Annotated in this window: 50 protein-coding genes (1 of these 50 running past the window's edge); 34 read left to right on the top strand and 16 right to left on the bottom strand. The window is 70.8% G+C overall.

The features are described 5' to 3' along the window. The 10 genes from AVS7_RS10280 to AVS7_RS10235 all read left to right on the top strand — a co-directional run. On the top strand, nt 1-21 hold the 3' end of the coding sequence (locus AVS7_RS10280) for an SPFH domain-containing protein (RefSeq protein WP_020230526.1). Its footprint begins 1,011 nt before the window's first position; the window shows 21 of its 1,032 coding nt (coding positions 1,012-1,032); the start codon falls outside the window, past its left edge; it ends in the stop codon at nt 19-21. 68 nt (nt 22-89) lie between these two features. Further along, a complete protein-coding gene (locus AVS7_RS10275; protein WP_020230525.1) occupies nt 90-1,574 on the top strand; it encodes a DUF4178 domain-containing protein in 1,485 nt (494 codons plus the stop codon). A gap of 22 nt (nt 1,575-1,596) precedes the next feature. Continuing rightward, nucleotides 1,597-1,824: a DUF350 domain-containing protein gene (locus AVS7_RS10270; protein WP_020230524.1), complete on the top strand. Its 228-nt coding sequence runs from the start codon at nt 1,597-1,599 to the stop codon at nt 1,822-1,824. A 107-nt stretch (nt 1,825-1,931) separates the two neighbouring features. Further along, a complete protein-coding gene (locus AVS7_RS10265) occupies nt 1,932-4,073 on the top strand; it encodes a TonB-dependent siderophore receptor (protein WP_020230523.1) in 2,142 nt (713 codons plus the stop codon). 43 nt (nt 4,074-4,116) lie between these two features. Next, the gene (locus tag AVS7_RS10260; RefSeq protein ID WP_020230522.1) at nt 4,117-5,664 is read left to right on the top strand and encodes a polyamine aminopropyltransferase; all 1,548 of its coding nucleotides are present in this window, start codon (nt 4,117-4,119) and stop codon (nt 5,662-5,664) included. Between the two features lie 44 nt (nt 5,665-5,708). Beyond that, on the top strand, nt 5,709-9,416 hold the full coding sequence (locus tag AVS7_RS10255; protein WP_234449999.1) for a PAS domain S-box protein: 3,708 nt from the start codon (nt 5,709-5,711) through the stop codon (nt 9,414-9,416). A gap of 1 nt (nt 9,417) precedes the next feature. After that, a complete protein-coding gene (locus tag AVS7_RS10250) occupies nt 9,418-10,407 on the top strand; it encodes a two-component system response regulator (protein ID WP_020230520.1) in 990 nt (329 codons plus the stop codon). Further along, nucleotides 10,395-12,077 (top strand): NAD(P)-binding protein, encoded by a 1,683-nt coding sequence (locus AVS7_RS10245; RefSeq protein WP_020230519.1) that lies wholly within the window; start codon nt 10,395-10,397, stop codon nt 12,075-12,077. The genes AVS7_RS10250 and AVS7_RS10245 overlap by 13 nt, the downstream gene beginning before the upstream one ends. Before the next feature lie 85 nt (nt 12,078-12,162). After that, nucleotides 12,163-12,690, top strand: a complete 528-nt coding sequence (locus AVS7_RS10240) for a PadR family transcriptional regulator (protein ID WP_144425074.1) — start codon at nt 12,163-12,165, stop codon at nt 12,688-12,690. A gap of 185 nt (nt 12,691-12,875) precedes the next feature. Then, a complete protein-coding gene (locus AVS7_RS10235) occupies nt 12,876-13,703 on the top strand; it encodes a siderophore-interacting protein (protein ID WP_020230517.1) in 828 nt (275 codons plus the stop codon). Between the two features lie 44 nt (nt 13,704-13,747). Here the strand turns inward: AVS7_RS10235 and AVS7_RS10230 are convergent, their stop codons facing one another. Beyond that, complete coding sequence (locus AVS7_RS10230; RefSeq protein ID WP_020230516.1) at nt 13,748-15,118, bottom strand: ferric reductase-like transmembrane domain-containing protein; 1,371 nt, start codon at nt 15,116-15,118, stop codon at nt 13,748-13,750. Nucleotides 15,119-15,145: 27 nt separating this feature from the next. Next, nucleotides 15,146-15,463: a PepSY domain-containing protein gene (locus tag AVS7_RS10225; protein WP_034691618.1), complete on the bottom strand. Its 318-nt coding sequence runs from the start codon at nt 15,461-15,463 to the stop codon at nt 15,146-15,148. Between the two features lie 137 nt (nt 15,464-15,600). Here AVS7_RS10225 and AVS7_RS10220 point away from each other — a divergent pair, with 137 nt between their 5' ends. The 4 genes from AVS7_RS10220 to AVS7_RS10205 all read left to right on the top strand — a co-directional run bounded on the left by AVS7_RS10220 (nt 15,601) and on the right by AVS7_RS10205 (nt 18,500). After that, entirely contained in the window at nt 15,601-15,921 is a 321-nt protein-coding gene (locus AVS7_RS10220) for a PepSY domain-containing protein (protein WP_020230514.1), read from the top strand. Then, nucleotides 15,921-16,592 (top strand): response regulator transcription factor, encoded by a 672-nt coding sequence (locus AVS7_RS10215; protein ID WP_020230513.1) that lies wholly within the window; start codon nt 15,921-15,923, stop codon nt 16,590-16,592. The genes AVS7_RS10220 and AVS7_RS10215 overlap by 1 nt, the downstream gene beginning before the upstream one ends. After that, complete coding sequence (locus AVS7_RS10210) at nt 16,589-17,944, top strand: HAMP domain-containing sensor histidine kinase (RefSeq protein ID WP_020230512.1); 1,356 nt, start codon at nt 16,589-16,591, stop codon at nt 17,942-17,944. The genes AVS7_RS10215 and AVS7_RS10210 overlap by 4 nt, the downstream gene beginning before the upstream one ends. Nucleotides 17,945-18,041: 97 nt before the next feature. Further along, the gene (locus AVS7_RS10205) at nt 18,042-18,500 is read left to right on the top strand and encodes a hypothetical protein (protein ID WP_020230511.1); all 459 of its coding nucleotides are present in this window, start codon (nt 18,042-18,044) and stop codon (nt 18,498-18,500) included. On the opposite strand, the gene AVS7_RS10200 is transcribed toward AVS7_RS10205, so the two are convergent. Continuing rightward, entirely contained in the window at nt 18,497-19,405 is a 909-nt protein-coding gene (locus AVS7_RS10200) for a LysR family transcriptional regulator (RefSeq protein ID WP_020230510.1), read from the bottom strand. The genes AVS7_RS10205 and AVS7_RS10200 overlap by 4 nt on opposite strands. A gap of 65 nt (nt 19,406-19,470) precedes the next feature. Here AVS7_RS10200 and AVS7_RS10195 point away from each other — a divergent pair, with 65 nt between their 5' ends. Together AVS7_RS10195 and AVS7_RS10190 are read left to right on the top strand one after the other, a co-directional pair. Beyond that, a complete protein-coding gene (locus tag AVS7_RS10195; protein WP_020230509.1) occupies nt 19,471-20,358 on the top strand; it encodes a DMT family transporter in 888 nt (295 codons plus the stop codon). Between the two features lie 10 nt (nt 20,359-20,368). After that, on the top strand, nt 20,369-21,481 hold the full coding sequence (locus tag AVS7_RS10190) for an MBL fold metallo-hydrolase (protein WP_020230508.1): 1,113 nt from the start codon (nt 20,369-20,371) through the stop codon (nt 21,479-21,481). Nucleotides 21,482-21,494: 13 nt separating this feature from the next. Here AVS7_RS10190 and ggt read toward each other — a convergent pair whose 3' ends face one another. Both ggt and AVS7_RS10180 read right to left on the bottom strand, forming a co-directional pair. Beyond that, a complete protein-coding gene (gene ggt / locus AVS7_RS10185; RefSeq protein ID WP_034691595.1) occupies nt 21,495-23,117 on the bottom strand; it encodes a gamma-glutamyltransferase in 1,623 nt (540 codons plus the stop codon). Nucleotides 23,118-23,128: 11 nt separating this feature from the next. Continuing rightward, on the bottom strand, nt 23,129-24,112 hold the full coding sequence (locus AVS7_RS10180; RefSeq protein WP_020230506.1) for a tripartite tricarboxylate transporter substrate binding protein: 984 nt from the start codon (nt 24,110-24,112) through the stop codon (nt 23,129-23,131). A 105-nt stretch (nt 24,113-24,217) separates the two neighbouring features. Here AVS7_RS10180 and AVS7_RS10175 point away from each other — a divergent pair, with 105 nt between their 5' ends. Then, nucleotides 24,218-25,156 (top strand): LysR family transcriptional regulator, encoded by a 939-nt coding sequence (locus AVS7_RS10175; RefSeq protein ID WP_020230505.1) that lies wholly within the window; start codon nt 24,218-24,220, stop codon nt 25,154-25,156. Here the strand turns inward: AVS7_RS10175 and AVS7_RS10170 are convergent. Next, entirely contained in the window at nt 25,153-26,388 is a 1,236-nt protein-coding gene (locus tag AVS7_RS10170) for a CoA transferase (RefSeq protein ID WP_020230504.1), read from the bottom strand. The two genes, AVS7_RS10175 and AVS7_RS10170, sit on opposite strands and share 4 nt — an antisense overlap. Nucleotides 26,389-26,522: 134 nt before the next feature. Between AVS7_RS10170 and AVS7_RS10165 the strand changes: the two genes are divergently transcribed. From AVS7_RS10165 to AVS7_RS10155, 3 genes are read left to right on the top strand one after another with little or no spacing between them, the layout of a single operon-like run. Beyond that, nucleotides 26,523-27,332, top strand: coding sequence for an IclR family transcriptional regulator (locus tag AVS7_RS10165; protein ID WP_034691592.1), 810 nt, complete (start codon nt 26,523-26,525; stop codon nt 27,330-27,332). Between the two features lie 36 nt (nt 27,333-27,368). After that, nucleotides 27,369-28,352, top strand: coding sequence for a tripartite tricarboxylate transporter substrate binding protein (locus AVS7_RS10160; RefSeq protein ID WP_020230502.1), 984 nt, complete (start codon nt 27,369-27,371; stop codon nt 28,350-28,352). Between the two features lie 12 nt (nt 28,353-28,364). Then, nucleotides 28,365-29,597 carry an acyl-CoA dehydrogenase family protein gene (locus AVS7_RS10155; RefSeq protein ID WP_020230501.1) on the top strand — a complete coding sequence of 411 codons (1,233 nt, stop codon included), beginning with the start codon at nt 28,365-28,367 and terminating at the stop codon, nt 29,595-29,597. A gap of 73 nt (nt 29,598-29,670) precedes the next feature. Here AVS7_RS10155 and AVS7_RS10150 read toward each other — a convergent pair whose 3' ends face one another. From AVS7_RS10150 to AVS7_RS10140, 3 genes are all read right to left on the bottom strand, one after another. Continuing rightward, nucleotides 29,671-30,696 carry a CaiB/BaiF CoA-transferase family protein gene (locus AVS7_RS10150; protein ID WP_020230500.1) on the bottom strand — a complete coding sequence of 342 codons (1,026 nt, stop codon included), beginning with the start codon at nt 30,694-30,696 and terminating at the stop codon, nt 29,671-29,673. Beyond that, the gene (locus tag AVS7_RS10145) at nt 30,693-31,694 is read right to left on the bottom strand and encodes a YhdH/YhfP family quinone oxidoreductase (RefSeq protein WP_020230499.1); all 1,002 of its coding nucleotides are present in this window, start codon (nt 31,692-31,694) and stop codon (nt 30,693-30,695) included. The genes AVS7_RS10150 and AVS7_RS10145 overlap by 4 nt, the downstream gene beginning before the upstream one ends. 179 nt (nt 31,695-31,873) lie before the next feature. Further along, nucleotides 31,874-33,085 (bottom strand): CaiB/BaiF CoA-transferase family protein, encoded by a 1,212-nt coding sequence (locus AVS7_RS10140; RefSeq protein WP_024001295.1) that lies wholly within the window; start codon nt 33,083-33,085, stop codon nt 31,874-31,876. A 156-nt stretch (nt 33,086-33,241) separates the two neighbouring features. On the opposite strand from AVS7_RS10140, the gene AVS7_RS10135 reads away from it, so the two are divergent. The 11 genes from AVS7_RS10135 to AVS7_RS10085 all read left to right on the top strand — a co-directional run bounded on the left by AVS7_RS10135 (nt 33,242) and on the right by AVS7_RS10085 (nt 44,509). Further along, complete coding sequence (locus AVS7_RS10135) at nt 33,242-34,051, top strand: IclR family transcriptional regulator (protein ID WP_020230497.1); 810 nt, start codon at nt 33,242-33,244, stop codon at nt 34,049-34,051. A gap of 18 nt (nt 34,052-34,069) precedes the next feature. Further along, the gene (locus AVS7_RS10130) at nt 34,070-35,224 is read left to right on the top strand and encodes an acyl-CoA dehydrogenase family protein (RefSeq protein ID WP_020230496.1); all 1,155 of its coding nucleotides are present in this window, start codon (nt 34,070-34,072) and stop codon (nt 35,222-35,224) included. A 26-nt stretch (nt 35,225-35,250) separates the two neighbouring features. Continuing rightward, nucleotides 35,251-36,222: a tripartite tricarboxylate transporter substrate binding protein gene (locus AVS7_RS10125; protein ID WP_020230495.1), complete on the top strand. Its 972-nt coding sequence runs from the start codon at nt 35,251-35,253 to the stop codon at nt 36,220-36,222. A 1-nt stretch (nt 36,223) separates the two neighbouring features. Continuing rightward, on the top strand, nt 36,224-37,315 hold the full coding sequence (locus AVS7_RS10120) for a nitronate monooxygenase family protein (protein WP_020230494.1): 1,092 nt from the start codon (nt 36,224-36,226) through the stop codon (nt 37,313-37,315). Continuing rightward, nucleotides 37,312-38,157, top strand: a complete 846-nt coding sequence (locus AVS7_RS10115; protein ID WP_020230493.1) for an enoyl-CoA hydratase/isomerase family protein — start codon at nt 37,312-37,314, stop codon at nt 38,155-38,157. Before AVS7_RS10120 ends, AVS7_RS10115 begins: the two co-directional genes overlap by 4 nt. A 47-nt stretch (nt 38,158-38,204) precedes the next feature. Next, complete coding sequence (locus AVS7_RS10110; protein WP_020230492.1) at nt 38,205-38,912, top strand: riboflavin synthase; 708 nt, start codon at nt 38,205-38,207, stop codon at nt 38,910-38,912. Continuing rightward, on the top strand, nt 38,909-39,394 hold the full coding sequence (locus tag AVS7_RS10105) for a GNAT family N-acetyltransferase (protein WP_020230491.1): 486 nt from the start codon (nt 38,909-38,911) through the stop codon (nt 39,392-39,394). The genes AVS7_RS10110 and AVS7_RS10105 overlap by 4 nt, the downstream gene beginning before the upstream one ends. A 187-nt stretch (nt 39,395-39,581) precedes the next feature. After that, on the top strand, nt 39,582-41,132 hold the full coding sequence (locus tag AVS7_RS10100) for an acyl-CoA synthetase (protein ID WP_020230490.1): 1,551 nt from the start codon (nt 39,582-39,584) through the stop codon (nt 41,130-41,132). A 39-nt stretch (nt 41,133-41,171) separates the two neighbouring features. After that, the gene (locus AVS7_RS10095; RefSeq protein ID WP_020230489.1) at nt 41,172-42,311 is read left to right on the top strand and encodes a MaoC family dehydratase N-terminal domain-containing protein; all 1,140 of its coding nucleotides are present in this window, start codon (nt 41,172-41,174) and stop codon (nt 42,309-42,311) included. A gap of 5 nt (nt 42,312-42,316) precedes the next feature. Continuing rightward, nucleotides 42,317-43,507, top strand: a complete 1,191-nt coding sequence (locus AVS7_RS10090; RefSeq protein WP_034691606.1) for a CaiB/BaiF CoA-transferase family protein — start codon at nt 42,317-42,319, stop codon at nt 43,505-43,507. Between the two features lie 30 nt (nt 43,508-43,537). Further along, the gene (locus AVS7_RS10085) at nt 43,538-44,509 is read left to right on the top strand and encodes a tripartite tricarboxylate transporter substrate binding protein (protein ID WP_020230487.1); all 972 of its coding nucleotides are present in this window, start codon (nt 43,538-43,540) and stop codon (nt 44,507-44,509) included. Between the two features lie 27 nt (nt 44,510-44,536). Here AVS7_RS10085 and AVS7_RS10080 read toward each other — a convergent pair whose 3' ends face one another. From AVS7_RS10080 to AVS7_RS10055, 6 genes are all read right to left on the bottom strand, one after another. After that, nucleotides 44,537-45,415 (bottom strand): IclR family transcriptional regulator C-terminal domain-containing protein, encoded by an 879-nt coding sequence (locus AVS7_RS10080; RefSeq protein ID WP_020230486.1) that lies wholly within the window; start codon nt 45,413-45,415, stop codon nt 44,537-44,539. Between the two features lie 49 nt (nt 45,416-45,464). Next, nucleotides 45,465-45,875 carry a PaaI family thioesterase gene (locus tag AVS7_RS10075; protein WP_024001293.1) on the bottom strand — a complete coding sequence of 137 codons (411 nt, stop codon included), beginning with the start codon at nt 45,873-45,875 and terminating at the stop codon, nt 45,465-45,467. 110 nt (nt 45,876-45,985) lie between these two features. Then, nucleotides 45,986-48,010, bottom strand: coding sequence for a TonB-dependent copper receptor (locus tag AVS7_RS10070; protein WP_020230484.1), 2,025 nt, complete (start codon nt 48,008-48,010; stop codon nt 45,986-45,988). Between the two features lie 79 nt (nt 48,011-48,089). After that, a complete protein-coding gene (locus tag AVS7_RS10065) occupies nt 48,090-48,461 on the bottom strand; it encodes a hypothetical protein (RefSeq protein WP_020230483.1) in 372 nt (123 codons plus the stop codon). 138 nt (nt 48,462-48,599) lie between these two features. After that, on the bottom strand, nt 48,600-49,496 hold the full coding sequence (locus AVS7_RS10060) for an ABC transporter substrate-binding protein (protein WP_020230482.1): 897 nt from the start codon (nt 49,494-49,496) through the stop codon (nt 48,600-48,602). A gap of 4 nt (nt 49,497-49,500) precedes the next feature. Beyond that, nucleotides 49,501-51,585 carry a ligand-gated channel protein gene (locus AVS7_RS10055; protein WP_024001292.1) on the bottom strand — a complete coding sequence of 695 codons (2,085 nt, stop codon included), beginning with the start codon at nt 51,583-51,585 and terminating at the stop codon, nt 49,501-49,503. Between the two features lie 149 nt (nt 51,586-51,734). Here AVS7_RS10055 and AVS7_RS10050 point away from each other — a divergent pair, with 149 nt between their 5' ends. Continuing rightward, on the top strand, nt 51,735-52,238 hold the full coding sequence (locus tag AVS7_RS10050; protein ID WP_020230480.1) for an NUDIX hydrolase: 504 nt from the start codon (nt 51,735-51,737) through the stop codon (nt 52,236-52,238). Here the strand turns inward: AVS7_RS10050 and AVS7_RS10045 are convergent. After that, nucleotides 52,195-53,160 (bottom strand): LysR family transcriptional regulator, encoded by a 966-nt coding sequence (locus AVS7_RS10045; protein ID WP_020230479.1) that lies wholly within the window; start codon nt 53,158-53,160, stop codon nt 52,195-52,197. The two genes, AVS7_RS10050 and AVS7_RS10045, sit on opposite strands and share 44 nt — an antisense overlap. A gap of 186 nt (nt 53,161-53,346) precedes the next feature. Between AVS7_RS10045 and AVS7_RS10040 the strand changes: the two genes are divergently transcribed. Together AVS7_RS10040 and AVS7_RS10035 are read left to right on the top strand one after the other, a co-directional pair. Continuing rightward, nucleotides 53,347-54,324, top strand: coding sequence for a tripartite tricarboxylate transporter substrate binding protein (locus AVS7_RS10040; protein ID WP_020230478.1), 978 nt, complete (start codon nt 53,347-53,349; stop codon nt 54,322-54,324). Between the two features lie 3 nt (nt 54,325-54,327). Beyond that, nucleotides 54,328-55,991: CocE/NonD family hydrolase (locus AVS7_RS10035; RefSeq protein WP_020230477.1), on the top strand; the 1,664-nt coding region annotated here is incomplete at its 3' end.

Genomic DNA, 55,991 nt, shown 5'->3' with positions numbered 1-55,991 from the left:
CTGCTCAAGAAGCTCGTCTGACGCATCTTTTGATAGCTGCTGGCGCTTGAGGGACGGGCGCTAGAGGCCGAAAACGTTCAGAAAACACCATGGCCGAGAACGGTACCCAGCGCTTCTACCGCGCGCCGTGCCCCGGCTGCGGCGCGCCCGTCGAGTTCAAAAGCGCGCAGTCCACCCATGCCGTCTGCCCCTACTGCCAGAGCACCGTGGTGCGCAGCGGCGAGGTGCTGGCGCGCGTGGGCAAGATGGCCGAGGTCTTCGACGACCACAGCCCGCTGCGGCTGCAGGCCAGCGGCCGGTTCGAAGGCCAGGCCTTCACGCTGATCGGCCGCCTGCAGTACCGGGGCGAGGAGGGCGCCTGGGCCGAATGGATCGCCTTCCTGCAGGACGGCAGCACCGCCACGCTGAGCGAAGACAACGGCGCCTACGTCTTCACGCGCCCGGCCACGCTGGGGCGCGAGCCGCCCGAGGCCGGGCGCTTTCGCGTCGGCATGGCCACCGCCGTGGGCGGCCAGCCCTTCAGCGTGGCGGCCAACATGCAGGCGCGGCTGGTCGCGGCCGAGGGCGAGCTGCCCCGGCTGCCGCCGCTGGGCCAGCCCTTCCAGGTGGTGGAGCTGCGCAGCAGCGAGGGCGAGGTGCTCTCCATCGACTACGGCACCCAGCCGCCCCAGGTGCAGCGCGGCCGCGCGGTGCGCATCGAGGACCTGCAGATGCAGGGCCTCAAGGAGGCATCGGCCAAGGAGGAGCAAGGCCGCCAGTTCAACTGCCCCCGCTGCGGTGCGCCCGTGCGGGTGCAGCTGGACAGCACCCGGAGCTGCACCTGCCCCGCATGCAACAGCCTCATCGACCTGAGCGCCGGCGTGGGCGGCGAGCTGCGCCACGCGGCGCAGCGCGAGCCTGTCCAGCCGCTGATCCCGCTGGGGAGCGTGGGCCGGTTCGAGGGCGTGCCGTGGCAGGTGGTGGGCTTCCAGCACCGCATAGGGCGCGAGCCGGGGGACTACGAGGAATTCGGCTGGGATGAATACCTGCTCTACCACGCCACGCGCGGCTTCCTCTTCCTGGTGGACGCCAGCGACGGCTGGAGCCTGGTGCGCCCCGCCACGGGCGCGCCGCAGTACCAGAACGGTGCGCAGGCGGCCATCTACCTGGGCCGCACGTACCGCCTGCAGTACAGCTACACGGCCGAAACGAACTACGTGGCCGGCGAGTTCTACTGGCCCGTGGTGCGCGGCCAGAAGACGCACAACAGCGACTTCGCCGCCGTGGACGGCAAGGGCATCCTCTCGCGCGAGCAGGCGCGCGGCGAGGTCACCTGGTCGCATGGCCAGCGCATCGACAGCAGCGCCGTCGCCCTGGCCTTCCGGCTCGAAGGCCAGGCCGCGCTGTTCCGCCGCCAGGACGCGGGGCCCGTCATCGGCAATGCGCGCGTCGGTTGCGGCACCATCGTCCTGGTGGCCTTCGTGCTGCTGGTCCTGCTGGTGCTCATGGGCAACTGTTCGGGCTCTTCGGGCAGCGGCTACCGCAGCTCGGGCGGCTCCTACGGTGGCTACACCTCGGGCGGCAGCCACAAATGATTTTTTCCAAGGAGTAAACGCCATGATGGGTTTTGAATGGCTCCGGCCCGCGGCCTTCCTCGGCTCCATCCTCTACGCCGTGATCGGCGTGGTGGTCTTCTGGCTGTGCTTTCTGATCATCGACAAGATCACCCCCGCCGACCTGTGGGCCGAGATCGTCGAGAAGCAGAACCGCGCGCTGGCGCTGGTCGTGGCCGCCATGTGCCTGGGCATCAGCATCATCGTGGCGGCGGCGATCCACGGCGGCTGAGCCGCTGCGCGGCCTGCTGTTGCGTGCATGCCGCATTCTCTCTTTGAGAATGGGAATAATTATCATTTGCCATAGAATCGGCCGCTTTCGAGAGGAGAAGCGGCACCATGGCATTGCATGAAACCCTGAAAACACCCTACCGCCACCAGCGCCGCGCCACGGCGGGCGCCGCGGCGGCTTGCCTGGCGCTGCTGCAGGGCGGGGCGCTGGCGCAGGATGCCCAGCACCCGCAGCAGACGCTGCCCGCCGTGCAGGTGACCGGCGACCAGTACGACGCCGACGACGTGCGTCCCGAGGGCGTGACCACGGCCACCAAGACCTACATGGCGCCCAAGGACATTCCGCAGGCCATCGATACGCTGGAGGTCAACAAATACAAGAGCTACGGCATCAACGACCTGTCGGTCATGCTCGACGGCGTGCCGGGCGTGAACACCAATTACGACATGCGCGGCGAGGGCGTGTACATCCGCGGCTTCCAGGCCGATTCGGGTGACATCTACCGCGACGGCGTGCGCGAATCGGGCCAGGTGCGCCGCAGCACGGCCAACGTGGAGCGCATCGAGATCCTGAAGGGCCCCGGTGCGGTGCTGTACGGGCGCGGCAGCGGCGGCGGCGTCATCAACCTCGTGAGCAAGCAGGCACGCTTCGACGCCAAGAGCAGCGTCACGCTGCGCGCCGGCTCGTGGGACAACTACGGCGGCACCATCGACATCAACCGGGTCGTGAACAACCACGTGGCCGTGCGCCTGACGGCCGACCGCGAGCAGGCCCACAGCTTCCGCAGCGGCATCCGCAACAGGAACGAGATGATCTCGCCCAGCATCCTCGTGGACACGCGTACCGGCCTGCGCTGGACGGGCCAGTACACCTACGACAACGTCTGGCGCCGCCCCGACCGGGGCCCCGTGTACGGCGAGCTGCCCGCGGGCATTTCCATCCGCCAGGGCTTCGCCCATCCCGACGACTATGTGGAAGACCGCCTGCGCGTGCTGCGCTCGGACCTGAGCTACGACTTCAACCCGGCCTGGAGCCTGCGCTGGGTGGCCAGCAAGCGCGAGGCCAGCCAGGACTTCGACCACGTCTTCGGCGGCACCTATTGCAACGCGGCGGGCCGCACCGCGGCGGGGGCCGCCTGCACCTATCCCGGCCAGATGCGCCAGAACTACGCCTGGCAGGCCACGAACAACAAGACCACCACCCACACGCTGGACCTGACCGGCCGGGCGGAGCTGGCGGGCATGCGGCACGAGCTGCTCATCGGCCTGGAGCACAGCGAGGAAGAGCGCCAGCCCCAGGTGTACGGCACCGTGCCCGGCCCCACCATCGACCCGTTCAACCCCGTCTGGCCCGCCCGCCCTGCGCAGCGGCCCGACCCCACCCAGAACAACCTGCACGAAGCCGCATCGCGCGCGCTGTACGTGCAGGACTTCGTGCACCTCGCGCCGCAATGGAAGCTGCTGGTGGGCGCGCGCTACGACAGCTACGACTTCGACACGCTGAACCGGCTCACCGGCGCCACCCGCGCGGCCAGCGGCAGTTCTGTGAGTCCGCGCGCGGGCCTGGTGTGGCAGCCCGTGCGCGAGCACAGCGTGTACACCTCGTACAGCAAGAGCTACTCGCCCTACGGCGGGCGCGGCATGCTGGGCGTGAGCGGCGCGCAGGACGACGAGCCGCGCTATTCGCGCCAGGTCGAGGCCGGGGTCAAGAGCGACTGGCTGGACGGCGGCCTGTCCACCCAGCTAGCGGCATACCAGCTGGAGCACTACAACATCCGCTACCAGCCCGATGCCGTGAACTCTCCCCTGGAATGGGCCGTGCGCGGCAAGGAACGCTCGCGCGGCATCGAGTTCAACCTGGCGGGCCGCGTGGCGCCATCGTGGTACGTGCGCGGCGGCGTGGGCCTCATGAGCGCCAAGGTGGCCGAGGACCGCAGCGCGCCCGCCAACGTGGGCAAGCGCCTTGTGAACACCGCGCAGCGCAACGGCAACCTCTTCCTGCGCTACGCGCCGCAAGGCCCGTGGTATGGCGAGATCGGCGTCACGCACACCAGCGAGCGCTACAGCAACGCCGCCAATACCGCCCGCGTGCCTGGCTACACCCGCTGGGACGCGCTGGTGGGCTGGCGCGCCGCGCCCTGGACGGTCACGCTCGCCATTTCCAACCTGCTGGACAAGGAGTACTGGCGCTCCAGCTCCATGCCCGGTGCGCCGCGCAGCGTGCTGGTGAGCGCGAACTACCAGTTCTGATGGCGGCCGATGGCCGGCACGGCGCCGCTACACAATAGCGCCCGTGTCGTCCCCAACCGCCTCCGCCCCGGCGCACAGCCCGCCCCGCCCCATCGACGTCGCCCTGCTCGCCAGCGTCTTCGTGATCGCGGCCTGCGGGCTGCTGTACGAGCTGGCGGCGGGTGCGCTCGCGTCGTACCTGCTGGGCGACTCGGTGCTGCAGTTCTCCACCATCATTGGCACCTACCTCTTCGCCATGGGTGTGGGCTCGTGGCTGTCGCGCTACTTCGAGCGGCAGTTGCCCGCGCATTTCCTGCGCATCGAATTGCTCGTGGCGCTGGTGGGTGGAGCGCTGCCGGCGACGCTTTTCATCGCAAACGCCTACGCGCCCGGCGCCTTCCGCGTGCTGCTCTACGGCATGGTGCTGCTCGTGGGCACGCTGGTGGGGCTGGAGATTCCGCTGGTGATGCGCATCCTCAAGCGCAACGTGCGGCTGCAGGAGCTAGTGTCGCAGGTGCTCACCTTCGACTACCTGGGCGCACTGGCCGTGTCGCTGGCATTCCCGCTGCTGCTAGTGCCGCAGCTCGGACTGGTGCGCACGGGGCTGCTGTTCGGCTTTTTGAACGCGGCGGTGGCGGTGTGGGCACTGTGGCTGTTCCGGCACGAGCTGCGGCGCCTGCGCGCCCATGCGCTGGCCTGCGCGGCGGTGCTGGCGGCGCTGGCGGCGGGCCTGGCGGGCGCGGAGCACATTACCCGCTTCGCGGAGGACAAGTTCTACCAGGACCGCATCGTGATGGGCACGGCCTCGCCCTACCAGCGCATCGTGGTCACGCACGGGCGCCTGGGCCACCGCCTCTACCTCAACGGCAACCTGCAGTTCGCAGAGAACGACGAGTACCGCTACCACGAAGCGCTGGTGCACCCCGCCATGGCCGCGCACGGCGCGCCCAGGCGCGTGGCGGTGCTGGGCGGCGGCGACGGCATGGCGGTGCGCGAGGTGCTGCGCTACCCCGCGGTGGAATCCGTCACGCTGGTGGAGCTGGACCCGGCCATGACGCGCCTGTTCGGCGAGCACCCCACGCTGCGCCGGCTCAACGGCGATGCACTGGCCTCGCCCAAGGTCCGCGTGGTGAACCAGGACGCCTTCCAGTGGCTGCAGCAGGGCAGCGATACCTTCGACGTGGTGATCGTGGACTTCCCGGACCCGACCAACTTCGCCATCGGCAAGCTGTTCACCAACAGCTTCTACGCGCTGCTGGACCAGCGCCTGGCGGCCAGCGGCTATGCGGTGGTCCAGACCACCTCGCCGCTGATCGCGCGCAAGAGCTTCTGGACGGTGGCGGCCACCATCGAGTCGGTGGGCCTGCAGGCGCGGCCCTACCACGCCCATGTGCCGAGCTTCGGCGAATGGGGCTTCGTCATCGCCAGCCGCCGCCCCTGGCGCATGCCGGATGCGCTGCCGCCGGGGCTGCGCTTCCTGTCGCTGGAGGCGCTGCCGCTGCTGTTCCACTTTCCCGTCGACATGGCGCGCGTGGACGCCGAGGTCAACCGCCTGTCCAACCAGGTGCTGGTGCACACCTACGCGCAGGAGTGGGGCCGCACAGGCCACTGAAACCCGGCAGCGCGGGGGCCGCGCTCCGGCACAATGAAACACCTTTGCTTACATCCGCCCGCGAAATGCTCGAGAAATTCTTCGTCGTCGGCGTGGCGCGGGACGCATATGGCGTTGCCATGCACCACGATGCCCGGCTGGTGTGCCTGTCGGTGGCGCTGGCGATCGCGTCGTCGGTGATGGCGCTGCACCTGGCGGGCCTGGCACTGCGCGCGCCGGACGCCGCGAGCCGCCGCATGGCCATCGCCTCGGGCGCGGTGGCGCTGGGCGGCGGCATCTGGGCTATGCACTTCGTGGGCATGCTGGCCTTCGACCTGTGCGCCTCGGGGCATTTCGACCTGTGGATCACGGCGCTGTCGGTGCTGCCCAGCGTGCTCGCCTCCTGGGTGGCGCTGGCGGTGCTGGCGCGCCAGCAGGTCGGCGCGCGCTCGCTGCTGCTCGGTGGCGCGTTGGTGGGCGCGGGCATCGGGCTTATGCACTACGCGGGCATGGCGGCTTCGGAGTTCGCGCCGCTCATGCGCTACGACGTGGCGGGCTTCGCGGCCTCCATCGCCTACGCGGTGGGCATGGCCACCGCGGCGCTGTGGGTGCGCTTCCGCCTGGGGCGCGTGGCCGGCTTGTCCCCGCGCGTCGCCAACATGCTGGGCGGGGTGGTCATGGGCCTGGCCATCGCGGGCATGCACTACATCAGCATGGCCGCGCTGCGCGTCGTGGGCGAGGCCGCCGGCCCGGCGGGGCAGGGCGCGCCGTCGCACTACCTGGCGCTGGCCATCGCCGTGGCGGCGCTGGCGACGGGGCTGTCCATCACCGGGGTGAACGTGCACCTGCGCTTTCGCCAGCTGCTGCGCGAGGCGCGCGCCAATGCGTCGCGGTTGAGCGCGCTGGTCGACACGGCGGTGGACGGCATCGTCATCATCGACGCGCAGGGCACCGTGCGCCTGTTCAACCACGCGGCCGAGCGGCTGCTGGGCTGGAGCGCCGACGAGGTGATCGGCCGCAACGTGCACATGCTCATGCCCTCGCCGCACCGCGAGGCGCACGACGGCTACCTGCGCCGGCACGTGGAGACGGGCTACTCCTCCATCATCGGCGCCGGGCGCGAGATCGAGGCCCTGCGCAAGGACGGCACGCTGCTGCCCATGCGGCTGGCCGTGGGCCGGGTGGACCAGCCGGGCGATCCGCTGTTCGTGGGCTTCCTGGTCGACCTGTCCGAGCGCAAGGCGCTGGAGCGCGAGCGCGCGCGCGGCGAGGAGCAGCTGCGCTCCCTGATGGGCAACCTGCCCGGCGTGGCCTTCCGCTGCCGCAACGAGGGCGACTGGCCCATGGTCTTCATCAGCGACGCCGTGCAGTCCCTGACCGGCTGGAGCGCCGAGGACTTCGTGCAGGAGCGCGTGTATTTCGGCCACCTCATCCACGCGGAGGATGCACTGCGCATCGCGCCCGAGGTGGAATACGCGCTGCGCATGGCCATGCCCTACCACATCGAATACCGCATCAAGACCCGCGACGGGCGTACGCGCTGGATGTCGGAAAACGGCCGGGGCGTGGCCGACGCGCAGGGCGCGATGCGCTGGATCGACGGCGTGATCCTCGACGTGACCGAGCCGAAGTCCCGCAACGCCGAGTTCGTGGGTACGGTGCAGGCCATCGACCGCTCGCAGGCGTCGGCGGAATTCGACCTGCGCGGCCACGTCATCGCGGCCAACCCCAACTTCCTCGCGCTCATGGGCTACACGCTCGACGAGGTCATCGGCCAGCCCCACGCCATGTTCTGCGCGCCCGCGTTCGCGCAGGGCGGCGAATACGGCGCCTTCTGGCAGCGGCTGGCGCAGGGCGAATTCGAGGCCGGCGAATTCGAGAGCTTCGGCAAGGACGGGCGGCCGGTATGGATCCACGCCACCTACAACCCCATCTTCGACGCCGAGGGCCAGGTCTTCAAGGTCATCATGTTCGCCACCGACCTGAGCGGGCGCCGCGCCATGGAGCAGGACCTGCGCACCGCCAAGGAGCGCGCCGAGGCCGCCGCCGCGGCGCGCAGCACCTTCCTGGCCAACATGAGCCACGAGATCCGCACGCCCATGAACGCCATCATCGGCTTCACCGAGGCGCTGCTCGACACCCCGCTGGAAAGCACCCAGCGCCGCCACCTGGGTACCGTGCACCACGCCGCGCGCTCCATGCTGCGGCTGCTCAACGACATCCTGGACACGGCCAAGCTGGAAAAGGGTGCCGTGGAGCTGGAGATCGAGACCTTCAGCCTGCACGAGCTGTGTGACCAGATCCTGGCTTCGCTGCGCATCAGCGCCGCCAAGAAGGGCCTGGACCTGGTGCTGGACTACCCCGCGTGCGTGCCCGAGTTCTGGCGCGGCGACGCCTTCCGCATCCAGCAGATCCTGCTCAACCTCATCGGCAACGCGATCAAGTTCACGCACGAGGGCGGGGTGACGCTGCGCGTGGCCGGCGGCGACGGCGAGCTGGTGCTCGACGTGGTGGACACCGGCATCGGCATCGGCGAGGCCGGCCTGCAGCGCATCTTCGACCCCTTCTCGCAGGCCGACGCCTCCACCACCCGCCGCTACGGCGGCACCGGCCTGGGCACCACCATCGCGCGCCAGCTCGCCGAGCTGATGCAGGGAGGCATCGGCGTGCACAGCTGCGTGGGCGAGGGCAGCACCTTCAGCGTGCGTCTGCCCCTGCGCGTGGCCGAGGCCCCCGCCCACGCCGCCAGCGAGCCCGGCCGCCCGCGCCTGGCCCTGCCGCCGCTGCGCGTGCTGGCAGCCGACGACGTGCCCGCCAACCTGGAGCTGCTGCAGCTCACCCTGCAGCGCGGCGGTCACAAGGTCACGCTGGCCGAAAGCGGTCAGGAAGCCGTGCAGGCCTTCGAGCGCGAGCGCTTCGACGTGGTGCTCATGGACCTGCAGATGCCCGACATGGACGGCCTGGAGGCCACGCGCCGCATGCGCGCCTTCGAGCGCGCGCATGCGCGCACGCCCACCGCCATCGTCGCCCTCTCGGCCAGCGTGCTGGAGCAGGACCGGCGCAACGCCCGCGCCGCCGGCATGGACGGCTTCGCCAGCAAGCCCATCGAGCCGCTGCGCCTGACGGGCGAGATCGCGCGCGTGATCGGCCTGGCCGGCGGCGAACCCTCCGCAGCGCCCGCAGCCGCCGTGCCGGGCCTGCCCGCCATCGACTGGGAGCGCGGCGTGCGCCTGTGGACCCAGGCGCGCTACCTGCGCGAGGCCATCCAGCGCTATCTGCAGGACGGCGCCGCCACCGTGGCCGCCCTGCGCGCCGCCGTGCAGCGCACCGACGCACGGGCCGTGGCCGCCGCGGCCCACCGCCTGCACGGCGCCGCCGCCAACCTGGCGCTGGCCGCGCTGCAGGCGCAGGCCGCGCGGCTCGAAGCCGCCGCACGCGCGCACGAAACCGCCGCATGGCCTGCGCTGGTCGAGGCACTGGACTGCGCGCTGGCCGGCGTGGCCGAGGCGCTGAACAGCCTGGATGCGCCCGATGCCGCGCCGGCCCCCGCCGCACCCCGCACGCTGGGCGCGCAGGAGCGCGCCGACCTGCGCGCCGCCATCGACGCGCTGGCTGACGCCCTGGCCGCGGGCGAGCTGCCGGCCGAGCCCCTGGCCGCGCTGGAGCGGCACCTGAGCGCCACCAGCCTGGACGCGCTGCGCGAGGCGCTGGACCGTTTCGACTTCGACGACGCCGTGCAGCGCCTGCATGTGCTGCGCCACCAGACCGATTGACATGCCAACCCAGGACCATCGCCCCCGCCTGCTGCTCGTCGACGACGAGCCCACCAACCTGCAGGTGCTGCGCCACGTGCTGCAGGACGACTACCGCCTGCTCTTCGCCACCGACGGCGCGCGCGCCCTGCAGATCGCCCGCCAGCAGCAGCCCCAGCTCATCCTGCTCGACGTGATGATGCCCGGCATGGACGGCTACGCCCTGTGCGCCGCGCTCAAGGCCGACGGCGCCACCGCCGCCATCCCCGTGATCTTCGTCACTGCGCTCACCGACACGGCCGACGAGACGCGCGGCTTCGACGCCGGCGCCGTGGACTACATCACCAAGCCCGTCAGCGCCCCCATCGTGCGTGTGCGCGTGCGCACCCACCTGTCGCTGGTGCGCACCGAGGAGCTGCGCGCCACGCGCCTGCAGATCGTGCAGCGCCTGGGCCGCGCCGCCGAATACAAGGACAACGAGACGGGCATGCACGTCATCCGCATGAGCCACTTCGCCCAGGCGCTGGCCCTCGCCCTGGGCCATGCGCCGGAATGGGCGGAAGACCTGCTCAACGCCGCGCCCATGCACGACGTGGGCAAGATCGGCATCCCCGACGCGATCCTGCGCAAGCCCGGCAAGCTCACGCCCGAGGAATGGGACGTGATGCGCCGCCACCCCGAGATCGGCGCCGAGATCATCGGCCAGCACCCCGGCGGCGTGCTGCGCATGGCCCACACCATCGCCCTGGCGCACCACGAGAAATGGGACGGCAGCGGCTACCCGCACGGCCTGGCGGGCGAGTCCATCCCCGTGGAGGCGCGCATCGTGGCCCTGGCCGACGTGTTCGACGCCCTCACCGCGCGCCGCCCCTACAAGGAGCCCTGGACCACCGAGGCCACCGTGGAGCACCTGCGCGCGCAGTCCGGCCGGCACTTCGACCCGGACATGGTCGAGGTCTTCATCGCGCAGCTGCCCGCGCTCATCGCCATCAAGGAGCAATGGCCGGACTGAGCCGCCGCAATCTGCTGCACGCCGGCGCCTTGGCGCTGGCGGGCTGCAACGCGCAACGCGCGCTCGAAGGCGGCTTCACCGGCATCGGCATGGGCCGCGGCCATGCCTTGCGCGATCGGCCGAGCGAAGATGCCGCGCCGGCCGTCACGCGCCGCACCCGTGTGGTGATCGCCGGTGGCGGAGTGGCCGGCCTGGCCGCGGCGCGGGCGCTGCGACTGACTGGCGTGGAGGACTTCCAGCTCCTGGAGCTGGAGGACACGCCGGGCGGCAACAGCCGCGCCGGCAGCGTGCGGGGCGTCGCCTGCCCGCTGGGCGCGCACTACCTGCCCGTGCCTGGCGAGCATGCCAGCGAAGTGCAGGACCTGCTGGAGGAATTGGGGCTGCGCCAGCGCGTGGCCGGGCGCTGGCAGTACGGGGGCGACGACGGGCGCCACCTGTGCCACAGCCCGCAGGAGCGGCTGTATTTCCAGGGCCACTGGCAGGAGGGGCTGCTGCCCGTGCAGGGCGTGGGCGAGGCCACGCTGGCGCAGTACCGGCGCTTCGCCGCGCGCGTGGCTGCGCTGTCGCGCGCAGCGCCCTTCACCATGCCGGTATTCAAAAGCTGGATGCCAGACCGGCCTGCAGCGCCCGTCCACCAAGCGCTGGATGCTATCGATTTCGATGCCTGGCTGGCACACGAGGGCCTGGATGACGCACACCTGCGCTGGTACCTGGACTACTGCTGCCGCGACGATTACGGCGCGGGCACGGCGCGCGTCTCGGCCTGGGCGGGGATCCACTACTTTGCGAGCCGCCACGGCTTCCACGCGCCGGGCGAGGCGCCGGGCAGCGAGGAGCGCGAGGCCGTGCTCACCTGGCCCGAGGGCAACGGCTGGCTCGCCCGGCGCCTGGCCGCGCCGCTCGCGGGCCGCCTGCGCACCGGCACCAGCGTGCTGCGCATCGCCGAGACACGCCACGGCGTGGAGGTGGATGCCCTCGACCATGCGAACGGCCGCGTGGTGCGCTGGCAGGCCGCGCGCTGCATCGTGGCGCTGCCTGCGTTCATCGCCGCGCGCGTGGTGCAGCCCGCGCCCGCCTTCGTGCACGAGGCCGCGCGCCGCCTGCAGTGGGCGCCCTGGCTGGTGGCCAACCTCCACATCGGCGCGCCCCTGGCCGACCGCGAGGGCGCGGCCCCCGCGTGGGACAACGTGCTCTACGCGGACCCCACCCCCGGCGGCCTGGGCTACGTGGATGCGGGCCACCAGCGGCTGGACCCCGGCGCGCTGCTCGCCGGGCCCACCGTGCTCACCTACTACCAGGCGCTGGGCGACGTGCCGCAGGCCCGCCAGGCGCTGGCCGAGCGGCCCTGGACGCACTGGCGCGACGCCATCCTGGCCGCGCTGGCCGTGCCCCACCCCGACGTGGCCGGCCGCGCCACGCGCATGGAGATCACGCGCTACGGCCACGCCATGGCCATCCCCGTGCCGGGCACGCTCGGGTTCTTGAGCCAAATCGGCCTCCAGCGCTTGCCTGACAAGCGCTGGCAGCTATCGAATGGAGAGCGTGTGCCGCTGCTGCCCACGCCCGTCACCCGGCGCCTGCTGTTCGCGCATGCCGACTGGTCGGGCTATTCGGTGTTCGAGGAGGCGTTCACGCGCGGGCATGCGGCAGGGCTGGCGGCGGCGGGGTAGCAACCACGGCGCCCATGGGGGCTTCGGGCGGAGGCCCGCCGCCATCAGCAATTTCGATATATCGTAAATAAAAAGATATATCGAAATGAATACTATGAAAGACCCTGAATTTCTCGACCTGCGCACCGGCCATCCGGCCACGCGGCGCGGCGGGCGCGTGTTCGGCCACGGCGGGCTGCGCCTCGTGCTGCTGCAACTCATCGCCGACAAACCGCGCCACGGCTACGAACTCATCAAGGCCATCGAAGAGCGGCTGGGCGGCAGCTACAGCCCCAGCCCCGGCGTGGTCTACCCCACGCTCACGCTGCTGGAGGAGATGGGCCACGTCACCGTGACCGCCGGCGAGGGCGGGCGCAAGCGGCACACCATCACCGCCGCTGGGCTGGAGCACCTGCAGGCCCACCGCGCCGAGGTGGACGAACTGCTGGCCCGCATGGACACCGGCGCCGCCGTGCATGCCCACGGCGCGCGCCCTGCGCCCGTGGAGCGGGCCGTGCACAACCTGCGCCAGGCGCTGCACATGCGCCTGGCCCGCGAGCCGATGGGCGACGCCCAGGCCCATGCCATCGCCGATGTGCTCGACGCCGCGGCCCGGCACATTGAAAGACTTTGAACCACCCCCCTGAGACGCTTCGCGTCTTCCCCCCGCTCTCGCAGCGCTGCGCGCTGCGGGCAGGGGGACGCCACCGGCGCGGCGGGGCGGCCCTTGCGCGGTGGCCTGCGCATGAAGCACGCCCGTTTCATGCGGCGTGGGCAGCGCGTAGCGCAATGGATCCCTGAAACGAAAGGACACCCGACATGAACACCACCGACGAACGGATGGCCACCCGCGCCCTGCAGCGCGTGCGCCACGAGTTGCGCCTGCGCACGCTCACCGTGCAGCGCGCCGAGCGCATCACGCCGCATTGCGTGCGCGTCACTCTCGACGGTGACGAACTGGAGGGCTTCCACAGCCCCGGCTTCGACGACCACGTGAAGCTCATCCTGCCCGATCCCGCCTCGGGTGCGCTGCGGCTGCCGGACTTCGGCGCGCAGGGCCAGCCGGACCCGGACGCGCCGCGCCCGCCCATGCGCGACTACACGCCGCGCCATCACGACGCGGCCGCGCGCACGCTGGCCATCGACTTCGCGCTGCACGACGCCGGCCCCGCCACCGCCTGGGCGCTGCAGGCCGCTCCGGGCCAGCGCATCGGCGTGGGCGGGCCGCGCGGCTCGCTGCTGGTGCCGCTGGCGTTCGACGGCTACGTGCTCGTCGGCGACGAAACGGCCCTGCCCGCCATCGCGCGCCGCCTGGGCGAGCTGCCGGCGGGCACACCCGCGCTCGCGCTCGTCGAGGTGGACGGCCCGGCCGACGAGCAGCCCCTGCCCACGGCGGCCGATGCGCGCATCCACTGGGTGCACCGCAGCGGCGCCGCGCCGGGCGATGCGGGGCCGCTGCTGGCCGCGCTGCGCGCACAGGCGCTGCCCGCGGGCGACGTGCACGCCTGGGTGGCCTGCGAGACCGGCGTCGCCAAGGCGCTGCGTGCGCACCTCGTGGGCGAGCGCGGCGTGCATCCCAAGTGGGTGAAGGTTTCGGGCTACTGGCGGCGCGGCAGCGCGGGAACGCACGACACGGTCGAGGATTGATCCTGCCGATGTGGCTCCGGCCATGATCTGGCGCAGGGGATGTATCAGCGCAGTGCAAACGATTCGCGGTGCAGCCGCCAGGGCCGCGCGCCGGCATGTGCGGCAAGTTGCGCGCCCAGGCCCTGCGGGCCGCAGAACCAGATGTCGAGCGGCCCGGCGTGGGCCTCCAGCGCCTGGGGCGTGAGGCGCTGGCCGAGCGCATCGTCGTGCACGTGAAGCTGCACGGGAGGCAGTGCCTGCGCGCACAGCTTGCGCAGGCGCGGCAGCAGCGGATCGCGCGCCGCATCGCGTGTGCAGTAGTGCATGTGCACGGGCTGCGCATGCACGGGCGCGGCCTGCGGCTGGCGCGCCTCCAGCAGCGCCAGGAAGGGCGTCATGCCCACGCCGCCGGCCACCCACACCTGCCGGCGCCGCTGCTCGCCCTGGCCGTCGAAGCGGCCGTAGGGGCCCTCGATGTCCACGCGCTGGCCCGCGCGCAGGCGCTGCCCCAGGGTGCGGGTGTAGTCGCCCAGCGGCTTGATGACCAGGCGCAGCAGAGGCCCGCCCTGGTCGCCATGTCCCAGGCTGCCGGGTGCGCTGGCGATGGTGAAGGGATGCTGCCCCTCGGCGTGGTCGAAACACACGAAGACGAACTGCCCCGCGCGGTGGCCCGGCCAGCTGGCCGGCAGCGCGCAGACCACTTCGACGGGAGCGAGCGGGCCCTCGCCCAGTACGCGCACGGCGTGGATGCGGCCGGCGTGGCTGCGCGCCCGGCCGACCCGGCCCGCCAGCGACCAGAGCGCGGACAGGCTGCCCAGCACCAGCAGCATGCCCATGGCCGGGCCCAGCGGCGGAGCCCAGAAGCCGGCCGGCATCAAGGCCGCCGCATGCGCTGCCAGCGCCAGGAACAGCAGCGGCATGGCGCGGTGCAGCAGGCGCCAGGGCTTGTAGGCCAGCAGCCGGGTCAGCAGCGTGAAAGCCACCATGGCCAGCAGCAGGTAGAACGCCCATTCGCCCAGGTCCTTCGCCGGGCCCCGCATGTCGGTGAACCAGGGCAGCACGGTGTCGCGCGCCGGCTTGCCGGCGCGGCCCCACAGGGCCTTGATCCAGCCGTCCGACTCCTTGGCGCCCCAGTGCGCGATGGCCGCGATGGCGGCGCCGGTGCCCGCCCACTTGTGCAGGCGGTAGACCTGGTCCATGCCCCCCAGCGGGCGCTCCAGCCAGGGCAGGCGCAACGCCAGCAGCATGGCCAGGGCCATCAGGCCGATGCTCCACAGCCCCGTGAGGTAGAGGGCGTGCTGCCGCAGTTGCCACCAGCCCGCGGCCGCGCCCTGTGCATCGGCGAGCGGCTGCACGGCCGGCACGGCCGGCACCACGGCCATCCACGCCAGGCCGATGGCCAGCAACCACGTGCACAGGACTGCCTTGATGCGCATGGCGTTCTCCTTGTCCGTGGCGGGAGGTCAGTAGCGGCGGCCGCGGAGGCGGCTGCTCTCCACGGCGCCGGTGGTGGCGTTCACGTACAGCTTCACACGCTCGCCCTGGGCGTTGCTGGCCTTGACCTCGTAGCGGCCATGGTCCCATTCGATCTCGCGGATGTCGCGGTAGCCCGCGGTCTCCATGCGGTCGTAGACGTCGCGGATGGTCAACTGCGCCGCCGCAGGCGCGATGGCTGCCGCGGGGGCCTGGGCTGCCGATGGGGCCTGTGTCTGGGCGACGCCCCAGGTCGTTGCGGCGCCGGCGGCGATGGCGATAAGAAAGCGGCGGATGTTGCGTTGCATGGTGGTGATGGCTCCTGGGTTGAAATGGCCGGGCACGACGCCCTGCCTGCCGGGAATTCTCGAAAAGCCGCCGTGAATCCTTGCTGAAGGCGCCGTTCATCGGAGGTTCATCGCGCGGCGCGTATAAAACCGGCCCTATGAACGTCTGCCGCCGCACCACCGTCTTGCTCGCACTCGCTCTGGCCATGCTGGGCGCGGGCCGGCCGCATGCCGGCGAGCGCGACCACGAGCTGGCCCGCCAGGCGCTGCAGCAGGGCCAGGTGCTGCCGCTGCGCCAGGTGCTGGACAAGGTCGAGAGCGAATACCAGGGCCAGGTGCTCAAGATAGAGTTCGAACGCGACGATGGCCGCTACATCTACGAGATCCGCCTGCTGCAAAGGGACGGGCGCATGGCCAAGCTCAAGGTGGACGCGGTCGACGGCCGCGTGCTGAAGATCAAGCGCAAGGAAAGCCGCTGATGCGCATCCTGGTCGTGGAGGACGAGCCCACCCTGTGCGCCCAGCTCGTGCAGGCCATTGCCGGCGCGGGCCACACGGTGGAGTCCACGGGCGACGGCGTCCAGGCGCACTACCTGGGCGACGTGGAGAACTTCGACGCCGTGGTGCTCGACCTGGGCCTGCCCCGGCTCGACGGCCTGTCCGTGCTGCGCCGCTGGCGCGCCGCGCAGCGCAACATGCCGGTGCTCATCCTCACGGCGCGCGGCAGCTGGCAGGACAAGGTGACCGGCATGGACGCGGGCGCCGACGACTACCTGGCCAAGCCCTTCCACATGGAGGAGCTGCTCGCGCGCCTGCGCGCCCTGCTGCGCCGTGCGGGCGAGCACGCCAGCGCGCAGTGGCAGTGCGGCCCGCTCTGGCTGGACACGCGCCAGGCGCGCGTGCTGGCCGACGGCCGGGCGCTTGCATTGACCAGCCATGAATTCAAGCTGCTGTCGCTGCTCATGCAGCGCAAGGGCCAGGTGCTGTCGCGCACCGAACTGGCCGAGCGCATCTACCCGCAGGACAGCGAGCGCGACTCCAACACCATTGAGGTCTTCGTGGGCCGCCTGCGCAAGAAGCTGCCCGAAGGCTGCATCGAAACCGTGCGCGGCCTGGGCTACCGGCTGGTGGATACGGGCGCCGGCGCATGAAGGGGTCTCTGCGCCTGCGCCTGCTGGCAGGCACGCTGGCCTGGCTGCTGCTCAGCATCGCCATTGCCGGCTGGGGGCTGCGCGCCCTGTTCCTGGACCACATCGCGCAGCAGCTGCAGGCGCAACTGCTGCTGCAGCTCGACCAGCTCACCGCCGCGGTGGAATGGGGCGCGGACGGGCGGCCCGCCGTGCCCCCCATGGCGGCGGACCCGCGCCTGGAGCAGCCGCTGTCAGGCCTGTACTGGCAGATCGACCAGCTGGGCGATGCGCCCCGGATGGCCGTGGCGCGCTCGCGCTCGCTCTGGGACCAGGCGCTGTCCCTGCCGCCCGCGCCCGAGGGCTACCGGGGCTACCGCGTACTGGACCTGCACGACGCCCAGGGGCACCGGCTGCTGGCCGTGGCGCGCACGCTGCAACTGCCCGACGATGCAGCGCCGCCGCTGCGCCTGGCGGTGGCGGGCGACCGGGCCCTGCTGGACGAGCCCCTGCAGGGCTTCACCCGCATGCTGCTCATGGCCCTGGGCATGCTGGCCGCTGGTCTGGCGCTGGCCGTCGTGCTGCAGCTGCAGCTCGCGCTGCGCCCCTTGCAACTGCTGCGCCAGCAGCTGGCCGCCGTGCGCGGCGGCGCGTCCGCGCGACTGCAGGGGCCGTTTCCGCGGGAACTGCAACCGCTGGCGACCGAGTTCAACCATGTGCTGGCCGAGAACGCCGACATGGTGCAGCGCGCCCGCACCCAGGCCGGCAACCTGGCGCATGCCGTGCACACGCCGCTGTCCGTGCTGGCCAACGCCGCCGCGCAGGCGCCCGGCCCGCTGGGCACGCTGGTGCGCGAGCAGGTGGAATCCGCCCGCCGCCAAGTCGACTACCACCTCGCGCGCGCGCGCGCCGCCGCCGCCGTGCGCGCCACCGGCCTCGCCACCCCGGTGCTGGAGCCCGTGCGGGCCCTGCTGCGCACCATGCAGCAGCTGCATGCCGCGCGCGGGCTGCGCTTCGAGCTGGCGCCCCAGGCGCAAGACGCGGCTTTTCGCGGCGAACCCCAAGACCTCTACGAGCTGCTGGGCAACCTGATCGACAACGCCGGCAAATGGGCGCGCTCGCGCGTGGTCGTGGACGTGCGGCGCGAGGGCGGCCAGCTGTGCTTCACCGTGGATGATGACGGCCCCGGCATCCCGCAGGCCCAGCGCGAGCGCATGTTCGAGCGCGGCGTGCGGCTCGATGAACGGCGCCCCGGCGCCGGACTGGGCCTGGACATCGTGCGCGGCCTGGCCGATACCTATGGCGGCAGCGTGCAGGCCGGCCCCTCAGCCCTGGGCGGCGCGTGCCTGCGGCTGCACCTGCCAGCGGCAGTATGAAGAAAAATACCCTGTAGCGCTTGATGGGAAAGCACAAGCAGCTATTGAAAAAGTAGCGTCCGCCTGTGCCTGCGCGGGTGGCAGAATCGGACCCGCGATGCCCACGAGCAACCCCCCCGCCTATTTCGAACGCCAGCACGAGCGGCTGGATGCGCTGCTGCATGCCCACCTGCTGGACATCGTGGGTGCGGACTTCGGCGCCGCCTTGGAGCGCCTGCGCCGCTGGCGCCAGGAGCTGGCCCAGCACATCGAGATCGAGAACACCCGCCTGCTGCCCCACGTGCCCGAGGGCGCCCGCTGGGCGCCGCGCGTCTACCTGCTGGAGCACGAGCGCATCGCCCTGCTGGCCGACGAGCACCTGCAGCGCGTGCAGGCGGCGGCGCGCCAGCCTCTGCAGGGCGAGACGGAGCGCCGCCGCGCGGTGCTGGCGCTGCTGGACGGCGCGCACGCGCTGCGCCACGTGCTGGAGCACCACCACGAGCGCGAGCACATGGCGCTGGCCCATGAGCTGCCGCTGGACCTGCAGCGCGCCGCCTGGGAAGGCGTGCCCGGCTAGGCCAACTTCTCTGCCAGGTGGTCGATCCACGCCCGCATGCGCGCGGGCAGGAAGCGGCCTGGCGGGTACAGCAGCCATGCCGTGCCCGAATAGTCCGTGCCGTGCCGCCATTCGGCCAGCACGCGCACCAGCGCGCCGCTGGCGAGCTGCGCCTGCGCGGTGAAGGCGGGCAGGCTCGCCAGCCCCAGGCCCGCCAGGGCCGCGTCGCGCCGGTTCTCGCTGTGGTTGTCCCGGTAGCGCCCGCGCACCGCCACCGCCACCTGCTGCGCGCCGCGCGCGAAGCGCCAGCGCAGCCCGACCGGGCCCTCGCCCAGGGGGATGCAGTCGTGCGCGGCCAAGTCCTGCGGGTGCGCGGGTGTGCCGCGCCGCGCCAGGTAGGCGGGGCTGGCGCAGACGAGGTGCTCCACCGCCTCCAGCGGCCGGCCCGCCAGGCCGGGCGGCGGCGTGTCGGTGATGCGCACGGCCAGGTCGATGTCTTCGGCGAACAGGTCCACCGCGCGGTCGGTGGTGACGAGCTGCACGTCCACCTGCGAGTGCGCGGCCAGGAACGGCGCGACCAGCGGGTGGATGCGCTGGCGCCCGTAGGCCTTGGGCACGGCCATGCGCACGAGCCCGCTGGGCGCGGCCGCGTGGCGGTCGGCCAGCTGCATCACCTCGCGCGCGGACGCCTCCAGCGCCTGGCAGCGCGCGAAGGCCGCCTGGCCGGCCTCGGTGAGCCGCAGCTTGCGCGTGGTGCGCTCCAGCAGGCGCACGCGCAGCAGCCCTTCCAGCCGCGCCACCTGCCGGCTCACGGCCGAGGGCGTCAGGCCCAGCCCGCGGGCCGCGCCCGAGAAGCTGCCGGCCTCCACCACGCGCGCGAAGACGGCCATGTCGGCGAGGTGGTCGAGGGCTGCATTCGTGCGCATAGGGAACAGGTCTTGTGTCAGTGTGCTGGATTATCGATTGCAAGGCGCAAATCTACGATGCCTGCATGACCGCTCTCACCCATACCTCTCCCGCGCTGCTGCCGCGCATCTCCGACGCCGCCCTGCTGCTCGTCGCCATCGTCTGGGGCACCAGCTACGGCGTGGCCAAGGGCGCGCTGGCGTTCTACCCGGTGCTGGGCTTCCTGGCTGTGCGCTTTTTACTCACTGCCGTGCTGCTGGCGCCGGCCTGCGTGCGCGCCACGCCCGCGCAGCGGCGCGATGCTTGGCGCGCGGGGCTGCCGCTGGGCGGGCTGCTCCTGGCGATCTTCGTCTGCGAAACCTATGGCGTGGCGCACACGCAGGCCAGCAACGCGGCCTTCCTCATCAGCCTGTGCGTGGTGTTCACGCCGTTCGCCGAATGGGCGCTGCTGGGCCGGCGCCCCGCCGCGCGCCTGTTCGGCTTCGCCGCCGTCTCGCTGCTGGGCGCCGCGCTGCTCGCAGGCGGCTGGCGCCTGCAATGGGGCCTGGGCGATGCGCTGATGCTGGCCGCCGCCGTGCTGCGCGCCGTCACCGTGTGCGCCACCAGCCTGCTGGCGCGCCGCCACGCGCAGGCGCCCATGCTGCTGCTCACGGCCGTGCAATCGGCCGTGGTGGGCGCGGGCTGCCTGCTGGCGGCGCTGGCGCTGGGCGGCCTGCCGCCGCTGCCGCGCGAGGGCGCCTTCTGGGCCGCCAGCCTCTACCTCGTGCTGGGCTGCACGGTGTTCGCCTTCTTCGCGCAGAACTGGGCGCTCAAGCACAGCGCGCCCAGCCGCGTGGGGCTGCTCATGGGCACGGAGCCCGCCTGGGGCGCGCTGTTCGCCGTGGCCTGGCTGGGCGAGCGCCTCAGCGCCACGGGCTGGGCGGGCGGCGCGCTGATCGCGGGGGCGGCGCTGTGGACATTGCGGGCGCGCTAGCATCGTCCGCATGAAAACCTTCGGCCAGCGCGCCACGGGCCTGCGCCTGGAGCGCATGCAGGATTCGCCGCTGTGGGCGGACGGCGTGTTCCGCAACATCCACCCCGTCCTGCCCGGCCTGCGCGACCGGCAGGCGCCGCGCCCCGCGCTGCGCGACATCCTCCTGCCCGGCGGCAGGCGCCTGCCGGGCGCACCGCTCCCTTCAATGGACCCGCTGGACACTTGGCGCCGCGCGCCGGGCTCGGGCCTGCGGGCCACCTGGCTCGGGCATTCCACGGTGCTCATCGAGATCGACGGCCTGCGCGTGCTCACCGACCCCGTGTGGGGCCCGCGCGCCTCGCCCTCGCGGTTCATGGGCCCGAAGCGCTTCCAGCCCGTGCCGGTGCGCCTGGCCGCCATGCCGCCGGTGGATCTGGTGCTGGTCTCGCACGACCATTACGACCACCTGGACTACCCCACGATCCGCGCGCTGGCGAAGCAAAACGTGCCCTTCGTCACCCCGCTGGGCGTGGGCGCGCACCTGGAGGCCTGGGGCGTGCCCGCCGCGCGCATCACCGAGCTGGACTGGTGGCAGACCTACACCCTGCCGCAGGCCGACCTTGCGGTGCATGCGGCACCGTCGCAGCACTTCTCGGGCCGGGGCTTCAAGGACCGCAACGCCACGCTGTGGGCATCGCTGGTCATCGAGACGCCGCGCCACCGCGTGTTCTTCAGCGGCGACACGGGCCTGACCACCGAATACGCCGCGATCCGCGAACGCTTCGGCCGCTTCGATCTGGTGATGCTGGAGGTGGGCGCGTTCCACCCGACCTGGGGCGACATCCACCTGGGCCCCGCCAACGCGCTCAAGGCGCTGGATCTGCTGGGCGGCGGTGCCTTTCTGCCGGTGCATTGGGGCACGTTCAGCCTCGCGGCGCACGACTGGGACGAGCCGGCCGAGACGCTGCTGCAGCTCGCACCCGGGCACGGCGCGCAGCTGCTGATGCCGCGCCTGGGCGAGCCCGTGGAACCGTCGCACGGCGCGCGTGCGCAGCCATGGTGGCGCGGCATCGGGCAGGGCGCGCCGGCACCCGCACCCGCCGGGCCGGTGCCCGATGCAACGCTGCCGGGGCCGCTCGACTGAGCGGCGGCCCGCGTCAGTCCAGGCGCAGCCTGTAGGCCACGCCGTCGCGCCCCGGGTCGGCGCCGCCGTGCAGTCCGTCGGCCTGTACCTGCACGCCATGCACCCAGGCGATGGTGTAGTTGTACGGGTTGCGGTTGACCTTATAGCCCTGGGCTTCCAGCGCGCGTGTGGTGTGGCGCGGGATGCGGTTGCACACGTCGATGGCGTTGCTGGTGGACGAGAAGCGCGGCGCGCTCACGGCGGCCTGCATCTCCATGCCGTGGTCGATCACGTTGAGCAGCGCCTGCAGCACGCCCATGGCGATCTGCGTGCCGCCGGGCGCGCCGAGCACCACGTCGAGTTGGCCGTCCTTGAACGTGATCGTGGGGCACGACGAGGTGAAGCGGCTCTTGCCCGGCTGGATGCTGCCCGCGCGGCCCGGGCGCGGGTCGAACACGCCCATGCAGCCGTTGTAGAGAAAGCCCATGCCCGGCGTGATAACGCCCGAGGGCATGGCCAGCGAGTGGGTCAGCGAGACGCAGTTGCCATCGCCATCCACCACGGCGAGGTGCGTGGTGTCGCGCGGCACCGGTGCGCCGGGGTTCACGCGCTCCACGCTGAAGCGCTGGCCCGCGCGGATCTGTGCGGCGGCCTCGCGGGCCATGTCCTTGGACAGGAGCTGGTCGAGCGGCACGTCGAAGAAGTGCGGGTCGCCGATGTGGCGGTCTTTGTCCGACGTGGCCTTCTTCATCGCCTCGCAGACGATGCGCAGGTACTCGGGGCTGTTGTGCTCCATCGCGCCCAGGTCGAAATTCTCAAGGATGCCCAGCATCTCCAGCAGCATCGCGCCGCCACCCGGGGGCTGGTTGGTGGTCACCGTGCGGTCGCGGTAGCTGCCCACGAGCGGGGCGTTGCGCCGCACCTCGTAGCGTGCCAGGTCGTCGAGCGTGACGAGCGCGCCCAGCGACTGCAGGTGCGCCACCATCTCGCGCGCCAGGTCGCCCTGGTAGAAGGGGTGCGAGCCTTCTTCGGCGATCTGGCGCAGCACGCGCGCCATGCCTTCGTTGCGCAGCGGCGTGCCGATGGCCTTGGGGCGGCCGTCGGGGCGGCAGTAGAGCGCGCGGCCCTCTTCGCTGTACTGCAGGCGCTCCAGGTTGCCGACGCGGCCCGAGGTGGGCTCGTCGATCCAGAACGCGTGCATGCCGGGGCGCACGAAGAAGCCGTCCTGCGCCCAGCGGATCGCGGGCTCCACCACCTGCTTCCACGGCAGGCGGCCGTGGGCCTGGTGCATGGCCTCCAGCCCCTTGAGCGTGGCGGGCGTGGCGATGGATTGCGGGCCGATGTCGTTCACGCGGCCCTTGAGGATGAAGCCGAAGCCGTCGGGCGTCTCGCCTTCGAGCAGGTCTTCCCACATGTCCTCGCGCGCGGCCAGCGGCGCGGGCGAGTGGAAGTCGAAGTATTCGTGCACGCCCGCGCCGGGCAGGTAGACGGCGGCGGTGCCGAAGCCCGCGATGCCGCACATCAGCGGATCCACCACCGTCTGCGCGAGCGCGGTGGCCACGGCGGCGTCCACCGCGTTGCCGCCCGCGCGCAGGATGTCAATGCCCGACTCGGCCGCTTCCGGCTGCGGGCAGACGACCATTGCTTCTCTTGCCATGGCGTGCCGGCTCACTTGCTGCTCAGGTCGAGCTTTTCCAGCGTCGGGCCCCAGGCCTTGGTGTCGCGCGCGGTGGTCTCCATGACCAGCGACGCGGGGCCCGAGACGGGGATCACGCCCATCGTGCGCAGCTTGGCCTGCACTTCGGGGCTCTTGTGGAAGGCCTCGGTGGCCTTGTTGAGCTTGTCGACGATGGCCGCGGGCGTGCCCGCGCGCGCCACGATGCCGCTCCAGCCCATGTTGTCGAAGCCCTTCACGCCCAGCTCGCTGGCGGTGGGCACGTCGGGCAGCTCGGGCGTGCGCTGGGGCGAGAGCACGGCCAGCGCGTTGAGCTTGCCGCTCTTGATGTGCGGCAGCGCCGTGCCGTAGACGGGTGCCATCACTTCCACCTGCCCGCCGATGGTGGCCATGACGCCGTCAGCCTCGCCCTTGTAGGGGATGTGCGTCATCGAGATGCCCAGCGTGCTGGACAGCAGCTCCACCGCCAGGTGCGTGGAATTGCCCAGGCCCGCCGAGGCGAAGTTCAGCTTGCCCGGCGCGGCCTTGGCGCGCTCGGTCAGTTGCTTGAGGGTCTTGATGCCCGTGGCCGGGTTGGTCGAGAGCACGAAGGGCACCGTGGTCAGCATGGCCACGCCCGTGAAGTCCTTCTCGGGGTCGTAGGGCAGCGGCTTGTAGGTGAAGCGGTTGAGCACCATCAGCGACACGCTGCCGTAGAGCAGGGTGTAGCCGTCGGCCGGCTGGTTCAGCGCGTTCTGCGCGGCGATGATGCCGCCGCCGCCGGGCTTGTTCTCCACCACGATGGTGCCGCCGATGGCCTTGCCCGCGTGCTCGGCCCACAGGCGCGCGATGGTGTCGCTGCTGCCACCGGGCGCCTGCGAGACCACGAGGCGGATGGGGCGCTCGGGGTACGCGCCCTGCGCGTGCGCTGCGGCGGCCGTTGCGGCGATGGCCGCCGCGGCGAGGAACTGGGAAACGGTGCGGATGGCTTTGGACACGGGCTTTCTCTCTGGCTGAAGAAGGGAGGGGAACGTGTTTCATTGTCATGACGCTGCCCCGCCGCGCCTAGTGAAAAGGCAAAATGCTTCCATGAAGGTTTACTCATGATTGAAAACGGCGCGGGCATCTCCTGGGCGCGGCGGCTGAAGATCCGCCACCTCGAATCCTTTCTCGTGCTCGACGAGGCCGGCACGCTCACGCAGGCCGCCGCGCGCCTGCACATGACGCAGTCGGCCATGTCGCACTGGCTGGCCGAGCTGGAGAGCGTGGCCGGCACGCCGCTCGTGGTGCGCGGGCGCAAGGTGCAGCTCACGCCCGCCGGACACCTGCTCAAGCGGCTGGCGGTCAACGTGCTGGGCGATGTCTCGCGCACCGGGCGCGAGATGAACGCCGTGGCCGCAGGGCGCGTGCCGCGCCTGAACGTGGGCAGCGTCTGGGCCGGCATCGCGGGCGGGCTGCCCGAGGCCGTGGGCGCGTTCCAGCGCGCGCATGCCGACGTGGCCGTCGCCATCCACGACGGGCCGTTCGACAACCTGCTCAAGGGCCTGGAGACGCGCGCGCTCGACGCCGTCATCGGCGTGCTCGACGCGCGTGCGCACCAGCCGGGGCTGGAGCACGAGGTGCTGTTCGACGACCACGTGGCCCTCGTCGTCGGCCAGGGCAGCAAGCACTGGGCGCGCAGCGAAGCGCTGACCTTCCAGGACGCGCTGCATGAGCAATGGGTAATGCCCCCGCCCGGCACGCTCACGCGCATCCAGATGGACGCCTTCCTCATCGAGCAGGAAGCCTCCTGGCTCGTGCCGCGCGTGGAGACCGCCTCGCTCGCGATGGTGCAGGCGCTGCTGCACACGGGCGACTACGTGGGCGTGTGCTCGGAGTCGATGGCGCGCTACCAGGCGTCGCTGGGCCTGTTCCGCCAGATCCGCATCGATTCGAGCATTCGCTTCGGCCCCATCACCGTCATGTGGAACCGCGAGCACGCGACGGCCACGCTGCGGGATTTCATCGGCTGCCTCGTCGCGCATGCGCGAGCGGAGCGCTAGATGATGTTCTGCGCTCTCAAGCGTTGCATATCGCTGGCCGTCAATCCGGCTTGCGCGAAGACTTCTTCGTTGTGTTCACCCGGCGTTGGTCCGATGAACGGTACGGGCAGGGGGTGGCCGGCCACGCGCGGGACGATGCAGGGCGCCGGCAGTGGGCCGCACTCGGCATCGTGGAGGTAGACGATGGCCTCGCGCTCCTTCAGGTGTGGGTCTTGCAAGATGTCCCGCACGGTATAGACCTTGCTGAAGGGAATGCCGCCCTGCTCCAGATGGCGGGCCAGCTCTTCGAAGTCGTGCGCCTGTAACCAGGCGACGAGCACCTTTTCCAGTTCGTCGACGTGCTTGACCCGCTGCGGATTGGTGCTAAAGCGCGGGTCGGTGGCCATCCCGGGCTGGCCGACGATCTGGCACAGCCGTTTGAAGATGGGATTGGACGAGGCCACCAGCGAGAAGTGGATGCCGTCGCGGCTGCGGTACATATTCGACGGTGCCGTGTAGCTCGCCTGGTTTCCCGCGGGTCCGCGGATGGTGCCCATCTGCTCGTACTCGACCGCCAGCGGATCGAGCAGACGTAGCAGCGCCTCCGTGGCCGACAAATCGACTTCGGTGCCCGGCATGGAGGGATCCCCGCGCAGCCGCGCCACCTCCATCGCAATAGAAAAGGCGCAGAACAGCCCGGCCACGTAGTCGCCCACCGGGTAATTGCTGTGCAGCGGCGCGCCGTCCTTTTCACCCGTCAGGTTGGTGAAGCCGCTCATGGCCTCGAAGATGCGGGCGAAGCCGGGACGCGCGGCGTAGGGCCCGGTCTGGCCGAAGCCGGTCAATCGGATCACGATCAGCCGTGGGTTGGCCCGCCGCAGGGTCGCCAGGTCCAGGCTCCAGCGGTCCAGCGTGCCGGTGCGGAAGTTCTCGACCAGCACGTCGAACCGGGCAATGAGCTTGAGAAACACCTCGCGCCCCTCGGGCTGCCGCACGTCCAGCGTGATGCCCCGCTTGCCCCGGTTGGCGACCTTCCACCACAGCGGCGCGCCGTCCTTGACCGGCTGCAGCGCGCGCAATGCGTCGCTGCCGTCGGGCAGTTCGAGCTTGACCACCTCGGCGCCGTGGTCTGCGCACAGCGTGGCGCCAAAGGGAGCGGCCAGAACCGTCGCCATGTCGAGGATGCGCACCCCGTGCAGGGCGCCGTTGGAGGCGGTGGGAGGATTCATGGGCGGCTCGGCGGTGTGGTTCATGCCGCCGCAGTCTGATGCGTTCGGGCAGAGCATGAAAGCGGCGTTTCGCTGTGCAAAACTGCATTGCCCAATTCATTGACGCCGGCATGCGGCGGCCACGAACATGGTGGCCCATCCCGCTCATCGCAACGCCCGTGGCCTCCATCCATCTACCCGGATCCATCGATTCGCAAGACCCCAGCACCGACCGCCAGTTCGCGATGAACCTGGCGCGCGGAGTGCAGGTGCTGCGGGCGTTCTCGGCGCGCAGCGCGCTGCTGGGCAACCGCGAGCTGTCCGACATCACGGGCCTGCCCAAGGCGACCGTGTCCCGCCTGACCTACACGTTGAGTTTGCTGGGATTGCTGGAGCGCGAGCCCGCGTCGCAGAAGTTCAGGCTGACTGCGGGCGTGCTGTCGCTGGGCCATCCACTGTTGGCGAGCATGCCGGTGCGCCAGCTGGCCCGGCCCTTGATGGTGGAGCTGGCGCAGCGGTCGGGCTGCACCGTGAATCTGGGCATGCGCGACCGCTCCAACGTGGTCTACATCGATTCGATCCGGCCCCATGACGACAACGCGCACCTGCCGGACATCGGCGCCACCTACCCGATGGTGGCGAGCGCCATCGGACGGGCGCTGATCTTCGCGACACCGCGGCAAGAGCGCACGGCGCTGCTGAACTTCCTGCGCGTGCAGGACGGCGAAACCTTTGCCAAGTACAAGAACATGCTGGAAGAGGATCGCAAGCTTTGGGAAAAGTACGGCTACTGCCACGGGCCAGGCTACTGGCGCAAGGAGGTCCATGCCGTCGCCGTGCCCATCGCCCAACGCAGCGGCGAACCCGCCCTGGCCATGAACTGCACGCTGTACGCGCACCGCAATGCCGCAGAGTACCTGCCCAAGAAGGTGGTCCCCCTGCTCAAGGACGCCGTGCGCTACCTGGAGGCAGCGCAGGGACTGCTCTGATTCCGATTCGCCATCCGACAACACAGGAGACTTCCCATGAAACAGTACCGCCGCCGGCGCTTCACGCTGGCTCTATGCGCCTTGACTGCCCTGGGCTGTGGCGCGGCCCATGCCAGCGACGCGTTTCCGGCACGGCCGATCCGCATCATCGTGCCCTACCCGGCAGGCGGCGTGGTGGATGCGCTGGCGCGGGTCGTGGGCGAAAAGCTGTCGGGCAAGTACGGCCAGCCCGTGATTGTGGAAAACCGGCCCGGCGCAGGAGGCAACATCGGGACGGAATACGTCGCCAAATCGCCAGCCGATGGCCACACCCTGCTGATGGTGTCGCCATCCTTTGCCGTCGCGCGGCTGTTCCAGAAGTCGATCAGCTGGGATCCGGTGCGCGACTTCAGGGGCATCGCCTGCTTCGGCGCCATTCCCAACGTGATCGTGGTGCCGCCGCAAGTGCCGGCCAGGACGTTGCCGGAATTCCTTGCGCTCACCAGGAGCGGCAAGGCGCCGCAGACCTATGCCAGCTCGGGCATCGGCACCTCGTCCTTCCTGGCGGCCGAACTGCTGGTGCAGACCGCGCACGTGCCCTTGACCCACGTGCCCTACAAGGGCCAGCCCGAGGCCACCACCGATCTGCTGGCAGGCCGCGTGGACATGATGCCCATGTCCGCCTCGCTGGCGCTGCCGCATATCCAGGCAGGCAAGCTGCGGCCACTGGCGGTGACGACCACGCAAAGGGCGCAGGCATTGCCAGACGTGCCTACCGTGGCCGAGGTGGCAAGACTGCCCGGCTATGAGGTCGCGACCTGGCTCGGGCTGCTGGCCCCCGGCAAGACGCCGCAGCCGGTGCTGGAGCAATTGTCTGAAGACGTCGCCGCAGCGCTGGCGCTGCCCGACGTGAAGGCTAAATTTCGCGACCTGGCCATCGAGGGCCAGCCGATGAAGGGGCCGGACTTCGACCGCTTCGTCGCCAAGGACGTGGAGACGTGGACGCGCGTGGTGCAGCAAGCCGGTATTACGCCGAACTGAGGGGTACACGAGATGACGACAAATGCCCATGCCAGCCGCCTCTTCGGCGATCACTTCCTGTCCAGGCTGAATGAGGAGGAGCAGGCCACGGTCGCCAACGTGCGCCGCCTGGCCCGGGACGACATCGGCCCCCGGGCCGCAGAGGTCGCGCAGAAGGACGTTTTCGCCTGGGACAACTTCCGCCTGCTGGCACGGGAGGGCGTCATCGGCACGGCCTTCCCGCGCGAATATGGCGGCACCGATGCGCGGCAGGTGCTGCGCATCCGCATCGTCGAGGAACTGGGCAGGGTGTGCAGTGCGTCGGCCTCGCTCATCACCGGTGCGGATCTGTCCTGCCGGGCCATCGTCGCAAGCGCGTCTGAGGACAACAAGGCGCGGCTGCTGCCCGGTTTGTGCCGGGGCGACATCCAGGCCGCATTCGCGCTGACGGAGCCCGGCGCGGGGTCCGACGTGCGGGGCCTGTCCACCACGATCCGCCGCGAGGGGGACGAGTACGTCATCAACGGCCGCAAGAAATTCATCACCCGTGGCACCACGGCCGATTGGTTCATGGTGGTGGGGCGCGCGGAGCATGATCCGTCGTGCTTCATCGCCGTGCTGGTGCCGCGCGATGCGGCGGGCTTCACCGTCAGCCCCGAAGTAGGCAAGCTGGGCTGGGCTGGCGTGCCGATCTCGTCGCTGCAGTTCAAGGACGTGCGGGCCAGAGTCTCCGACCGCCTTGGCGCGGAGGGCGACGGTTTCGACCTCGCGCAGGACGCGCTGATCCGTGCCCGCATGGGCCACGCATCGATGGCGCTCGGCCGCGCCATCGGAGCGGTGGAAATCGCGACGGCCTACATGGTCGACCGCAAGCTCTTCGGCAAGGCGCTCGGCGAGCACCAGGGGGCGCAGTGGATGGTGGCCGACATGGTTACCCAGCTTGAAGCCGCCCGCGCGCTGGTGCACCTGGCAGCCGAGAAATACGACAGCGGCGACGCCGACGCGGGCATCTTCGCCTCCATGGCGAAGCTGCAGGCCACCGACCTGGGCATGAAGGTCGTGACGGACGCGCTGCAGCTCACGGGCGGGCGCGGCTACCTGCAGGACTTTCCGCTGGAGCGTTTCTTTCGTGATGCCAAGCTCAACCAGATCGGCGAGGGTTCCAGCGAAGTGCACAAGACGGTCATCGGCCGCGATGCCATCCGCCGCGTGCGCACGCTGGAGCGGCATCCCTGCCTGCGATACGCATCGCTGGAGGATTACTGACCTGCAAGTGCGCACCGCGTGATTTCATCGGGGCAGCCTGGCGGCATGCGCGCGGTGGGCTCGGGTAGTAGTGTCAGTCCAGGAACCGGGGCGCTGGGGCGGGATGCAGGATGCCGCCCCGATCGACCAGGCTGGTCCGGGCGCGCAGATGGGGGTGGGCCGCCAGTTCGCTGAGCGACAGCACGGGCGACACGCAGGCTTCGGTGCCCTCGAATACCTGGCACCAATGTGCCCGGTCGTGCTGGGCGAAGATGCCGGCGAAGCGCTCGCGCATGCGGGGCCAGGAGGCCTGGTCGTGCTGGGGCGCGAGGGTGGATGCATCCAGCCCCAGCCCCGCGATCAGGGCCGCGTAGAAGCGCGGCTCTATCGCACCCACGGCCACGGCCTTGCCGTCCGCCGTGGCATAGGTGGCGTAGAACGGCGCGCCGCCATCGAACAGGTTGCGCTCCCGCGCGTCGTGCCACTGGCCTTCCTGCCAGCGGCCCAGGATGGGGGCCATCAGCGCCAGCGCGCCGTCGACGATGGCGGCATCGACCACGCAGCCTTTGCCGGTCGCGCGGGCCTGGACGAGCGCGGCCAGCACGCCCGACACCAGCAGCATGCCGCCCGCGCCGAAGTCGCCGATCAGGTTCAGGGGCACGGTGGGCGGTGCGTCGGCACTACCGATGGCATGGAGCACGCCCGTGGCGGCCAGGTAGTTGATGTCGTGCCCCACGGTCTGGGCCAGCGGCCCGCTCTGGCCCCAGCCCGTCGCGCGTCCGTAGACCAGGGACGGGTTGCGCTCCCGACAGATGTCGGGCCCGAGCCCAAGACGCTCCATGACGCTGGGGCGCAGGCCTTCGAGCAGGATGTGCGCATCCTGAACGAGGTCGAGCGCGGCATCGCGGCCTTGCGGTGTCTTGAGATCGGCGGTGGTGGTGCGCTTGCCGTGGTTCTGTATCTCGAACCGCGCGTCCCGCGGGATGCCCATGTCGGCGGCGACGGGCCGGCGCAGGCGGGTCACCTCGGCGCCCATGCCGGCGAGCAGCATGCCGGCCCAGGGCACAGGCCCGATGGATTCCATTTCCAGCACGCGCACGCCGGCCAGGGGTGTGCTCATGCCGCCTCCCCGAACGCCACGAGGGTCCGGCCGCTAGTGGTACCGGCCAGCTGGCGCTGCGCATGCGCGAGGACCTCGGCCAGCCCGATCTCATGCACATCGGGCGCGAGCACGGCGAAGTCGGGCGCCCAGTCCCGCGCGAGCTTGTGCCACAGGCGCCGCCGCTCTTCCCACGTGGCGTTGGCGACCACGCCGAACAGATGCACCCTGCGCATGATGAAGGGCAGCACGCTGCCGTCGAAGGTGTTGCCGGCCGCGTTGCCCACCGAGGCCACCAGCCCGCCGTCCTGCATGGAGCGCAGCAGCCAGGCGAGCGTGCCGCCGCCCACGTTGTCGACGGCGGCGGCGAACCGCGCCTTTTCCAGCGGGCGCGGGGGCGCGAGCGCGAGGCCGGCATCGAGTACATCGGATGCTCCCAGCGCGCGCAATGCGTCCGCCTGCGCTGGGTCGCGCGTGAGGGCGGCCACGCGGTAGCCGGCGCGCGAGAGGATGTGGATGGCCAGGCGCCCCACGGCGCCGCCCGCGCCGGTGACCGCGATCGGACCGTCACCGGGCCGCAGGCCCCAGGTCTCGAAGCGCTCCAGCGCCATCGCGGCCGTGAAGCCGGGCACGCCGATGATGGCGGCCTGCCGCGGTGTCAGCCCCTCGGGCACATGCTGCAGGTGGCGCGCGGGCACGCGCATGACTTCAGAGAGTCCGCCATCGAAGTCGATCCCGGTCTGGAAGCCGTGCACCAGCACGGCATCGCCGGGGCTGAAGGCCGCGTCGTCGGAGGCGACCACCTCGCCCACCGCCTCGATGCCCGGTATGCGCGGATAGCTGGAAATGATGCGGGCCTTGCCCAGCAGGGACAGGCAGTCCTTGTAGTTCATGCCCGCATAGCGGGTGCGCAGCGTGACCTCGCCGGGGGACAACTGGTCGGCCGTGAGGGTTTCCAGGGCCGCGTGCGCCTGTCCGTCCTGCTGGCGCACGACGAGGGCGTGGAAGGGGGTGTGCATGGGTGGGCTCCTTGAGGTCAGAACGTGTGGATGAATCCGGCGTGGCTGAGCGGGCCGCACAAACGTGCGCCATCAAGGCGCAAAGCGCAGCCATAGCGCGGGCTATGGCGAGCATTTGCAACGCCGAGGGCGTGCGTTTGTGCGGGACGAGCGGGCATGGCGGATTCGTTCACACGTTCTCAAATCACGCCTTCGGCGCGCAGGTCGGCCAGGTCGGCATCGGAAAGCCCGAACTGCGCATACACCTGCGCGTTGTGCTCCCCCACGGCTGGGCCGGTGCGCGGCGTGGGCATGTCGCGGCCGGGAACGCGCGGCACGATGCAGGGTGCGGGCAGGCTGCCGTAGTCCGGATCAGGCAGGCGGATGATCGCGCCGCGCGCCTGGAAGTGCGGGTCGGCCACGATGTCGCGAATGTCGTAGACCTTGCTGAAGGGGATCTCATGCCGCTCCAGCAGGGCCGCGATGTCCGCGAACGGCCGCTGGCGGAACCACTCGGCGATGCCGTTGTCGAGTGCGTCCAGGTGGGTGATGCGCTGCGTGGCGGTGCAAAAGCGCGGATCCGCAAGCCACTCGGGCCGGCCCAGCGCCTCGCACAGGCGCACGAAGATCGCCTGCGAGGACGCGACCATCGAGAAGTAGGTCCCATCCTGGCTCTGGTACATGTTGGAGGGCGCCGTGTAGGTGGTGCGGTTGCCCACGGCGTGCCGCACCTGCCCCAGTTGTTCGTGTTCCACGGCCAGCGGGTCCAGCAGGCGAAACAGCGCCTCCGTCGCGGATAGGTCCACTTCGCAGCCGGGGGCTTGCGGGTCTGAGCGCAGCCGTGCGATCTCGGCAGCGATGGAGAAGGCGCAGAACACGCCCGCGACCGCGTCGCCCACCGGGAAGTTGCTGTGCAGGGGCGAGCGGCCGGCCTCGCCCGTGAGATTGGTGAAGCCGCTCATGGCTTCGAACACACGCGCGAACCCGGCACGTGCGCGGTACGGGCCGGTCTGCCCGAAGCCCGTGAGGCGCACGACGACCAGGCGCGGGTTGGCCTGGTGCAGAGTGGCGATGTCCAGCCCCCACCGGTCCATGCTGCCGCTGCGGAAGTTCTCCACCAGCACGTCGAAGTGGGGGAGCATGGACAGCAGCAACGCGCGCCCGCGCGGCTTGCGCACGTCCAGCGTGATGCCGCGCTTGCCGCGGTTGGCCACCTTCCACCACAGCGGGGAGCCGTCCCGGATGGGCTGCATGTGGCGCAGTGCATCGCTGCCGTCGGGCAGCTCCAGCTTCACCACGTCCGCGCCGTGGTCTGCGCACAGGGTGGCGCCGCTGGGAGCCGCCAGCACGGTGGCCATGTCGAGGATGCGCACGCCGGCCAAAGCGCCCGTGGTCGAGGAGGAAGAGGTCATGCAAACACGTGAAGAGGCGTGAAGGGACTGTGTTTGTGCCAGCCCGCACCGGGCCCGGCAAGACCATGGTTTGCACAGCGAAACATGGGGCGCGATCCTGTTGACGCTCGCGGAGCCGCGCCGAATCATGGTGCCTCCTGATCGCACACTCGCACCGTGAAATCCATCCCCCTCCCCGGGCTCGTCAACCCGCACGATCTCTCCGCCGACCGCCAGTTCTCGATGAACCTGGCGCGCGGCCTGGAGGTGCTGCGCGCCTTCACGGCCGCCACGCCGTTGCTGGGCAACCGGGAGATCGCGGACCGCACCGGCCTGCCCAAGCCCACGGTCTCCCGGCTGACGTACACGCTCACCCTGCTGGGCTACCTGAGCCGCGATGCCCACGGGCAGAAATACCGCCTGGGGCCGGGCGTGCTGTCGCTCGCGCACCCCCTGCTCGCGAGCATGCAGGTGCGCCAGTTGGCCAAGCCGCTCATGGAGTCGCTGGCGCGCACGACGGGCTGCACCGTCAACCTGGGCGTGCGTGACCGAGACCAGCTCGTCTACATCGACTCCGTGCGCGCGGACTCCACCAACCAGCACCTGCCGGACATCGGCACCACCCGCCCGCTGCTGCCCTGCGCCATGGGGCGCGCGCTCATCCTGGGGTGTGCGGCCGCGGAGCAGACGGCCATCCTGAACTTCCTGAAGGTGAAGAACCGCGCGGAGTTCGAGCAGTACCGGCCGCTCTGGGAGGCCGACAGGAAGCGGTTCGCCGCGCACGGCTACTGCCATTCGAAGGGCGACTGGCGCAAGGAAATCCACGCCATCGCGGTGCCCGTGCGCAGCACGTTGGGCGACTCCCCGCTGGCGCTCAACTGCACGATCACCGCGCACCGGGCGCCGCGCGAGCGGCTGAGCCGGGAAGTGGCGCCGCTGCTCAAGGAAGCCGTTCATCAGCTCGAAATCGCCCAAGGGCTGCGCTAGTCACTTACGAGGAAAACCATGATCAGAGACGCCAAGCAACTGGAAGCCATGCTCCAGGAAATCCGCACGTTCCTGCGCACCGAATGCCTGCCCATCGAGGCGCAAGTGGACGCGACGGACGAGATCCCCGAACCCGTGGTGCAGCGCATGCGCGAGCTGGGCTTGTTCGGGCACAGCATCCCCGAGGAGTACGGCGGCGCCGGACTCACCACGGAAGAACTGGCGATGGTGAACATCGAGGTCTCGCAGGTCGCCACCACCTTCCGCGCGCGCTTCGGCGGCAACACGGGCATCGCGTCCGAGTCGCTGGTGGTGGATGGCACGCCCGAGCAGAAGCGCCGCTACCTGCCGCTGCTGGCCAGCGGCGAGGTGACCGGCTGCTTCGCCCTGACCGAGCCCGACGCGGGATCGGACGCCACGGCGCTGCAGACCCTGGCGGTGCGCGATGGCGACCACTACGTGATCACCGGGCGCAAGTGCTTCATCACCAACGCGCCCATCGCCAACCTGTTCACGGTGTTCGCGCGCACCGACCCGCAGTCCAAGGGCGCGCGCGGTGTCACGGCCTTCCTGGTGGAGCGGGGCGCGCCCGGCCTGAGCACGCCGGCGGCCTACCGCAAGATGGGCCAGCACGGCTCGCCCGTGGGCGAGGTGGTACTGGACCAGGTGCGGGTGCACGAAAGCGCCATCGTCGGCGGCGTGGCCGGGCAGGGCTTCAAGACCGCGATGAAGGCCCTCAACAAGCAGCGCATCAATCTGGCCGGCCTGTGCGTGGGCCCCGCGATACGGCTGGTGGACGAAATGGTGCGCCGCGCGCAGACGCGCAGGCAGTTCGGCCAGCCCGTGGGCGAGTTCCAGCTGGTGCAGCAGATGATCGCCGAGAGCAACACCGAGGTGCACGCCGCGCGCGCGCTGGTGCTGGAAACCGCGCGCAAGCGCGACGACGGCATCGACGTGACCATGGAAGCCTCCATGTGCAAGCTGTTCGCCTCGGAAATGTGCGGCCGCGTCGCCGACCGCGCGGTGCAGCTCTTCGGCGGCGGCGGCTACATCGCCGACAACGTGGCCGAGCGCTTCTACCGCGACGTGCGCCTGTTCCGCCTGTACGAAGGCACCAGCCAGATCCACCTGACCAACATCGCCAAACGCACCCTGGCCGCCGCGGCCGCTTGACCCTCATCACTACTCAGGAGACAACCATGAAGAAGTTCATCCCGCTGGCCTGCGCGGCCGTCCTCGCCGCGGCCCCGCTGGCCGCGACCCATGCGCAAGCGCCGTATCCGAACAAGCCCGTGCGCATCATCGTGCCGTTCTCCGCCGGCGGCATCGTGGACTCGGTAGCACGCCTGGTCGGGGACAAGCTCTCCACGATGAACGGCCAGCCGTTCATCGTGGAGAACAAGACCGGCGCGGGCGGCGCCATCGGCACCGACTTCGTGGCCAAGGCCCCGGCCGACGGCTACACCCTGCTGCTCGTGAGCCCGAGCCACGCCGTGGGCCCCAGCCTGCAGAAGGTGAGCTGGAACCCCGTGCGCGACTTCAAGGCGATCGCCGGCTTCGGCATCGTGCCCAACGTGGTCGTGGTGCACCCCAGCGTGCAGGCCACCACCATGGCGCAGCTGGTGGAGCTGGCCAAGAAAAGCGATCCGCCGCTGACCTATGCGACGGCCGGCCTGGGCACCTCCAACCACTTGTCGGGCGAGCTGCTGGCGCAGGAGGCCCACATCAAGCTGACCCACGTGCCCTACAAGGGACAGACGGACGCACTCAACGACCTGCTGGGCGGCCGCGTGGCCATGATGCCGCTGACCGCGGCGCTCGCCATGCCGCACGTGAAGACCGGCAAGCTGCGCGCGCTGGCCGTCACCACGGCCAAGCGCGCGAGCGCGATACCGGACCTGCCGACGGTGGCCGAATCGGCCAACCTGCCCAACTACGAGGTCGGCACCTGGTTCGGCCTGGTGGCGCCCGCCAGCACACCCGCGCCGGTGCTGCAGAAGCTGGCGGCGGATGTCGAGCGGGTGGTGGCCCAGCCGGAGGTGCAGGCCAAGTTCGCCTCGCTGGGCATGGAGCTGGCGCTGCAGACCCCCGCGCAGTTCGATGCCTTCGTCGCGAAGGAGTACGACAAGTGGGCAAAGGTCATCAAGCAAGCCGGCATCGAGGCGAATTGACGTGCCATCGCTGCGCACCCCCATCTGCGGCACCCTGGGCATCCGGCACCCGATCTTCGGCTTCTCGCACGAGCCCGACGTGGTGGTCGCTATCGCCGAGGCGGGAGGTTTTCCGGTGCTGGGGCTCGGGCGCGATGCACCCGGGCAGATCCCAGGCATCGTCGAAGACGTGGAACGCCGCCTGGGCGGGCGGCCCTACGGCATCGACCTCATGCTGCCCGCCAAGGTGCCCGCGCAGGCCGACCCGAGCGACCTGAAGGCAGCGCTGCCGCCCGAACACGTGGCGTTCGTGGAGGGCCTGCGCGCGCGCTTCGCCGTCCAGCCGCCCCGCGCGCCGAGCTTCTTCACCACCCATGCGCGCTCCGAGGCGCTGTTCCAGGCGCAGATCGACGCCGTGCTGGCATCGAACGCCCGCGCGGTGGTCACGGCCATCGGCCTGCGCGCCGGGCTCATCGCGCAGGCGCGCCAGCGCGGCAAGCTGACCATGTCGCTCGTGGGGAACGTGCGGCATGCGCGCAAGGCGCTGGACATGGGCGTGGACGTGCTCGTGGCGCAGGGCTACGACGCGGGCGGGCACACGGGGCCGATCGGCACGCTGTCGCTGCTGCCGCAGATCGTGGAGGCAACGCAGGGCCGGCCGGTGCTGGCTGCGGGCGGCATCGCCACGGGCGCCCAGGTGCTGGGCTGCATCGGCGCGGGCGCGCAGGGCGCATGGCTGGGCACGCTGTGGATGGCCGCGCGCGAGAACCACACGCCTCCCGCGCTGCTGCAGCGCCTGATCGACAGCGGCAGCGACGACACGGTGATCTCGCGCGCCCACAGCGGCAAGCCCTGCCGCGTGGTGCGCAGCGCGTGGATCGATGCCTGGGAGGAGCCCCAGGCGCCCGCGCCGCTGGGCATGCCCTACCAGCAGGCGCTGACCGGCGACGTGTTCGCCTCCATCCACGAGCACGGCGATGCCGCGCTGATCTACGAGGCGGCGGGCCAGAGCGTCTTCGGCATCCGGAACGAAACCACGGTGGCCGCGCAGATGGCGCAGCTGGTGTCCGAGATGCAGGCGGCCTGGCAGCGCCTGAACGGCTTCGTCGCATGACGGTCCACGCCTTGCGGGCCTCCGTGCTCACGGTCCACGGCGGCATCGCCGAGCTGGTGCACAACCGCCCGGAGGCGAGAAACCCGCTGTCCTCGGAACTTCGCCAGGACTATGCCGACATGCTCGACCGGGTGGAGGCCGACGACAGCGTCCGCGTGCTGCGCTTGCGTGGCGCGGGCGGCAGCTTCTGCGCCGGCGGCGACCTGGCGGAGATGAAGCAGCGCGTGCTGGAGCCCGGGCCGGACGCCGCCGCCGCGACCCGCCGGCGCATCGCCGCGGCCTCGGTGTGGCTGCGCAGGCTGCTGGCGCTGCGCGCCGTGGTCATCGCCGAGGTCGACGGGCCCGCCGTGGGCGCAGGCTTCAGCCTGGCCCTGCATGCCGATTTCGTGCTGGCCAGCGATGCGGCGCGGTTCTGCATGTCGTTCGCGCGCGTGGGCGCCGTGCCGGACTTCGGCGCCCACCACCTGCTGCCGCGCGTGGTGGGGCTGGCCGCCGCGCGCGACCTCCTGCTCACCGGACGCACGCTCGGCGCGCGGGAGGCGCACCGGCTGGGCATCGTGCACGCGGTCGTCCCGCCTTCGTCGCTGGCCGAAGCGGGGCAGCGCATGGCCGCGCAGTTCCTGCAGGCGCCCGCGGAGGCGCTGGCCATGAGCAAGGCCATCCTGCTGGGCAGCTTCGAGAACGGCTACGCCGCGGTGTCGGCCATGGAGGCGCAGTCCCAGGCCATCGCCATGGCATCGGCCTACCACGCGGACGCGGTGATGCGCTTCACCGCCCGCCAGCCGCTGCGCTACGACTGGGACCGGGACGGGCTGGCGCCGGAGGATGCCGCGGCGTCCTGATCCGCGGGTGGCAGAATCCCGGGGCCTCGTCTCCTCCCCATCCAGCCATGTTCACAGGCATCGTCCAAGCCACGGCGGGCATCGCCGCCATCACCGACCGCGCGGGCCTGCGCACGTTCACCATCGACTTTCCCGAGGGCTTCTGCGAAGACCTCGCCATCGGCGCCAGCGTGTCCACGGACGGCGTGTGCCTCACGGTGGCCGAGATCCTCTCGCCCACGCAGGCCGTGTTCGACGTGATGCAGCAGAGCCTGAACATCACCACGCTGGGCCGCTTGCGCGAGGGCGACCGCGTGAACGTAGAGCGCGCGGCCAAGGATGGCGCGGAGATCGGCGGCCACCCGCTGTCGGGCCACATCGATTTCACCGGCACGCTCGTCCAACGCCGCGAGTTCGACAACAACCTCGTCTGGCGCGTGGCCGTGCCCGAGCCGTTTCGCCGCTACGTCTTCGCCAAGGGCTACATCGCCATCCACGGTGCGAGCCTCACGGTGGCCGAGGTGGACCGTGCCGAGGGCTGGTTCGAGGTCTGGCTGATCCCCGAGACGCGCCGCGCCACGGTGTTCGAGGGCAAGCAGGTGGGCGATGCGCTCAACATCGAGATCGAGCGCAGCACCCAGGTGGTGGTCGATACGGTGCGCGAGGCCGTGCAGGAAAGCCTGGGGCGCCTGCAGCCCGTGCTGGAGGCGCTGCTGAAGGAAAAGGGCCTGTCGCTCGACGACTTCGTGCAGCCGCTGCCGTTGCCCAAGCCTTGATCCGAACCCTTGAGCCGCGCGACCTGCCGGGCCTGCTGGCGGTGCAGCGCGCCTGCTACGGCGAGGGCTTCGTCGAGAGCGCCGAGGTCTTCGCACGCCGGCTGGCCAGCCCCGCGAACTGCTCGCTGGCGGCGGAGCAGGGCGGCCGCATCGTGGGCTATCTTGCGGCCTACCGCTCGCTGCTCGGCAAGGTCACGCCGCTGCACGGCGACTTCGAGGCCGTGGATGCGCCCGACACGCTCTACGTGCACGACATGGCCGTACTGCCCGCATGCGCGGGCCAGGGCATCGCACGTGCATTGCTCGCGCCGCTGCTGCACGGTGCGCGCAGCGAGGGCCTGCGCCACAGCGCCCTGGTGGCCGTGCAGGGTGCGCAGGGCTACTGGGCGCGCCACGGCTATGCACCCTGGGCGCTGCACGACACGGCGCAGCGGCAGCGCCTCGTGGGCTATGGCTCGGACGCCGTCTACATGGCGATGTAGCTACTGAAATAGTAGCTGCTTGCGCTTGCTGCATAAGTGCTGGAGGCCGATTTGATTCAAATTCTCCGTGCCATGGAAGGAACAATAGCGCGCGAATGATGATTGTCTATAGACAATAAGAAGTTGTATTTGACAATTATTCGGCGGATTCCGAAACTGGGTGCACCTCAAAGGAGACACGCACCCCATGCCCCGACTCACCGATTACCAGAGCTATGCGGACGCCCAGGCGCATTTCTCGGCCGAGAAACTCTGGGAGCTTTTCGACGGCGACCGCGAGCGCCTGAACATCGCCCACGAATGCGTGGACCGGCATGCTGATAGCGGCCGCGACGCGCTGGTAGTGGCCCACGCGGACGGCACCGACGAGGTCATCACCTACCGCGAACTGGCCGAGGATTCGTCGCGCTTCGCGCACTGGCTGGAGCAGCGCGGCATTCAGCCGGGGCAGCGCGTGGCGATCATGCTCGACCCCTCGCGCGCCTTCTACACGGCGATGTTCGGCGTCATCAAGCGCGGCGCGATCGCCGTGCCGCTGTTCACGCTGTTCGGCCCCGACGGCATCCGCCTGCGCGTCGATGACTGTCAGCCCGCGCTGATGGTCACGAACGCCGAGAAGCAGCCCGTCGCCGCCGCGGTGACGCAGGTGCCGGTGCTGGTCTACGGCGATGCCTTCCACGCCGGCCTGCAGGCGCTGCCCGCGCACTACGCGGTGCAGACGCGGGCTGACGATCTGGCGGTGTTCCAGTACACCTCGGGCACCACGCGCGAGCTGCCCGATGCCGTGAAGCACACGCACAAGGCGCTGGTCACGCTCACGGTGGCGGCGCTCTACGGCACGGGCCTGCGGCCGGGCGACCGCTTCTTCTGCCCCTCGTCGCCCGCCTGGGGGCACGGCCTGTGGCACGGCACGCTGGCGCCGCTGGGCATGGGGCTCACCGTGGGCGCGTACAGCGGGCGCTTCCACCCCGAGCGGCTACTGCAGGCGCTGTCGAAGCACCGTTTCACCAACATGTCGGCCGCCGCCACGCACTACCGCATGATGAAGAACTGCGGCAAGGCCGGTGATTACCAATACTGCTTCGACAAACTCTCGTTCACCGGCGAGCCCATCGACGACGATACGGCCGACTTTGTGCGCCGCACCTTCGGCCTGGAAGTCTGCAGCATGTACGGCACCACCGAGATCGGCGTGGTGCTGGTCAGCTACCCCGGCGCGCCCGATTTCCCCGTCAAGCGCGGCTCGCTCGGCAAGCCCGTGCCGGGCACGCGCATCGAGGTGCACGACGCCGAGGGCCGGCCCTGCCCGCCGGGCGCCACGGGCCAGCTCATGGTGCAGCGCAAGGGCGCATGGATACCGACCAAGGACCTGGGCCGCGTCGATGACGACGGCTACTACTACCACGCGGGCCGCGCCGACGACGTGATCATCTCCGCCGGCTGGACCATGAGCGCGGTGGAGATCGAGAACGCCATCCTCCTGCACGCCGACGTGCTCGAAGCCGCCGCCATCGGCGTGCCCGACGACGTGCGCGGCCAGGTCGTCAAGGCCTTCGTCGTTTCCGGCCGCGTGCCCGGCGATGCCTTCGTGCAGGAGATCCAGGACCTCGTGCGCACCAAGCTCAGCCAGCACGAATACCCGCGCCACGTGGCCTTCGTGCCGGAACTTCCCAAGACCCCCGCCGGCAAGGTGCACCGTAAGGTGCTGCGCGAGCGCGAGGCCGCCGCCGCGCACTGACCCATTTCGTTCACCCATCCACCCCTACAGGAGACAAGCATGTCCACCACCACCCAGCGCAGCTTCCCCAAGATCACGGAAAGCGGCCTTGACGAACTGCGCGAGCGCATCGGCCAGAAGATCGGCAACACCGTCGAGCCCTGGTGCTACGAGGCCACGCGCGACAACATCCGCCACTACGCCCACGGCATTGGCGACGACAACCCGCTGTGGTGCGACCCGGACTACGCGGCCAAGACGCACTACGGCGGCATCGTGGCGCTGCCGAGCTTCCTGTTCTCCACCAGCCGCATCGTCTCGGGCTACGTGGGCGGCCTGCCGGGCGTGCACGCCATGTGGTCGGGCGCGGACTGGACGTGGCACAAGCCCATCCGCCGCAACGACGCGATCCACACCGAGGCGCATCTGAAGGATCTGATCGAGCACCAGACCCGCTTTGCCGGCCGCGCCGTGCAGCAGATCTACCACGTGGACTTCTTCAACCAGACCGGCGACAAGGTGGCTGAGGCCGACAGCTGGTGCTTCCGCACCGAGCGCGACCATGCGCGCGAGCAGGGCACCAAGTACCAGGAGGTGCGCGCGCGCGAGCCGCGCCGCTACACCGACGAGGAGCTGGGCGAGGCCTACAAGCTCTACCGCAACGAGGAAATCCGCGGCGCCACGCCGCGCTACTGGGAGGACGTGAAGGAAGGCGAAGAGCTGCCCACCATGTTCAAGGGCCCGATGACGGTGACCGGCTTCATCGCCTATGCGCAAGGCTGGGGTGGCCTGTACATCCGCGCCAACAAGCTTGCGTGGAAGCTCATCGACCAGCACCCGGGCGTGGGCATCAAGAACCGCTTCGGCATCCCGGACTGCCCCGAGCGCGTGCACTGGGAGGAAGACTTCGCGCTCGAAGTCGGCGCGCCCGGCGCCTACGACTACGGCCCGGAGCGCACCTCGTGGCTCACGCACCACCTGACCAACTGGATGGGCGACACGGGCTTCCTGCACAAGGCGAGCTGCAAGATCCGCCGCCACAACCCCGAGGGCGACATGCTGTTCATCAAGGGCCGGGTGAAGCGCAAGTTCATCGAAAACGGCCAGCACATGGTCGAGATCGAGCAGGAGGCGCGCAACCAGGACGACGAACTGTCGGTCGTGGGCGGCGGCGTGGTCGTCCTGCCCTCGCGCGGCTAATGGCCATGAACGCCGCGCTGCACGGCCTGAAAGTGGTGGACCTGACCCGCGTGCTCGCGGGCCCGCTGTGTACCCAGATGCTGGCCGACCATGGCGCGCGGGTCGTCAAGGTGGAGCCGCCCGGCGGGGACGAGACCCGCCAGCTCGGCCCGCCGTTCGACCTGGACGGCCACGCGGCCTACTTCTCGGCGCTCAACCGGGGCAAGCGCTCCATCAGCCTGGATCTGTCCACGCCCGGCGGGCAGGAGGTGCTGCACCGGCTGCTGGCCGACGCCGACGTGCTCATCGAGAACTTCCTGCCCGGCACCATGGAGCGCTGGGGCCTGGGCTACGAGCAGGCGCTGGCTGCGGCCTACCCGCGCCTCGTCTACTGCAGCGTGACCGGTTTCGGTGCCGACGGGCCGCTCGGCGGCCTGCCCGGCTACGACGCCGTGCTGCAGGCCCTGTGCGGGGTGATGAGCATCAACGGCGATGCCGCCACGGGCGCGACCCGCGTGGGCATCCCGGTGGTGGACCATCTCACCGGCTACGTGGCCCTGTCGGCGATCCTCATGGCGCTGCTCGCGCGCGGGCTCAGCGGGCGGGGCCAGCGCGTCGAGGCCACGCTGTACGACACGGCGCTGAGCCTGCTGCTGCCGCACGCGTCGAACTGGTTCGCCTCGCAGCAAAGCCCAGCGCTGCTGGGCAGCGCGCACCCCAACATCGCGCCCTACGACAAGTTCCGCGCGCGCGATGGCGAGCTGTTCATCGGCATCCTCAACGACGGGCAGTTCCGGCGCTTCTGCAGCCATGTGGGCCTGGAGGCCTTGCTTGCCGACGCACGCTTCGCCTCCAACACCGCGCGGCTGGCGCACCGCGCGGCGCTGCGCGCGGCCATCGAGGCGGCCATCGCCGGGCGCGACTGCGGCCCGCTGTGCGATGCGCTGATGCGCTCGGGCGTGCCCGCCGGGCCCGTCCTCTCGGTGCCACAGGCGCTGGCGCACCCGCACTGCGCGCACCGGCAGATGCTCGTGCGCGCCGGCAGCTACACCGGCCTGCGCGCACCCATGCGCCTGGCCGGAACGCCCGGAGCGCCGGGCGCCCCGCCCCCCGCCTTCGCCCAGCACGCGGGCGAGGTGCTGGGCGAGCTGGGCTTCACGGACCCGCAGCGCGAGGCCCTGCACGCCAGCGGCGCGGTGCCCCTGCCCGCCCATTGATTCAAGATAACGACCCAGGAGACAAAAACCATGCGCCAGTTCGTCGCTTCATGCGCGGCCGCCCTCTGCGTTCTCGCCGGCACGCCCATCCATGCCCAGGGCCCTCAGGCCTATCCCGCCAAGCCCGTCAAGGTCGTCGTCGCGTATGCGGCGGGCCAGGGCACGGACATCGCCACCCGCTACATCGCCGACCTGATGGCCAAGGACCTCGGCCAGGCCTTCGTGATCGACAACCGCCCCGGCGCGGGCGGCAACCTCGGTACCGAAATCGCGGCCCTGGCCCCGCCCGACGGCTACACGCTCACCATGGGCACCAACGCCACCCACGTGCTCAACCAGTTCCTCTATGCCAAGGTGCCTTTCGACGCGGAGAAGGACTTCGAGCCCATCGGCCTGGTGGGCACGTTCCCCATGGTCGTGGCGGTCAACAGCGGCGTGCCCTTCGCCTCGGCGGCGGGGCTGCTGGAGGCCGTCAAGCGCAAGCCCGGCTCGGCCGACATCGCCATGCCCAGCACCACGGCGCGCCTGGTGGTGGAGCTGCTCAAGGAGCGCACCGGCGTGGCCCTGTTCGGCGTGCCCTACAAGGGCTCGGGCAACGCCATGACCGACGTGCTCGGCGGCCAGCTGCCCGTGATCGTGGACACGCCCACGGCCCTGCGCCCCCACCTGGCCGCGGGCAAGGTGAAGGCCATCGGCGTCACCTCGGCCCAGCCCAGCGGCCTGGTGCCGGGCGCCAGGCCGGTCGCGGAGCAGGGCATCGAGGGCTTCGAGGTGATCGCCTGGAATGCGCTCTACGCGCCCAAGGGCACGCCGCCCGTCGTGGTCGCCGCCCTGAACGCCGCGCTCAACAAGGCGCTGGCGCGGCCGGAGACGCGCCAGAAGCTGCTGGAGCTGGGCTTCGAGCCCGCAGGGGGCACGCCGGCGCAGCTCGCCGAGTTCGCGCGCGCCGAGCGCAGGAAGTGGGGGCCGCTGATCCAGGCCGCGGGCATCCGCGCGGATTGACCGCGCCCGGCGGGCGGCTCCCGCCCGTCAGCCCCCTTCCACCAGCAGTCCGGAAATCTCCCGCGCCTCGCGCATCATCTCCTGCGCCAGCAGGTCGGTGGCCACGGTGGTGAGCTGGCTGCTCAGGCCCACCACCACCACGGTATAGGCGAGCCGCCCGCCCGCCACGAAGACGGGCACGGCGACCACCGTCAGGCCGGCCATGAAATTGTCCCGGTCGACGCTGAAGCCCTGCGTGCGGGCCAGCTCCACTTCCTTCTTCCAGGCCTCGAAGCGCGGCGCCTTGTCCCAGGGGATCTGCGCGAAGCGCTTGCGCAGCTCCGCCGCGCTGTCGCCGCCGTGCGCCGCGATGAGCCGGCCCGTGGCGCTGACCAGCGTGTCGAAGCGGCTGCCCACGTCCGTGTGCACGCGGAACGGCTGGTTCGAGTGCGACAGCGCCAGCACCACCGCCGATCCCTTGGCCGCCACCTCCACGCCCATGGCCGTGACGCCGAAGCGCCCGGCCAGCCGGTCGAGCGCGGGCTGGATGAGCTGCGGGAAGCCGCTGCGGTCCAGCACGCTGCGCGCCAGGCTGATCATGCCGTTGCCCAGCGCGTAGCGCTTGGTGGCCGCGTCCCAGGTGACCAGCTCCTCGGCCACCAGCACGCGCAGGATGTGCAGGCAGGTACTCGGCACCAGCGCCAGTTCGTCGGCGATGGCCTTCACGCCCAGGGGCTGGCCGACGCGGCCCAGCAGCCGCAGGATGGCGATGGAGCGGCTGACGGCGGGCACGGGGCGCACGCGCACCGTGCGGCCGGCCGCGGGGCTCTTGTCGGTGGTCTTGGCCTGTTTCTTTGCGGGCATGGCGGAGCTGGGAGAGTGGAGCCGCCCCAGGGGCCCCAGCCAGCTGGCGGTGGCGGCCGTCATGGCCCGGGGCGGCGGGACACCGCCCATCTTAGAGCGCGGGTGCGGCCCGTCACGGCGCCAGCACCTTCATGAGGGCCTGCGCGGCGAGTACGGGGCTGCCTTCCACCGCCACCTCGCCGCGCATGAACACCAGCGTGCCGGTGCGCCGCACCACCTGCGCGCGCGCCTGCGCCAGCTGGCCCGCGCGCACCGGGCCGATGAAGTGCGTGTCGAGCTGCAGCGTCAGGCAGGGCTGGCGGGCGCAGGCCTCCCAGGCCACGCTGCTGATGGCGTGGTCCATCAGGGTGGCCAGGGCGCCGCCGTGCACCACGCCGGCGGGGTTGAGGTGGGCTTCCTCCGCGAGGAGGGCGTAGGTCCATGCGTCGCCGTCGCGCCGTGTCCACAGGGGGCCCGCCCGGCCCATGAAGCCCGGCAGCTCGCGCCGTTTCCAGTGCTGTTGGACAAGCTCCTCAGGGGTCATTTCCGTGCTCCGTGGCGGGATGGCTTCCGGGTGTGCAACGAGTGTATCAATGAAATAATTTTGTATATATACAAAAGCTCATTGCACAGCCCGGCCCCGGCGGCGCGGGCCTAGAACGCCACGTCCGCGCGCAGCCAGAGCGTGCGCCCGGGCTCGTGGATGCGCACGCTGCCGGGGTAGCCGAAGCCGGCGTTGCCCGCCAGGTTCAGGTGCTCGGCATAGGTCTTGTCGAACAGGTTGTCCACACCGGCCGCGAGCTTGAGGCGCTGGTTCACGCGGTAGCCCGCGTTGAGCGAGAACACGCCGAAGCCGGCGCTGGCGCCCAGGTCCTGGCCCACCACGTTGCCCTGGCCGTCGGCATGGCGGCGCTGCGCGGCGGCCACGCGCCACAGCGCGCCTGCGCTCCAGGGGCCCTGCGCGTAGTCCAGGCCCAGGCGGGCTTCGAGCGGGGGCATCTGCGGCAGCGGGCGGCCGTCGGTGCTGTTGCGGCCCCAGGCGTAGGCCAGCGTGCCTTGCAGCGTCCAGGCCGCGTCCAGGCGCCGGCTGCCGCCCAGCTCCAGCCCGGCGGTGCGCGCATCCACGTTGCGCACCCGCGCGCCGGCCATGCCCTGGTAGTCGAACAGGATGTAGTCCCGCACCTGCCCCAGGTAGGCCGAGCCCCAGAGCTGCCAGCCCTCGCCCTGCCAGCGCGCGCCCACGTCGAGCTGCGTGGTCTTCTCGGGCTGCAGCGTGGCGAAGGCGGCGGCGCTGTTGGTGGGGGAGATCAGTTCCCAGTAGTCGGGGAAGCGCTGCACGTGCCCCAGGCCCGCGTAGACGGAGGCGCCTTGCGGTGCCAGCGTGCGCTCCCAGCGCACGAAGCCGCCGGGCAGGGCGTGGCGCGCGCGGTGCTCGGCCGTCGCCATCGGGGCCATGCCGCCCATGCCGCCGCCGGCAGCGTAGCGCCAGGCCTCGGCTCGGTCCAGGCGCAGGCCGCCGGCCCAGCGCGTGTCCTCGCGCGCCTGCCAGGCCAGTTCGGCGAACGCGCCCAGGCCGGAGAACTTCGCGTCGCGCTGCCAGGGCTGGGCGCCGTAGGGCTGGCTGGGCGTGCCGCTGCGCTTGTCGTGCGGGCTGCGCAGGAAGTCCAGCCCCGCCACCAGCGACAGCGCCTCGGCCGGCTGCAAGGTGGCGGCCACGCGCCCCCCGGTGGTCGTGCGCCGCACGTTGCTGGCCATGCCGCCGGCCATCATGCCGGTGGCGGGCGGGGTGCGCAGCGTGAAGTTGTCCATCACGTGGTCGGCCTCGTTGCGGTAGAGCTGCGCCTCCAGCTTGGCGAGCCAGGGCGTGATGTGGTGCTGCTCGAAGCGCAGGCCCCAGCTGTCGCGGCGGAACTGGCTGCCGTCCATGCCCCGGCCGCCGTAGCGGGCCTGGCCGTCGCCGGCGCCGGCGCTCAGCTCCAGCAGGGTGTGGGCGTCGGGCGTGAAGCCCAGGGCCACGTCGGTGTTCCACTTGTCCCAGGCCGAGGGCACGCGGCGGCCCTGGCCGTCACGGTAGTCCTGGCTGTGGGAGTGGTTGGCCGTGGCGCGCACGTACATGCGGTCGCTGCCGGCCTGCAGGTCGGCGGTCTGGTCGTTGCGGCCGGCGCTGGCGCCGAGCAGGCTGGCGCTGAAGCGCACGTTGCCCTCGCTGAAGTCGGGCCGCTCGCGGTCGAAGCGCACCACGCCGGCCGAAGCCCCCGGCCCCCAGACGACGGTCTGCGGCCCCTTAACGACGGTGAGCGCGTCGAAGGTGTCCGGCGAGATATAGGAGCTGGGCGCATCCATGCGCGCGGGGCAGGCGCCCAGCATCTGCGCGCCGTTGGTGAGCAGCGGCAGGCGCGAGCCGAACTGGCCGCGGAACACCGGGTCGCTGTTGGAGCCGCCGCTGCGGATGGCCGAGAAGCCGGGAATGGTCTTGAGATAGTCGGCCGCGTCGCTGGCCGGCACGGGCTGGCGCGGCTGCTTGGGGTCGGCCACGACGTGGACGGGCGAGTGGTCGTGCACGGCGGTGACGACGACATCGGGCAATGCGTTATCAAGGGCCAGCGCGGGGCCGGCCAGCAGCAGTGCGCAGAGGGTAGGGCAGGCGCGCGCGCCCGCATGCGAGAGGGTAGGGGTCATGAAAGCATCCACGCCCGAACGCGGCTGCGTTCAGGCAAGCACAAGGGAACCGCGCCGCACTGGGCGCGGGGAGGAACCGTCAGGCGTGGAGGGAGGGCGGCCCGCGCGCGGGCAGCGGGGCCTGGGCGCGCCAGGCAGGTAGGGGCGCGGCGGGGCTGGGGCGCGCCAGGTGCGCCGGCGGCGCGGGTGGACGCGCGGCCGCGAGCCGCAGGGCGGGCGGCGTGGCGAGCGCCACGCACAGCAGACAGCCGGGGTCGAGGTGGTGGGCGTGCTCGGCGGCCGGGGCGTCGTGCCCGGTGTGCGGCGCGGTGGCGCACACGTCGGCGGGCTGGAGCTGCGCCAGCGCCATACGGGTGGGCACGCCCGCGAACAGCGCCGCGAGCCAGGCCAGCACGAACGCCGCGAGCACGGCGGTGCCCAGGTGGCGGCGGTGGCGCAGGCGTTCCAGCATGGGCGTGGATTCTCGCCGGAAACGGCGGCGCTTCCAAAAGAGGAGCTGCTCGCGCTTGTTATTCCTTTGATCCAGGATCAAATCACATGGAAATCATGGAGGAACAAGCGCAAGCAGCTATGTTTTCGGGAGCTTCCTTCAAAGTCCCGCGGCCGTGTACGCCTGCCGCAGCTGCGCGATGTTGTTCAGCAGCGCCGTCGGCCCGCTGCTGCCCATCAGGTACCAGCCCTTGGGGTCGAGGAACACCAGCTGTCCCTTGCGGCCCGCGCGCGTGGCCTTGACCTGCGGGTGGTCGAACACCTGCTGCGCGGGCACGATGGCGCCGCCGCCCGCGGCCTGGCCGGTGGCGGTGTTGCGGTCGATCACGTAGATCCACGCGGGGTCGAGCCGGGCCATGTCGTCGAAGGTGTAGGGCGTGCCGCGCGGCGGCACGTCCTGGGCGGCGATGGCCGAGCGTGCGCCCAGCGCATCGAACAGGAAGCCGAAGCGCCCGCCCGGCGCTTGCGGCACGAGGATCTGGTTGATCTGCAGGAGCAGCAGGCCCGGCGCGGCGCGCGCGGCCTGCTGGCGCAGCGCGGCGGCCTCGGCCTCGATCCTGCGCACCAGCGCGCGGCCCTGGACCTGCCTGCCGTAGAGGCGGGCGATGGCGTCGATGTTGCGCGACACGTCTTCCACGAGGTGTTGCGGGCGCACGCTCATGTCCAGCGTGGGCGCGATCTTCGCGAGCGTGTCGCGGCGCGCGGCCGAGCGTCCGCCGACGATGACGAGGTCGGGCCGCAGGCGGCTCAGCGCGTCGTAGTCGGGCTCGAACAGGCTGCCGGCGGGCTCGGCGCGGGCCGCATAGCCCGCGAGGTAGGCGGGCAGCTGCGCCCGGGGCACGCCCGCCACGGGCAGGCCCAGGGCGTGGAAGATGTCCAGCGCGCCCAGGTCGTAGACCACCGCGCGGCGGGGCGTGGCGGCCTGCGCGCCGCCCGCGCCCAGCAGCAGCGGCGCGCCCAGGGCGAAGGCGCGGCGGGTGAGGAGGGCGGGGCGCATCGCGTCAGAACCCCACGGTCAGGCTGACCCAGTAGCGGCGGCCGTCGTACACGGCGCCGTAGGACTCGTCGGTCACGTGCTTGTCGAGCAGGTTGTAGATGCCCGCGCCGAGCTTGACCTGCTTGGAGAAGTCGTAGTTCAGGCCCACGTCCACGAAGGTGAACGAGGGCGTGCCCTTGGCCATGGAGGTGCGGCTCAGGTAGTCGGAGGTCTTGCCGCGGAAGTTCGCGCGGCTCCACACATTCATCTGCGCCGTGGCGCGCCAGTCGGCCGTGGCGTTGAGCATGTGCCTGGGCATCTTGTTAAGCGGCTGGCCCTGGAAGGCGCCGCTCTTTTGCTCGGAGTGCGTGTAGGTGTAGTTGGCGGCCAGGCGCAGGGCGTCGGTGGCGCTCCAGGTCGTCGTGGCCTCGATGCCGCGCATGTTGGCCTCGTCCACGTTGATGCGGTCGCTGATGAACTTGTAGGCCGTGCCGTCGATGGTGCAGTTGCCCGCCGAGATGCTGGCGCCGTTGCTGCCCGAGTCCACGCAGCGGCGCTGTTCGGTGATCTTGTCCTTGAAGTCGGTGTTGAACACCGTCAGGCTGGCGCTGAGGTCGCGCCGGTTGTCCCAGACCACGCCGATCTCCTGGCTGGTGCTCTTCTCGGGCTTGAGGTTGGGGTTGCCTACGATCACGGCCGGGTCGCCCCCGCCGCCGGTGATCTGGCCCCAGTCGGCCACGGCTGCGCGCAGGCTGGGCGCCTTGAAGCCGGTGGAAACGCCGCCCTTGACGCTGAGCTGGTCGGTGGCCTTCCACACGCCGTACAGGCGTGGCGTCCAGTGCGTGCCGTAGTTCTCGTCGCGGTTCAGGCGTAGGCCGGCGGTGAGCGCGAAGCGCTCGGTCATGCTCCACTCGTTCTCGGCGAACAGCGCCCACTGGTAGCGCTCCAGCATGTCGATGGGGTTGGCGGTGACGAGCTGGTTGCCCTTGTCGCCGAGCTTCTCGTTCTTGTACGAGATGCCCAGCGTCGTCAGGTGGTTGCCCAGCGGCATCGTGATCTGGCTGTTGAACTCGGTGTTTTTGATGTTCATGCTGCGGCCGGGGTTGTCCACCTCCTCCTGCTGCAGGTAGGTGTTGGACGTACCCACGGCCCAGCGGCCCACGTGCGAGAGGCTGTAGAGCGTCTTGTCGTAGCCGCTGGCCGACGCGGTGTTGGGCGTGCAGCGCCCGCTGCGGCAGGTCTCCAGCGCCATGCTCTTGCCGGGCGTGGAGATGCGGTCCTGCAGCGTGCGGCCCAGTTCGAACGTGATGTCGTGGTCTTTGTCGGGCGTCAGGCTCAGCTTGACGGTGCCCGAGGTCGTGTCCTGCTCGTTGAAGCCGTTGAGGAACCTGTCCTCGTTGCGGCGCGACTTCTGGCCGTAGACCTGCAGGCCCAGCAGGTCTGTCTGGACCGGGCCGCCCAGGAAGAAGTTGGTCTGGTAGATGTCGCCCGATTTCGACGCCTCCTGCTGCTGCGTCTCCAGCCGCACCGAGCCCGTCCACGCCTGGGGCACCTTGCGCGTGATGATGTTCACCACGCCGCCCATCGCGTCGGAGCCGTAGAGCGAGGACATCGGCCCGCGCACCACCTCGATGCGCTCGATCGCCTCGATCGGCGGCAGCCAGCCCTGCTCGATGCCGGGGCCGTCGCTGTTGGGGCGCGTCTCGCGCGAGTTCTGCCGGCGGCCGTCCACCAGCAGCATGGTGTAGGCGGACGCCATGCCGCGGATGCTGATGTCGCTGGAGCTGCCGCCGCCCGTGACGACCACGCCGGGCACGTCCTTGAGCGCGTCGGTCACGTCCTTGTAGGTCTTCTTCTCCAGCTCGGCGCGCGGAATCACGGTGATCGAGGCGGGCGCGTCCTCCACCGCCTGCTCGAAACCGGAGGCGGTCACCACCACGGCGTTCAGCGTGGCCTCGGCCTGGGCCTGCGCGGCGCCGGCGGCCAGCAGGCCCGCGGCCGCCAGGGACAGGGCGAGCGCGCGCGGGCGCGGTGCGCGGGCGTCGTTGGAGAAGGAAATGGCGCGCGCGGCGGTGCCGCGCACCGCCACGGCGGTAGCAATGGATTGCATGGAAAAAGCCCTCGAAAGAAGAATCACGGGCGGCCGCAGGGCCGCGCAGGCGTTCGCGCTGTTGTGAATTTAATGTTGCGAATCATTCTCATTATAGTTTTGTAAAATCGGGAAAGCGGCCGTCACCGGGGCTGGCGATAATCGCCGCCATGCCCAACCGCTGGAAACCCAACGTCACCGTGGCCGCCATCGTCGAACGCGAGGGCCGCTTCCTGCTCGTGGAGGAAGACACCGCCGACGGCCTGCGCCTGAACAACCCCGCGGGGCACCTGGACCCGGGCGAATCGCCCATCGCCGCCTGCGCGCGCGAGGTGCTGGAGGAGACGGCCTACGACTTCGAGCCCACGGCGCTGGTGGGCGTGTACCTGAACCGCTTCACCCGCACGCGCACGGGCGACGACATCACCTACCTGCGCTTCGCGTTCACCGGCCAGGTGGGTGCGCACCACGCCTGGCGCGGCCTGGACGACGGCATCGTGCGCACCGTGTGGATGACGCTGGCCGAGCTGCGCGCCAGCGCCGACCGCCACCGCAGCCCGCTGGTGCTGCAGTGCACCCTGGATTACCTGGCCGGCCGGCGCGCGCCGCTGGCGCTGATCCACACCGACGCTAGCGTGCTGCAGCCGCCAGCCCGGTCCCACCGGGGCGGCTGATCTCCCGGGCGATCTGGACGAAGGCCTCGATGGTTTCCGAGTACAGGTCCTTGTTCCAGACGACGCCCACCGCGCCGAACCGGATCACGCGGTCGATGGCCACCTTGTGCACCATCGCGTGCGCCGACTGGTAGCGCGTCATCTCTTCCGAGCACACGCCGATGTAGTTGCCGCTGTGCAGCAGCGTCAGCAGCGTGGTGATGGCGGCGGTCTCCACCTTGGGCTGCAGCCAGGGGGCGCCCGCGTCGATCAGGGCCGAGTCCCACTGGCCGCGCATGGTCGTGCCCTTGGGCGGCACGATCCACTGCTCGTGCACCAGCGAGCCCAGCGGGTGCAGGCAGGTGTCGCCCCAGAGCGGGCTACCCCGGCCGACGACCACGCAGATGTCGTCCTCGAAGAGGGTCTCGTACTGCAGGCCCGAGTGGTAGGTGCGCGCGTCGATGGTGCCGAGCACCACGTCCAGCTCCCGGCGCGCCAGGCGCTCCAGCAGCGTTCCCACGGGCTGCTCGGTCACGGTGACGGACACCTCCGGGTGCAGGCGCTGGAAATGCGTGACCGCCATGGGCAGCACCCGCGCCACGCCGGACCACACGCTGCCCACGTGCAGGCGCGTGGTCTTGCCCCGGGCGGAGGCGTTCAGCGCCTGGCCCGCGCGGGACACGTCGCCCAGCACGCTGATCGCCAGCCGCTTCATCAGCTGGCCCGCGGGCGTCAGCTCCAGCCGGCGCCCGCCGCGCACCACCAGCGGCGCGCCGACCAGGCTTTCCATCTCGGCCAGCCAGTGCGACATGGCCGACTGCGTCATGTGCAGCCGCACGGCGGCCTCGGTCAGGGTGCCGGCCTGCTCCAGCACCAGCAGCGACTCCAGGTGCCGCACCTTGAGCCGGCGCGCCCAGGTGAATCCGTCCGCCAGATCGCTCATGAGCAAAACCTAATACCAGCAGCAATTAATTTCAGTGGCCCCGCGCAGGGACAGTGGAAATAATGGGCCATATGTCTCCGGCTGCGGCCGGAGCCGCGGCAAGTATTTTCGTGATGGGTATTTCTAAATTCCGGGCGAATACCGTGCGGCGGTTATGTGCGAATCATTTTGATAAAGGCAAGGAATATGGAGAACAAGGGGATTCAGCGCCGCGCGCTCGTCATGCTCGCGGCCGCCGCCGGGGTGCACCAGGCCTGGGCACAGGACTATCCGTCGCGCCCCATCCGGCTGGTGATCCCGCAGGGGCCGGGCTCGGGCGCGGATGCCACGGGCCGCCAGCTCGCGGATTTTCTCTCGAAACACCTGAATGCGTCGGTGGTCGTGGATAACAAGCCGGGTGCCAATGGCATTTTGGCATCGTCCATCGTCGCCAAGGAAAAGCCCGACGGATATTCCATTTTCCTCACCAGCGTTTCCGTGGCGAGTTTCAACCAGCACCTCTACAAGAAGGTGCCGTACGACGCGCTCAACGACTTCACCTACATCGCGCCCGTCGCGGATGCGAGCTTCATGGTGGTCGCCAGCAAGCAAAGCGGCATCCGCAGCTGGGCGGACTTCGTGAAGAAGGCCCAGGCGGAACCCGGGCGGCTGACCTACGCCAGCGGCGGCCTGGGCAATTCCACGCACCTGTACATGGAGAAGATCGCCCGCGACCTGAAGCTGGACCTGCGCCACATTCCCTACAAGGGCTCCGGCCCGGCGCTGATGTCCGTCGTCTCCGGCGAGACCGACCTGATGTGCGTCACCACGGTCACCGCCCTGCCGCAGTACGAGGCCGGTACCGTGGTCGCGCTCGCGCAGTCGGGCGACAGCCGCTCCAGCCGCATGCCCGCGATTCCGCTGGTCAAGGAGCTGGCGCCGCAGATGCCCGCGCTGCCCGGCTGGTACGCGCTGGTGGGACCGGCGGGCCTGCCGGCCGACGTGGTCAGGAAGCTCTCTGGCGCCGTGATGGCCTTCCTGGACGACGAGACGAACAAGCGGCGGCTGAACGAGCAGTTCCTGTTTCCCATCCCCGGCACCAGCGAGCAGATCAAGGCGCGTGCCGTGCAGGAGGCCAAGGTCTGGGGCGAGCTGATCAAGTCCCTCAACATCAGCCTGGATTGACCCATGTCCGACCACGACACGAACGGCCAGGCCTGGGTGGTGCCGCCGGGCGAATACGCCGGGCGGCGCCCCGCGCGCTGGGTGACGGGCGCGCCGCGCTCGCAGTACCTGACGATGCCCGACGGCTGCCGTCTGGCGCTGGACTGGTACCTGCCCGAGGGCAGCGGCGCCGACGCGCCGCCCGCCTCGTTCCCGGTGATCGCCGTCATGACGCCGTACTACCGGCGCTTCCAGGTGAGCGCGCCGGGTGCCGAGCCTGCGCCCAACATCGCGCTCTACCGCGACTTCTTCGTGCCCCGGGGCTACGCGCTGGTCGTGATGGACGTGCGCGGCAGTGGCGCCAGCTTCGGGCGGCGCGATGCGTTCCGCTCGCCCACCGAGCGCGGCGACTACCTGGCGCTGGCGCAATGGATCGCGCAGCAGCCCTGGTGCAACGGCAGCATCGGCGCCACCGGCATTTCCTACCTGGGCGCGGCCTCGTGCTTCCTGGGCAGCACGGGGCACCCGGCGGTCAAGGCCATCGCGCCGCTGTTCGCGGTGTCCGACACCTACAGCGACCACGTGTTCCCCGGCGGGATCGCCTGCAAGACCGTCACCGCGCACTACGACGACCTCATCCGCGCGCTGGACTGGGACCGGCGCGACGCGCTCAAGGCCTACGCCTACTTCAGCGACCCGCGCTACGCCGGCCCCGCGCCCGTGGACGACGACCCGCAGGGCGCGCTGGTGCGGCAGGCCATCGAGGAGCACCAGGACAGCTTCCTGCTGCGCGACATGGCGCCCGAGATGGCGTTCCGCGAAGAAGGCTGCCTGCACGACCCCGCGCTGCACAGCGGCGCTTGCAGCCCCTACTGGTACCTGAAGGACGTGGCCGGCAAGGTGGCGGTGTACTCCGTCTCGGGCTGGTACGACGGCAGCGCCTTCGTGCACGGCTCCGTCTCCCGCTTCCTCACGCTGCGGGGCCCGCACGACCGCCTGCTGCTGGGGCCGTGGGACCACGGCGCGCGCACCAACGGATCGCCCTGGCGCACGCCCGGGGCCAGCGCGCCGCAGTTCTCCATCCTGTCCGAGGTGCTGCGCTTCTTCGACCACCACCTGGCGGGGCTGGACACGGGGCTGCAGGCCGAGCAGCCCGTGCACTACTTCTGCACCCATGCCGAGGCATGGCGCGGCAGCGCCCAGTGGCCGCCGGCCGCCGCGCCCACGCAGTGGCACCTGCAGCCGGGCGGCGCGCTGGGCCCGCAGGCGCCGCAGGAGGCGCAGACCGCCCAGTTCCAGACCCGGTTCGCCGTGTCCAGCGGGCGCCACACGCGCTTCGAGCGGCTGGCCGCGCAGGCCACCGTGGACTACTACCAGGACTGGGCCGCGCACGAGGCGCAGATGTGCTCCTTCCTCTCCGACCCGCTGCCGCACGACATGGAGCTGGCGGGGCACCCGCTGCTGGAGCTGAACGTGGCCTGCAGCGAGGGCGACGGGGCCCTGTTCGCCTACCTGTCCGAGCTGGAAGAGGGCGGCAATCTGGTCTACATCACCGAAGGCTGCCTGCGCCTGGCCCACCGCGCCACGCGCGAGGCGCCCGAGCGCTACCGCACCGCGTGGCCCTTCCGCGACTTCTCGCGCGCCAGCGCGCGGCGCATGGTGCCCGGGGAGATGGAAGCCGTGCAGAT

It is taken from the genome of Acidovorax sp. MR-S7 (genome assembly GCF_000400995.2).
Taxonomy (GTDB): domain Bacteria; phylum Pseudomonadota; class Gammaproteobacteria; order Burkholderiales; family Burkholderiaceae_C; genus MR-S7.
The sequence above is the reverse complement of the archived record's forward strand: the minus strand, read 5'-3'. Positions and strand labels throughout refer to the sequence as shown.

What these genes read in the sequence shown, in the direction of transcription:
- AVS7_RS10200 (WP_020230510.1), bottom strand. Translation starts at nt 19,405, where the DNA reads ATGCGCACGAATGCAGCCCTCGACCACCTCGCCGACATGGCCGTCTTC.
- ggt (WP_034691595.1), bottom strand. Translation starts at nt 23,117, where the DNA reads ATGGCAAGAGAAGCAATGGTCGTCTGCCCGCAGCCGGAAGCGGCCGAG.
- AVS7_RS10040 (WP_020230478.1), top strand. Translation starts at nt 53,347, where the DNA reads ATGGAGAACAAGGGGATTCAGCGCCGCGCGCTCGTCATGCTCGCGGCC.
- AVS7_RS10045 (WP_020230479.1), bottom strand. Translation starts at nt 53,160, where the DNA reads ATGAGCGATCTGGCGGACGGATTCACCTGGGCGCGCCGGCTCAAGGTG.
- AVS7_RS10140 (WP_024001295.1), bottom strand. Translation starts at nt 33,085, where the DNA reads ATGACCTCTTCCTCCTCGACCACGGGCGCTTTGGCCGGCGTGCGCATC.
- AVS7_RS10225 (WP_034691618.1), bottom strand. Translation starts at nt 15,463, where the DNA reads ATGCAACGCAACATCCGCCGCTTTCTTATCGCCATCGCCGCCGGCGCC.
- AVS7_RS10100 (WP_020230490.1), top strand. Translation starts at nt 39,582, where the DNA reads ATGCCCCGACTCACCGATTACCAGAGCTATGCGGACGCCCAGGCGCAT.
- AVS7_RS10190 (WP_020230508.1), top strand. Translation starts at nt 20,369, where the DNA reads ATGAAAACCTTCGGCCAGCGCGCCACGGGCCTGCGCCTGGAGCGCATG.
- AVS7_RS10170 (WP_020230504.1), bottom strand. Translation starts at nt 26,388, where the DNA reads ATGAACCACACCGCCGAGCCGCCCATGAATCCTCCCACCGCCTCCAAC.
- AVS7_RS10265 (WP_020230523.1), top strand. Translation starts at nt 1,932, where the DNA reads ATGGCATTGCATGAAACCCTGAAAACACCCTACCGCCACCAGCGCCGC.
- AVS7_RS10150 (WP_020230500.1), bottom strand. Translation starts at nt 30,696, where the DNA reads ATGAGCACACCCCTGGCCGGCGTGCGCGTGCTGGAAATGGAATCCATC.
- AVS7_RS10230 (WP_020230516.1), bottom strand. Translation starts at nt 15,118, where the DNA reads ATGCGCATCAAGGCAGTCCTGTGCACGTGGTTGCTGGCCATCGGCCTG.
- AVS7_RS10210 (WP_020230512.1), top strand. Translation starts at nt 16,589, where the DNA reads ATGAAGGGGTCTCTGCGCCTGCGCCTGCTGGCAGGCACGCTGGCCTGG.
- AVS7_RS10145 (WP_020230499.1), bottom strand. Translation starts at nt 31,694, where the DNA reads ATGCACACCCCCTTCCACGCCCTCGTCGTGCGCCAGCAGGACGGACAG.
- AVS7_RS10065 (WP_020230483.1), bottom strand. Translation starts at nt 48,461, where the DNA reads ATGCTGGAACGCCTGCGCCACCGCCGCCACCTGGGCACCGCCGTGCTC.
- AVS7_RS10250 (WP_020230520.1), top strand. Translation starts at nt 9,418, where the DNA reads ATGCCAACCCAGGACCATCGCCCCCGCCTGCTGCTCGTCGACGACGAG.
- AVS7_RS10240 (WP_144425074.1), top strand. Translation starts at nt 12,163, where the DNA reads ATGAATACTATGAAAGACCCTGAATTTCTCGACCTGCGCACCGGCCAT.
- AVS7_RS10110 (WP_020230492.1), top strand. Translation starts at nt 38,205, where the DNA reads ATGTTCACAGGCATCGTCCAAGCCACGGCGGGCATCGCCGCCATCACC.
- AVS7_RS10220 (WP_020230514.1), top strand. Translation starts at nt 15,601, where the DNA reads ATGAACGTCTGCCGCCGCACCACCGTCTTGCTCGCACTCGCTCTGGCC.
- AVS7_RS10080 (WP_020230486.1), bottom strand. Translation starts at nt 45,415, where the DNA reads ATGACGGCCGCCACCGCCAGCTGGCTGGGGCCCCTGGGGCGGCTCCAC.
- AVS7_RS10160 (WP_020230502.1), top strand. Translation starts at nt 27,369, where the DNA reads ATGAAACAGTACCGCCGCCGGCGCTTCACGCTGGCTCTATGCGCCTTG.
- AVS7_RS10085 (WP_020230487.1), top strand. Translation starts at nt 43,538, where the DNA reads ATGCGCCAGTTCGTCGCTTCATGCGCGGCCGCCCTCTGCGTTCTCGCC.
- AVS7_RS10215 (WP_020230513.1), top strand. Translation starts at nt 15,921, where the DNA reads ATGCGCATCCTGGTCGTGGAGGACGAGCCCACCCTGTGCGCCCAGCTC.
- AVS7_RS10060 (WP_020230482.1), bottom strand. Translation starts at nt 49,496, where the DNA reads ATGCGCCCCGCCCTCCTCACCCGCCGCGCCTTCGCCCTGGGCGCGCCG.
- AVS7_RS10115 (WP_020230493.1), top strand. Translation starts at nt 37,312, where the DNA reads ATGACGGTCCACGCCTTGCGGGCCTCCGTGCTCACGGTCCACGGCGGC.
- AVS7_RS10235 (WP_020230517.1), top strand. Translation starts at nt 12,876, where the DNA reads ATGAACACCACCGACGAACGGATGGCCACCCGCGCCCTGCAGCGCGTG.
- AVS7_RS10245 (WP_020230519.1), top strand. Translation starts at nt 10,395, where the DNA reads ATGGCCGGACTGAGCCGCCGCAATCTGCTGCACGCCGGCGCCTTGGCG.
- AVS7_RS10195 (WP_020230509.1), top strand. Translation starts at nt 19,471, where the DNA reads ATGACCGCTCTCACCCATACCTCTCCCGCGCTGCTGCCGCGCATCTCC.
- AVS7_RS10055 (WP_024001292.1), bottom strand. Translation starts at nt 51,585, where the DNA reads ATGCAATCCATTGCTACCGCCGTGGCGGTGCGCGGCACCGCCGCGCGC.
- AVS7_RS10205 (WP_020230511.1), top strand. Translation starts at nt 18,042, where the DNA reads ATGCCCACGAGCAACCCCCCCGCCTATTTCGAACGCCAGCACGAGCGG.
- AVS7_RS10275 (WP_020230525.1), top strand. Translation starts at nt 90, where the DNA reads ATGGCCGAGAACGGTACCCAGCGCTTCTACCGCGCGCCGTGCCCCGGC.
- AVS7_RS10155 (WP_020230501.1), top strand. Translation starts at nt 28,365, where the DNA reads ATGACGACAAATGCCCATGCCAGCCGCCTCTTCGGCGATCACTTCCTG.
- AVS7_RS10270 (WP_020230524.1), top strand. Translation starts at nt 1,597, where the DNA reads ATGATGGGTTTTGAATGGCTCCGGCCCGCGGCCTTCCTCGGCTCCATC.
- AVS7_RS10175 (WP_020230505.1), top strand. Translation starts at nt 24,218, where the DNA reads ATGATTGAAAACGGCGCGGGCATCTCCTGGGCGCGGCGGCTGAAGATC.
- AVS7_RS10125 (WP_020230495.1), top strand. Translation starts at nt 35,251, where the DNA reads ATGAAGAAGTTCATCCCGCTGGCCTGCGCGGCCGTCCTCGCCGCGGCC.
- AVS7_RS10095 (WP_020230489.1), top strand. Translation starts at nt 41,172, where the DNA reads ATGTCCACCACCACCCAGCGCAGCTTCCCCAAGATCACGGAAAGCGGC.
- AVS7_RS10075 (WP_024001293.1), bottom strand. Translation starts at nt 45,875, where the DNA reads ATGACCCCTGAGGAGCTTGTCCAACAGCACTGGAAACGGCGCGAGCTG.
- AVS7_RS10070 (WP_020230484.1), bottom strand. Translation starts at nt 48,010, where the DNA reads ATGACCCCTACCCTCTCGCATGCGGGCGCGCGCGCCTGCCCTACCCTC.
- AVS7_RS10050 (WP_020230480.1), top strand. Translation starts at nt 51,735, where the DNA reads ATGCCCAACCGCTGGAAACCCAACGTCACCGTGGCCGCCATCGTCGAA.
- AVS7_RS10090 (WP_034691606.1), top strand. Translation starts at nt 42,317, where the DNA reads ATGAACGCCGCGCTGCACGGCCTGAAAGTGGTGGACCTGACCCGCGTG.
- AVS7_RS10130 (WP_020230496.1), top strand. Translation starts at nt 34,070, where the DNA reads ATGATCAGAGACGCCAAGCAACTGGAAGCCATGCTCCAGGAAATCCGC.